A 55,557-nucleotide genomic window follows, 5' to 3' on the forward strand; every position below is an offset into this window, starting at 1 on the left:
GTTGCGCACTTGCTTGATGGTCAGGCTGTAAAACTGGCTCATGGCGTTCTCCACGGCTCAAATGCATTTGAAATAGTCGAACGGCTCCAGGCACTCGCGGCAGCGGTACAGCGCCTTGCACGCGGTGGAGCCGAACTGGCTGAGCAATTCGGTATGGGCGCTGCCGCATTGTGGGCAGCACACTTGGGGCACTTCGCCGAGCAGGCTGCGCTTGCTGGCGCTGCCTTGAGGCGGCGCGATGCCGTAAGCCCGCAGGCGCTCGCGGCCCAGTTCGCTGATCCAGTCAGTGCTCCATGCCGGGGTCAGCCGGCGTTCAAGGTCTGGCGCGGCAAAACCGGCCTGTTCCAGCGCCTGGCGGATATCACCTTCGATCACCTCGGTGGCGGGGCAACCGGAGTAGGTCGGGGTAACCACCAGGTGCAGGTGGCCGGCGCGCCAGTCGAGGTCGCGAACGATACCCAGGTCGACCACGCTGACCACGGGCACTTCCGGGTCCATGACCTGGCCAAGCACCGCCCATGCCCGGGCCAGGTCGTCACCTTGCAGCGCCCGCGCACCCCGGTCGCCGGCAATCAGCTCACCAGGTTGCATCGGGGTAGGCCCTTGGCAGGAACTGCATTTCGGCCAGCAGCAGGCCCAGGTGTTCGGTGTGCAAGCCTTTGCGACCGTCCAGGTAGAAGTGGCTGGCAGCCTTTGGCAGCGGCAGTTCGACCGAGGCGAAGGTTTCGCTTACCTGCTTGAGCCAGGCAGCACCCACGGCACCGGGGTCGGCAGCGATACCCGCTTTGGCGAGCTGTACTTCATTGTCGCTGCCAGCCGTCAGCTCGACCGTGAAGCGCCACAGTGACGCAATGGCGGCAAGTATGCGCTGGCGGCTCTCTGCGGTGCCGCCACCCAAGCGCTGTACCCACTCACTGGAACGGCGCAGGTGGTAGGTGACTTCTTTCAATGCCTTGGCGGCGATACCGGCGATACGTTCATCGCTGGAGCCAGCTAACCCCTGCAGCACGGCGAGGTGCCAGGCGTCGTAGAGGAACTGCTTGGTCATGGTCACGGCGTAATCGCCGTTAGGTTGCTCGACCAGCAGCAGGTTGCGGTAGGCTCGCTCGTCACGGCGGAAGGCCAGGGCATCGGCGTCGCGGCCGTCATCCAGCAGCTCGGCGGCGTACTCCAGCCAATTGCGCGCCTGGCCTACCAGATCGAGGCCGACGTTCATCAAGGCCAGTTCTTCTTCGATGGCCGGGGCATGGCCACACCACTCGCAAAGGCGCTGGCCTTGTACCAGGGCACTGTCGCCGAGCAACAGCAGGTAGGGGATAAGGGCTTCGTTGTGCATGGCCAACCTCACATGTGTCCGACTTCGTCGGGCAGTTCGTAGAAGCTGGCATGGCGGTAGACCTTGTCGTCCGAAGGGGCGAACAGCGGGTCTTTCTCGTCAGGGGACGACGCGGTGATCAGCGCCGAGGGCACCACCCACAGGCTGACGCCTTCGCTGCGGCGGGTGTACAGCTCGCGGGCGTTCTCGATGGCCATGGCGGCATCGGCGGCGTGGACGCTGCCGACGTGCTTGTGGTTAAGGCCGTGCTTGCTGCGCACGAACACTTCGTAGAGGGTCCAGACAGACATTTTCGATCTCCGCATCAATCGCCGCTCAGGCGGCGTTCTTGTTCTGTTGCTTGCGCGCGTAGGCCACGGCGGCCTCGCGTACCCAGGCACCGTCCTCGATGGCCTTGCGCCGGGTGGCGACACGTTCCTGGTTGCACGGGCCATTGCCCTTGATCACTTCGTAGAACTCGTCCCATTGGATTTCGCCAAAGTCGTAGTGACCGCGTTCGGCGTTCCACTTCAGCTCGGGGTCGGGGGCAGTGCAGCCGAGCAGTTCGAGCTGCGGCACGGTCTGGTCGATGAAGCGCTGGCGCAGCTCATCGTTGGTCTGACGCTTGATTTTCCAGGCCATGGACTGGGCGCTGTTGGGGGAATGTTCGTCGCTGGGGCCGAACATCATCAGCGAGGGCCACCACAGGCGGTTGATGGCGTCCTGCACCATGTCGCGCTGGGCCTGGGTGCCGTGGCGCATCATGGTCAGGAGGATTTCGTAGCCCTGGCGCTGATGGAAGCTTTCTTCCTTGCAGATACGGATCATCGCGCGGGAGTAGGGGCCGTAGGAGGTGCGCTGCAAGACCACCTGGTTGACGATGGCGGCGCCATCCACCAGCCAGCCCACGGCACCCATGTCGGCCCAGCTGAGCGTGGGGTAGTTGAAGATGCTCGAATACTTGGCCTTGCCGCTGTGCAGCTTGGCGATTTCTTCGTCGCGATCGGCGCCCAGGGTTTCCATGGCGCTGTACAGGTAGAGGCCGTGGCCGGCTTCGTCCTGGATCTTGGCCATCAGTTGCAGCTTGCGCTTGAGGCTGGGGGCGCGGGTGACCCAGTTGCCTTCGGGCAACATGCCGACGATTTCCGAATGGGCGTGCTGGGAGATCTGCCGGATCAAGGTCTGGCGGTAGGCCTCGGGCATCCAGTTCTTGGCTTCGATCTTGATTTCAGCGTCGATCTTTTCCTGGAAGTTGCGCTCCTCGGGCGACATCTCTTCCAGCGACTTGACGCGCTTGACTCCGGTTTCCACTAGCTGTGCGTACATGTGCTGCGACTCCTGCTAAGGCATGAGTCATTTGTAAGCGATACAAAACATAACGTCAAACTGTTTTGTGTGTATCAAATAAGATTTATGTATCGCTTTCAGGCCTCTTCGCGGGCAAACCCGCCCCCGCAGGGATCGCGCAGCCCTGTCAGGGCGTGTAAAACGCAAAAAAAAGCCCCGGACTGAGCCGGGGCCGAAAAGGCAGCCGAATGAATCAGCTGGCCAACCGTTTGTCAAACACGTGGCAGGCCTTGCCCTCGGAGCGCTTCAGCGTGCCGCAAGGCTGCAGGTGCACCTGGGTGCTGATGCCAATGTAGGTCTTGATCTGCCTGCTCAGCTCACCGACCACCTGTTTGCGCTGGCCTTCATCGAGGTGCTGGCACTCCCCACGCAACTCCACGTGCACCTCGACACTGTCCAGGTTTCCGTTGCGATACAGATGAATCTCATAAAGTTCTGAGAGTTGTTTTATTTTAAGTACCTGTTCCTCGATTTGGGTCGGGAACACGTTGACCCCGCGAATGATCAGCATGTCGTCGCTACGGCCGGTAATCTTGCCGATCCGCCGCATAGGGCGAGCGGTGCCCGGTAGCAGCCGGGTGAGGTCGCGGGTGCGGTAGCGCACCATCGGCAACGCCTCTTTGCTCAGCGAGGTGAACACCAGCTCGCCGAGCTGACCGTCTGGCAGCACCGCGCCGGTGACGGGGTCGATGATCTCGGGGTAGAAGTGGTCTTCCCAGATGGTCGGGCCGTCCTTGGTTTCGATGCACTCCATCGCCACCCCAGGGCCCATGATTTCCGACAGGCCATAGATGTCGAGGGCATTGATGCCCAGTCGCCCTTCGATCGAGCGGCGCAGCTCGTCGGTCCAGGGTTCAGCACCGAAAATGCCCAGCCGCAGCTTGAGGTCGTGCGGGTCGATGCCCTGGCGCTCGATCTCGTCAGCCAGGTTGAGCATGTAGGAGGGGGTGACCATGATGATGTCAGGCTGGAAGTCGCGAATCAGCTGCACCTGCTTCTCGGTCTGGCCGCCGGACATCGGGATTACCGTACAGCCCAGGCGCTCGGCGCCGTAATGCGCGCCAAGGCCGCCCGTGAAAAGCCCATAGCCGTAAGAAACGTGCACCTTGTCACCTTTACGCCCTCCGGCCGCGCGGATCGAGCGGGCGACGACATTGGCCCAGGTGTCGATGTCATTCTGCGTATAGCCAACCACCGTCGGCTTGCCTGTAGTGCCGCTTGAGGCGTGCAGGCGCACCACCTCTTCCTGAGGCACGGCAAACATTCCGTAGGGGTAGTTGTCACGCAGGTCGTTCTTGCCGGTGAAGGGGAACTTTGCCAGGTCTTCAAGGCTATTGAGTTCGTCGGGGTGGGCGCCGGTCTCGGCAAAGCGCTTGCGGTACAGCGGCACATTGTCGTAAGCGTGCTTCAGGCTCCAGCGCAGCCGCTCCAGCTGGTGTTGACGCAGGGCATCGACGCTGGCGGTTTCCATCGGGTCCAGCAGGGCACGATCGGCATCATGGTACATGTTCATGGCTTCACTCGAATTGTTCTTGTACGCCGCGCGGGACCGGTTGCAGGCCGCGCGGTGAGTGTCATGAGCGCAGCATATATGGCTGCGTTCGGTTGGGTAACAGGCAGATGGTCTGATCCGCTCAGAGGCGCTCGATGATCATCGCAATGCCTTGGCCAACGCCGATGCACATGGTGCACAGGGCGTAGCGGCCGGCGGTTTCTTCCAGCTCATGCAAGGCAGTGGTTACCAGGCGTGCACCGCTCATGCCCAGTGGGTGACCCAGGGCAATGGCACCGCCGTTGCGGTTCACCCTCGGGTCGTCATCGGCCAGGCCCAGTTCGCGCAACACCGCCAGGCCCTGGGCCGCAAAGGCCTCGTTAAGCTCGATGACGTCGAGGTCGGCCAGCGACAAACCTGTCAATTCCAGCACCTTGCGGGTTGCCGGTACCGGGCCGATGCCCATCAGCCGGGGCTCGACCCCGGCCACGGCCATGCCGACGATACGGCCGCGCGCCTTGAGGCCGTGTTGGCGGGCAGCCGCGCTACTGGCCAGCAGCAGGGCGCAGGCACCGTCATTGATCCCGGAGGCGTTGCCCGCTGTTACGCTGCCGCCTTCACGGAAAGGCGTCCCAAGCCGGGCCAGTTGCTCGAGCGTGGTATCGGCGCGTGGGTGCTCGTCGTGCTCGATGACTTTGGGCGGGCCTTTGCGCTGCGGGATTTCGACCGGCACGATTTCCCGGGCCAGGCGGCCGCGGGCCTGAGCCAGCGCTGCCTTGTGCTGGCTACGCAGGGCGAATGCATCCTGGTCGGTGCGCGAAATACCGAACTGTTGCGCCACATTCTCGGCCGTTTCCGGCATCGAATCGGTACCGTAGGCAGCTTTCATGAGCGGGTTGACGAAACGCCAGCCGATGGTGGTGTCGAACAGCTCGGCGGCACGACCGAATGCCTGCTCTGACTTGCCCATTACAAATGGCGCACGGGACATTGATTCCACGCCGCCCGCCAGCATCAGCCCAGCTTCTCCACAGCGCAGGGCGCGGGCTGCATTGCCGATGGCATCCAGGCCGGAGCCGCACAGGCGGTTGATGGTGGTCCCAGGCACTTCGAGTGGCAGCCCGGCCAACAGGCTGGCCATGTGCGCCACGTTGCGGTTGTCTTCACCGGCCTGGTTGGCACAGCCGAGCATGACGTCATCGACGGCTTTCCAGTCCAGTTCGGGGTGACGATCGATCAGCGCTTTGAGCGGGATTGCGGCGAGGTCATCGGCCCGCACGCCGCTCAAGGCGCCGGCGTAGCGGCCAATAGGGGTGCGCACGGCGTCGATGATCAAGGCATCGGGCAGCGTGTGGTCATTCATCTTGCGTCTCCTGCGCCAGCACGGTGCCGCGCACTTTGTAGGATTTGCCATGGAACATCGCCACCAGCTCACCGCGCTGGTTATCGATGCGCACGTCGTACAGGCCGGTACGGCCCTTGCGGCTGACCTCGCTGGCGCGGGCGGTGAGCACGTCATCGCGCAACGCCGGGGCCAGGTAGTCGATGGTGCAGCCCAGCGCCACGGTGGCCTCATCGTAGCTGTTACAGGCGAAGGCAAATGCCGAGTCGGCCAGCGCGAACAGGAAGCCGCCATGGCAGGTGCCATGACCCTGGATCATGTCGGCACGAACCGGCATGCGCAGGCTGGCCCTGCCTGGGCCGGCATCCAGCAGGGTGATACCCAGGCTCTGGGTGGCTTGGTCGCGGGCGTACATGGCGTCGGCACAGGCGTGTGCCAGTTCCACTTCAGTCATGCAGGGTGCCTCCTTTGGCTTCGCAGCGGCGTAACAACAGGGAAGGGCGGTAACGGCTCTCGCCGTAGCTGCGCTGCAGGTTGTCGAGCACGCGCAGGGTGTGGGCAATACCTATATTCCCGGCCCAAGCCAGCGGGCCGCAGGGGTAATTGACGCCGGCGCGCATGGCCAAGTCGATGTCGGCGGCGCTGCCGACACCTTGCAGCACGGCATCGGCGGCTTCGTTTGCAAGCATTGCCACGGTGCGCAGTACCACCAGGCCAGGCAGGTCGGCGACCGCCGTGACCTTGAGCCCGGCGCGCTGCAGCAGGGCCACGGCGTGGTCGCGTGCGTTTTCGGTGATGTCCGCCGACCAACTGATGGCTATTCGCGTGGCCGTGCTGTAGTCCAGTGCGAGGTCGAGCAGCACCAGGTTGCGCAGGCCGTCTTCACGGGCGCGCTGGCTGGCGAGGCGGCCATCGGACAGTGCCAGGGTGGCATCGCCGACCAGGATCACACCGCTACCTGCACGCCGGGTGACAGCGATGCCGTTGAGGCTCAGGCGCTCTACCAGTGGCTGCATTACACCCAGGTGCCCCTCGATGACGCAGGCTTCGGCGCTGGTGAGGCTGCACAGTTCAGCAGGTGTTGGCCGTTCGGCGCCTTCGGCATAGCTATAAAAGCCTTGACCAGTCTTGCGGCCAAGGCGTCCGGCATCCACCAGCTCTTTTTGCACCAGTGAAGGCTGGAAGCGGAAATCTCCATAGAACGCATCGAACACCGAGCAGGTGACGGCGTAGTTGACGTCGTGGCCTATCAGGTCGGTGAGTTCGAACGCCCCCATCCGGAAACCACCCGCATCGCGTAACAGTGCATCGAGGCTGGCGCAGTCGGCTGCACCTTCCTGCAACAGGCGCAGGCTTTCGGCATAGAAAGGCCGCGCCACACGGTTGACGATAAAGCCCGGTGTCGAGCGCGTGTGCACTGGCTGTTTACCCCAGGCCTGGGCGGTAGCGTAGATGCAAGAGGCCACTGCCGGATCGGTTGCCAGACCCGACACCACTTCGACTAATGCCATCAGCGGCGCCGGGTTGAAGAAGTGCATGCCAACGACCTGTTGCGGGCGTGCAAGGCCGGCGGCCAAGCTGGTGATGGACAACGACGAGGTGTTGCTGGCCAGTATGCAATCCTCGGCGCACAGGGCTTCGAGCTGACGCAATAGCGCCTGCTTGACCTGCAGGTTCTCGACAATGGCTTCGATCACCAAGCCGGCATCAGCCAATGCTTCAAGGGTGTCGACCGGGCATAGCCGCAGGCGGATCATTTCGTGTTCGGCTGCCTGCAACTTGCCTTTTTCCACCAGCCGGGTGAGTTGCCGATCAATACCGGCCACAGCCTGGGCAGCAGCCCCTGGGCGGTTGTCGTACAGCTTCACCGGGTGACCGGCCTGCGCCGCGACCTGGGCGATGCCGGCCCCCATGGCACCCGCACCGATCACCGCCACCTGCACATCGCTTGCGAGTGCACTCATGGTCAGCACCCCTTGAAATCTGGCGTGCGCTTGTTCATGAAGGCGCTCACGCCTTCGCGGTAGTCCTCGCTGCGCCCTGCCAGGCGCTGCAGATCGCGTTCCAGCTCCAGCTGCTCATCGAACCCATTGTCGAAGCTGGCATTGAGGCCGCGCTTGATCAGGGCCAGACCGTAAGTGGGCTGGGTGGCAAGCTGGCGGGCCAGGGTGAGGGCCTCGTCACGCAGCGCGGCATCGTCCACTACGCGATGGATCAGTCCCCACTGCTGGGCCTGCTCCGCGCCAAGGCGCTCGCCCAGCATCGCCAGGGCCTTGGCCCTTGCCATGCCGACCAGGCGCGGCAGTAGCCAGGTACCACCCGAGTCCGGCACCAGGCCGATCTTGCAGAACGCCTGAATGAAGCTTGCAGAGCGGGCAGCCAGTACCAGGTCGCAGGCCAGCGGTATGTTGGCACCGGCGCCAGCAGCCACGCCGTTGACCGCACAGATCACCGGCAGCGGCAGGTCGCGCAGTGTGCGCACCAGCGGGTTGTAAAACCTGTCGATGGACTCGCCAAGGTCTGGCATTTCGGCACCTGGGGCAACGTTGCGGTCGGACAGGTCCTGGCCGGCGCAGAAGCCACGACCTTCGCCGGTCAGCAGAAGCACCCGCGCGTCACTGCTCTGGCGTACTTGCTTGAGTGCCTCGCGCACTTCCAGGTGCATGGCGGTATTGAAGCTGTTCAGTTGCTCGGGGCGGTTAAGCGAGAGGAGGGCGACGCCGTCCTCGATGGAAAACAGGATGTGCTGGAAAGTCATGACAGACTCGCTCCATCAGTCGAGGGAAAATGGTCAGCGGCCCTGGAAGCGGGCCTGGCGCTTTTCCTGGAATGCCCGGATGCCTTCATCGCGGTCGGCGGTACCGGCAAGCAGGGTGAACGCATGCCGTTCGAAACGCAGGCCGCTGGCCAGGTCGGTGTCGCCGGCTTTCAGTAACGCTTCCTTGCCCAGGCGCACAGCCAGGGGCGCCTTGGCGGCAATGCTGCGGGCAACCTGCAGGGCGCGTTCCACGGTGAGTTCGGGTTGAGTGGTTTCGCTGACCAGGCCGGCCTGCAGGGCGTGGCGGGCGGTGATCGCTTCACCTGTCAACACCATCTGCATGGCCAACGGCTTGCCGACGGCGCGCAACAGGCGCTGGGTGCCGCCGGCGCCGGGGATGATGCCGAGGTTGATTTCCGGCTGACCGAAACGGGCGTCGGTACCGGCAATGACGATGTCGGCACACATCACCAGCTCGCAACCACCACCCAGTGCGTAGCCGTTCACGGCGGCAATCAGCGGCTTGGCGAATGCAGCGATCGCTTGCCAATGGGCTACACGAGGGTCGCTGAGAATCCCGACCAGATCGCGCTCGGCCATCTCACGGATGTCGGCACCTGCGGCAAATGCCTTGGGGCTGCCGGTAATCACTACGGCGCGTATCTGCTCGTCGCCCTCGGCAAGCTTCAAGGCCGCAGCCAGCTCTGCCAGTAGCTCGGTACACAAGGCATTCAGGGCCTCAGGCCGTTGCAAGGTGATGAGCTGAACGCCAAGTTCGGGCGCCTGCACATCGAGATATCGCGGCATCTCGGGTTCCTCTGGCTACACGCACGGCACATCGTGGCGCCGGCATTTCTTGGAATTGTTTTTTGTAAGGCGTGATGCAGGATCACGACCAAGTGCAGCCAGTATATGCACCATGCGATACCGTTATGCAACGTATAAAATGCTTCGTGTATCTCTTCACTTGCTTATAAACCTCAAAAACAGGCATCGATGACATTTCGATAAAACGGTTCACCAAGCCATTATTCAGTGGTATTGCCTGGGTCCTTCCCGATTTTCCACTCACCTCAGAAGCGATACACGATTGACGGCCAAGCTACTTATGATACAAGCTCTAACCGCATTTCAAATCATTTCAGGAGTTTTGCCATGCCTTGTTATCGACTGGACGGCGTGACGCCCGTGGTGCATCCATCAGCCTACGTACACCCCAGTGCAGTGCTGATCGGCGATGTCATCGTCGGCCCTGGTTGCTACATAGGCCCATTGGCATCGCTGCGGGGTGATTTCGGCCGTATCGTGCTGGAGGAGGGTGCCAACCTGCAGGACACCTGCGTAATGCACGGTTTTCCGGGCGGCGATACCGTGGTAGAACGCAACGGGCATATCGGACATGGCGCCGTGTTGCACGGGTGCCGAGTGGGCGAGGACGCCTTGATCGGGATGAATGCGGTGGTGATGGATGGTGCCCATATCGCACCACGCTGCATCGTAGCGGCTGCCAGCTTCGTCAAAGCCGGCTTCGAGTGCGAAGCTCAAAGCCTTGTAATGGGCTCGCCAGCCCAGATGAAACGGCGCCTGAGCGAGCAGGAGCTGGCCTGGAAGCAGCGCGGCACTGCGCAATACCAGCAGTTGGCGCAGCGCTGCATGAACACCATGGTCGAATGCTCGCCACTGGCCGAGGTTGAAGCGGGGCGGCTGCGTATGGAAGACACAGGCATCAGGCCCAAAGGCCAGGCGACAGCATGAGCCTGCTTGCGTCACGCAATGGCCAGGCGGCCCGCCGCACAGGTATAGTCGGTGCTTTATTCGCGCACAGTTCGCCCATGAGCAATCTTGCCCCACTGAACAACTTGATCACTCGCTTCCAGGAGCAGACGCCGATCCGCGCCAGCTCCCTGATCATCACCTTGTACGGCGATGCCATCGAGCCCCACGGAGGTACCGTTTGGCTAGGTAGCCTGATCAACCTGCTGGAGCCAATCGGCATCAATGAACGGCTGATTCGCACATCGATCTTTCGCCTGACCAAAGAAGGCTGGCTCACGGCTGAAAAGGTTGGCAGGCGCAGTTACTACAGCCTGACGGGCACGGGCCGAAGGCGCTTCGAGAAAGCCTTCAAACGCGTCTACAGCCCAAGCCAACCCGCTTGGGACGGGGCGTGGACGCTGGTGCTGCTGTCGCAACTGGAGGCAGGGAAACGCAAGGCCTTGCGTGAAGAGCTGGAGTGGCAGGGGTTTGGTGTAATGGCGCCGAACCTGTTGGGTTGCCCGCGGGCAGACCGTGCAGACCTGGCTGCCACGTTGCGCGAACTTGAAGCCAGCGACGACAGCATCGTCTTTGAAACCCACACACAGGAAGTACTTGCGTCAAAAGCCATGCGCGCCCAGGTGCGGGAGAGCTGGCGTATCGACGAGCTGGGACAGCAGTACAGCGAGTTCATCCAGCTGTTCAGACCGCTGTGGCAGGGGCTGAAAGAGCAGACGGTGCTTGATGCGCAAGATTGCTTCCTGGCACGCACGCTGCTGATTCACGAGTACCGCCGCTTGCTGTTACGCGACCCGCAACTGCCAGAGGAGTTACTACCAGGGGACTGGGAGGGAAGGGCCGCACGACAGCTGTGCCGTAACCTCTATCGGTTGGTGTTTGCCAGGGCAGAGGAATGGCTGAACGCAGCACTGGAGACGGCTGACGGTCCATTGCCCGATGTTAACGAGAGCTTCTACAAGCGGTTTGGTGGATTGGCGTAAGGGCAAAGAGTGGCCAGTTATCCGTCCTTTTATATAACTACGCTAAATGAATAAAGATGAGATCACTCATCTGTATCCAGAGGGGTCGTTAGCTGTCGGTGCTGATGGGCGAAACCCGTTTCTTACCCATTCAGTGCATCCAGTCCGGCCGTTGGCGGGTATTGCTTATGGGCGGCCTGTGACTGCCCAGCCAAATGACCTGTCAGGAGCACTACCCATGAGCCTCAAACCCTCCGTCTGCCTGCTCGCCTGCTGCCTCGCCCTGGCGCTGCAACCCGCTCACGCCCAAACCGCGCTGCCAGATGCGGTCAAGGTCCCCGATGGTCATCGCGTCTTGCTCGAGACCGTCGGCGTCGGCGAGATCACCTACGAGTGCCGCGACAAGGCCAACACCCCTGGCCAGACCGAATGGACCTTCGTAGGCCCCAAGGCCGCGCTCAATGACCGTGCCGGCAGACAGGTGGGCGACTACTTCGGCCCACCCGCCACCTGGCAGGCCAAGGACGGATCAAAAGTCACCGGCACCCAGGTGGCGGTGGCACCTGCAGACAAGGGCGCTATACCTTATCAACTGGTCAAGGCCAACCTGGCCGAAGGCAAAGGCGCCATGCAGGGCGTCAGCTACATCCAGCGCCTGGCCACCCGCGGCGGCGTGGCGCCGGCAAGTGACTGTACGGCGCAGAACAAAGGTGCTAGGCAGGTCGTCATGTACCAGGCCGACTATGTGTTCTGGACAGCCAATTAAGACGCACTTGAGCAGACGCCTTGCAATCGTTCATCTATGCTCGTTGGCAAGCCCCCGGCTGGATGGCCGGGGTACCTTGCATGACACAAGGAAGCTGCACACGTTGAACTCGCCTGTCGCCCCCTTCGACTTCCACCGCTGCCTAGAGGCCTGCGCACAGGGTGACCGGCGTGCCCTGCAGGCACTTTACGACCACGAAGGCGCGCGCCTGCTGGGCGTTGCCCGGCGCATCGCGCGTGACGACGCCAGCGCAGAAGACATCGTCCACGATGCCTTTATCCGTATCTGGACCCGCTCCGCCAGCTTCGACCCCGCACGCGGCTCTGCGCGCGGCTGGATCTACAGCATCACCCGACACCTGGCACTGAATTCGATCCGCGATTCACGCCGTGAAACCGTGCTGGACGAAGCCGATATGGATACGACGCCCACATTGCACGGGGGATTCGATGACGTTGACCTCTGGTCAGGGTCGGCGAAGATCTACCGTTGCCTTGAAAAACTGCAGCCTGCACCACAGCGTTGCATCCTGCACGCTTATGTGGACGGCTGCAGCCACGCCGAAATCGCCGGGCTGCTGGGAGCGCCATTGGGCACCGTCAAAGCCTGGATCAAGCGCAGCCTCAAGGCATTGCGGGAATGCCTGGAATGAAGCCGGATACTGCCGAGGAACTGGACAGCCTCGCCGGCGAGTTCGTGCTGGGAACCCTGTCGCCACAGCAACACGCCACAGTGGCCGAGCGTCTAGTCAACGACACGGCTTTGCGCGCCGCAGTGAATGCCTGGGAAGCACGTTTGCTGGAGCTGACCGCGCTGGCGGCGCCGCAACCTCCAAGCGCACGCCTGTGGGGCCGCATCCAGCGCAGCCTGAATGAAATGGCCGCACCTGCCACACAACAGCAAGTTAAATGGTGGCGACGCCTCGGCCTGTGGCATGGGCTGAGTGCTGCGGGGCTGGCTGCAAGCGCGGTCCTGGCGTTTAAATTGCTTACTGCGCCCCCGCCGACCACCCAATTCGTGGTGGTATTGGTGGCGCCGAACAGCCAAACTGCCGGCTGGGTGGTGCAGACCAGCGATAGCCGCATGATAGAGCTGATCCCGCTTGGCCAGGATGCTGTCCCCGAAGGCATGGCCCTTCAGTTCTGGACCAAGGGCGAACAATGGCAAGCACCGGTTTCACTGGGCCTAGTCAAACCCGGGGAGCCCTATCGTGTTCCGCTACAGAGCCTGCCACCGCTAGAGGCCAACCAATTGTTCGAACTGACACTGGAGAAATCTGGCGGTTCGCCTACCGGGCTGCCTACGGGCCCAGTGAAGTTCATTGGCCGCGCGGTAAAAGTGATCTGACCAAAGGTCTGCAACCACTGACCGCTATGGGTCGATAGCAGCCTTTGGCGATAGCTCCCAAGCAGGGGAATTTTGCTCCCCGTCCAATACGCATTCTTGCCCAGGCGCATTCGCGTATAAGCCTGTTTATGCGCTATCGACGTCTGGACCTCAACATTCGGAGCGTTCCGACTGATTATAAAGCAGCAATGCTGACCCCATTGTGACCAAGGAAAGGCCGCTCTTATCGCGCTGACTGCTGTCTCCAACGATCAGCACGCGCCCTGCGACCAAGGTCGAATCGGTGACTTCAGATTCCCTTCAGATTGACCACTGATACTCCCCCCATCAAGCCAACGGGGGGAGTTTCATGACCCAGTCTCAGTGGAGCGGCCTGCTCCCATTGCCTATCGGCAGCCACGTCGACCATCAGGCCCACTTGTCGCTGCATCTGCACAAGGACCCTGGCCGCGATGAGCTGGAGCACTTCATTCATCAGTGTTTTGCCAGCGTGCACCACGCTGATGTGCAGCATTACCTGCCAGAACTGCTGGCGCTGCATGACAGCCATGGTCGGCTGATTGCTGCCGCAGGCTTGCGCCCGGCCAGCAGCGGGCCGCTGTTTCTCGAACACTACCTGGATGAGCCGCTGGAAGCTGCAGTTTCACGCGTAGCGGGCTACCCCATTGAGCGTGAGTGCATGGTCGAAGTCGGCAACCTGGCCTCGCTCAGTGCCGGTAGCGCGCGAATCATGATCATAGCGGTGACCTGGCTATTGGCTACACGGGGCCTGAAGTGGGTGGCATTCACCGGCGCGACGACACTGATCAACAGCTTCCAGCGCCTGGGGTTGGTGCCATCGGTACTGGCGGCGGCCGACCCGGCTCGGCTGAATGGGCAGGTGGACCAATGGGGTACCTACTACGCTCAGCATCCGCAAGTCTTTGCCGGCAGCATTGGTCATGGCTTCGATGCCTTGAGCAAGGCTGGGGTGTTCCAGCGCCTAGGGTTGCCAACCGCCTTCCAGGAGACTGGTCATGCCGCATGAACTGGCGCGCTTCCATCAACTGCTGGTCACGTTTTCCCGTGATCACGGTGACGCCATTGCCGTGCAAGGGGCGACTGAGCGCTTCACCTACAGGCAGCTACTGGCAGAGGTGGGGTTGCGCACCCACGGCTTGCGTACGTGTTCGCCAGGCCCTCTGGTACTGGCGCTGGATAGCAGCCCGCAGTTGGTGTTCTGGGATTTGGCGGCGCTGTTTGCCGAGCGTCCTTGTGTAATCGTGCCGTCGTTCTTCAGTGTTGCCCAGTTCAGCCATTGCATCGAGCAGAGTGGCGCCAGCCATGTGCTGTGCGACCCGCAATGGCACGGTACGCTCGCCGAACTGGGGTTCGTTCAGCAGGACGTGTTCTGGGTTCGCGAGGCAGAGCCCGCTGCAGCGCTGCCTGAAGGTACCGCCAAGATCACCTACACCTCCGGCAGCACGGGCAAGCCCAAAGGCGTGTGCCTTTCTGCAGCGGCCCTGTTGCGTGTCGCCCGGGAACTGGAGGTGGCCAGCCGGCCCAGTGAACCTCAGCGTTACTTGGCGGTGCTGCCGCTGGGCGTGCTGCTGGAAAACCTTGGTGTCTACGCCGCATTGATGGCCGGGGCGAGTGTGCTGCTTTACCCCCAGGCGCAACTGGGCATGGGCGGTGCAAGCCAGGTCGATTTCAAGCGCTTGCTGGGGGCCATCGCCCTGAGCGGCGCGCAGAGCCTGATTCTGGTGCCGCAGCTGTTGATGGGGCTGATCACTGCTATCGAGCGTGGGCTGATGCGGGTGGGGGCGCTACGGTTCGTTGCGGTCGGCGGTGCCCGTGTGGCACCCAGCTTGCTGGCCCGCGCCGAAGCGATCGGCCTGCCGGTGTTCGAGGGCTATGGCTTGTCTGAGTGCGCTTCAGTGGTGGCCTTGAACCGGCCGGGCGCAACCCGCCGCGGCAGTGTCGGCAAGCCGCTGCCCCATGTGCAGGTGCGGATCGCCGAGGACGGGGAGGTATTGGTGGCGGGCTCGGTGCTGCTCGGCTATCTGGAGGAACCACCCGTCTGCGATAGCTGGTGGGCCACCGGCGACCTAGGCCATTTCGACGAGGAGGGCTACCTGTACCTCGATGGTCGCAAGAAACACCAGTTCATCACCAGCTTCGGGCGCAACGTCAACCCGGAATGGGTGGAGGCCGAACTGACCCAGAGCGGCGTGATCGCCCAGGCGTTCGTACATGGCGAGGCCCTGCCAAAGAACCTGGCATTGCTCTGGCCGCTGGACCCCGCTACCCCCGACACCCTCATCGACCAGGCTGTGCAGCAGTGCAATGCCTTGCTGCCGGACTACGCCAGGGTCCATGCCTGGCGTCGCCTGCCGTGCCCCCTGTCCAGTACCGAAGACACACTGACCGCCAATGGCCGCCCGCGCCGCGAGGCCATCCTGCGGCGTTACCACTCCCTGTTATCCGACATCCCTTTGTGAGGTCTGCCATGTCCTTTTTCGATACCCTGCAAATGCAAACCACCCAGGAGCGTCAGGCCCTATTTGCCGTGCCGGTTATACGCGATGCGCTGGCGGGGCACGTCAGCATCGACAGCTATGTGGCCTTCCTGACTCAGGCATACCACCATGTACGCCATACCGTGCCGCTGATGATGGCGTGCGGGGCGCGCCTGCCTTCGCGCCTGGAATGGCTGCGCGGCGCCGTGTGTGAATACATCGAGGAGGAGTACGGCCACGAGCAGTGGATCCTCAATGACATCAATGCCTGTGGTGCCGATTGGGAGGCGGTGCGTGACGGTCGCCCGGCGCTGCCGATCGAGCTGATGGTCGCTTACCTTTACGACTTGATTGCCCGTGGCAACCCGGTCGGGCTGTTTGGCATGGTCAATGTGCTCGAAGGCACCAGCATTGCCCTGGCCACCCAGGCCGCCGGCACAATCCAGCGCACGCTGGCGTTGCCCGACAGGGCCTTCAGCTACCTCAGCTCCCATGGCGCGCTGGACCAAGACCACATGGTCACCTACCGGCAGTTGATGGACCGCCTTGATGATGCTGACGACCAGCGGGCTGTGATCCATGCGGCCAAAGTGGTTTACCGGCTGTATACCGACATGTTCCAGGGGCTGCCGCGTGCGGGCCTGCAAGAGGTGCGTCATGCGCTTGTCTGAGTGTGTAGTCATACTCACCGGCGCCAGCGGAGGCATCGGCCTGGAGCTGGCCGAACAGTTGTGTGCAGCCGGTGCCCGGGTACTGGCGGTGAGCCGGCAGATGGGCAAGCTCGCCGGTTTGATGAACCGTTATCACGACAGGCTGCTCTGGCAGTCGGCCGATCTGCGCAGCCATGAGGGGCGTGAGCAGGTGCTTGCCCGTGCCCGGGAGATGGGCGGGGTCAACGTCCTGATCAATGCCGCGGGCGTGAACCGTTTTGCCCTGTTCGACCAGGTCGACGAGCTGGCGCTGAACGAGTTGCTGGACATTAACCTCAAAGCCGCCCTGCAACTGACGCGTGTGTGTCTGCCGCTGCTGCGCGCACAACCCAGAGCACTGGTGGTCAACGTCGGCTCCACCTACGGCTCGATCGGCTACCCCGGCTATGCCACCTACTGCGCCAGCAAGTTTGCCCTGCGCGGCTTCTCGGAGGCGCTGCGCCGCGAGCTGGCCGATACCTCGATTAATGTCATGTACGCCGCACCCCGGGCGACCCGCACCGCAATGAACAGCAGCGCTGCCACGGCGCTCAACGAGGCGCTGAAGGTTGGCATGGACGACCCGGCAGACGTGGCCCGTGCTGTGCTCAAGGCCGTGCAGTCAGAACGCAGCGAGCTTTACCTGGGCTGGCCAGAAAAGCTCTTCGTGCGCATCAACGGCATGTTGCCCGGCGTGGTCGACCGTGCACTGCGCAAGCAATTGCCGTTGATCCGTCGTTACCTCGCTAGCCATTCCAAGGAGTCGATCAAATGAAACGTCTGTTCATCGCTAGCCTGCTTGCGTTCGCACCGCTCACCTGGGCGCTGGACCAGGCCGGCAGCCAACAATTGGCTAACTTGCAGCAGCGCTGGGCGCAGATCCAGTACCAGACGCCTAAAGACAAACGCGCCGATGCGTTCGAGAAACTCGCAGCTGATGCTTCTACGCTGGTCCATCAGCACCCGGGCTCGGCCGAACCCTTGATCTGGGAGGGCATCATCAACAGCAGTTGGGCGGGTGCCACAGGCGGCCTGGGGGCGCTGGGTAAGGTCAAGTCGGCCAAGGCGAGCCTGGAACAGGCGATGGAAATGGACCCCACCGCCTTGCAAGGGTCCGCTTACACCAGCCTGGGGACCTTGTACGACCAGGTACCCGGCTGGCCCATCGGTTTTGGCGACAGCGACAAAGCTGACGCCTTGTTGCGCAAGGCGTTGCAAATAAACCCCAATGGTATCGACAGCAATTACTTCTGGGCCGATCATCTCTTCCGGCAGAAACGCTACGCTGAAGCCACCGCTGCCCTGGAAAAAGCACGCCAGGCGCCGCCACGGCCAGGCCGCGAACTGGCCGATCAGGGCCGGCGTGGCGATATCGATGCTTTACTCAAGGCCATCAAGGACAAACAGGACTGAACATGCGGCTGCTGCTGGTTGAGGATGATACCGCCTTGGGCGAGGGGATCTGCGACGGGTTGCGCCAAGAGGGCTACACCCTCGACTGGCTGCGCGATGGCCTGAGCGGGCTGCATGCCCTGCAACACGAAGTATTCGACCTGGTGATCCTCGACCTCGGGCTGCCGCGGTTGGACGGCATCGAGCTGCTGCGACGGGTGAGGGCAGGGGGCAACAGCTTGCCGGTACTGATCCTCACCGCGCGCGATGCGACCGAGGACCGTATTTCTGGCCTGGATGCCGGTGCCGACGACTACCTGGTCAAACCTTTCGACCTCAATGAGCTCAAGGCCCGCCTGCGCGCCTTGCTCAGGCGCAGCGCCGGGCGGGCCAAGGTGGTGATCGAGCACGCCGGTGTAAGCCTGGACCCTGCTACCCAGCAGGTGTGCTACAACGGCGTGCCTGTGATACTGACGCCCAAGGAGTATCGCCTGCTGCACGAATTGCTGGCGCAACCGGGCAAGGTGTTCACCCGTGAGCGGTTGACCCAGCTGCTGTATGGCTGGGACGAGGAGCCTGAGAGCAACACGCTGGAGGTGAACATCTATCACTTGCGCAAGAAACTGTTCAACGGCCTGATCCGCACGGTGCGCGGTATCGGTTATCTGGTCGAGGCCAAGCTGTGAGTTCGTTGCGCCAGCGCACATTGTGGCGGGTGATGGCGCTGATGCTGCTCGGCACCGGCTTGTTGGCGTTGTACAACTATCACGACAGCCGACGCGAGATCAATGAAGTCTACGATGCTCACATGGCTCAGAATGCCCGGCTGTTGCAGGGGGTGATGAACCTGCCGGTGCAGGATGGCAACCGCGACAAGCTGTATCAGGCATTTAACGAGGCGCTGGGCAAGGCCGGGCGCCACCGCGTGGGCCACCCCTATGAGAGCAAGCTGGCATTCCAGGTGTGGGGTGAGGGAGCACGGTTGCTGGTGCACACCCCCAGTGCACCGACGCTCGACGCACCGCCTGCGGCGGCGGGCTTCTACGATTTTGACAGTGGTGGCGAACAGTGGCGCGGCTTTGTATTACCGGTGCCCGAAAAACAGTGGGTAATCTGGGTGGGTGAGCGCGACGATGTGCGTTACGACCTGATCGACCGCATCGTACGCCATACCCTTTTCCCGTTCCTGCTCGGCAGCCTGGGCCTGGCGCTGTTGGTCTGGGCGGCCATCGGCTGGGGGTTGCGCCCGTTGCAGAACATGGCCGATGTGATTCGTGGGCGCCATGCCGACTCCCTCGAACCCCTGCAACTGGTGCCGTTGCCGACCGAGCTTGAGCCTATGCAAGCCGCCATCAACCGCCTGCTGGCGCAGATCGATGATCTGCTGCGGCGTGAGCATCGCTTCATTGCCGACGCCGCCCATGAGATGCGCACACCGCTGGCGATCCTGCGTCTGCATGCGCAGAACGCACAGGCCGCCAGTACCGATGCCGAGCGCCAGAAAGCCCTGGGTTTTCTGATTGGCGGCGTGGACCGGCTGACCCGGGTGGTCAACCAGTTGCTGACCCTCGCCCGGGTCGAGCCGCGCCTTGGCCAGCGCGCCACCACCCGTGTCGACCTGGGCGAAGTGGTCACCGATGTGCTGGTGGATCTCACCCCCTGGATACTGGATCGCGGCCTTGAGCCCTCGCTGGATCTCAGCGAAGGTGACCATGGCCTGATGATCGATGCCGGAGCGTTGGGCATCGCCTTGCAGAACCTGGTTTCCAATGCGGTGGAGCATTCACCGCCTGGCGGGCGCATCACTGTATCACTGAGGCGCCTGGCCAATCGCTTCGAACTGGTTGTCGAAGATGAAGGCCCAGGTATAGACGATGCGAATCTTGTGCGGGTATTCGAGCGTTTCTATAGCCGCAATAGCCCCAATGGCGCAGGGCTGGGGTTATCCATCGTGGCCACTATTGTCGATCGGCTGGGGGGCCAGGTGCGCTTGGAAAACAGGGCCAATGGTGGACTTGCTGCCATCGTGTCGCTTCCCTTGCAGTGAACTGCCCGATACTGCCTCAAAGCCCTCTAGAAGGTGCTGCTCAGCAGCCAACCGAGCACGCCGCAGCTCAGGACAGCCAACCCTTCAGGCCACTTCCAGAACATCAGGGCCATCAAGGCGACGAGCTCGAAGGGCTTCGCGCGCATTTCGAGCAGGATGGCCGCTACGCCCTGCTGTTCCTGTCGTATTCAAATCTATGCAAGGCAATTAAATATCTGTACACAGTGCTATTATTGTACAGTATTTGGGCGTGCTGGAGGTCAGTATGGCACACCGTGCTCGTTGGACCTTGCTTTGTCTGCTACTGGCTGCCTTTTCGGCGGTGGCGGGCTGGCGAGCGGAGCTGCCTGGGGCGCAACGGCTGGGGGGCGGTGAGTTCACTTGGTTTGGCCTGCGTCTTTACACAGCCCAATTATGGACAACAGGGCCAGTTCATGACTGGAACCAGCCTTTCGCCCTTGAGCTCCTCTACCACCGATCGCTGTCCAGGGAAACCTTGGTACAGGCCAGCCTCAAGGAAATGCACCGTCTCAACGCCCGCAGTATAACGCCGCAACAACACACGGCGTGGGCCCATGCGATTGAACAGGCATTCGTGGACGTACGCCCCGGCATGCGCATTACTGGCTTGTACCTGCCGGGGCAGGGCTGCCGCTTTTACGTCGACGGTAAACTCAGCCGCGAAATCGCCGACCCAACCTTTGCCAGGGCGTTCTTTGCCATCTGGCTCGACCCCCGAGCCAGGGATACACAGCTGCGTCAGCGCCTGCTTGGGCTGGCTGGCAACGATCGAGGAACATGAACATGTACAAAGTACTGTTGCTGGTTTCCTGCCTGCTTCTGGGCAGCTGTGGCAATGTCGGTGTCGAGCACTATGCCCAGGAGCAGCCGAAATTGGACCTGGCTGCATTTTTTTCGCGACCGGTGCAGGCTTGGGGGATGTTCCAGAAGCGTTCAGGGGAAGTGGTCAAGCGCTTCCACGTGCGTATCGACAGCCGCCGCGAAGGTGAGCGGTTGATCCTCGACGAACATTTTCTGTACAGCGATGGCACTCGCCAGCAGCGTACCTGGACACTGGTGCCGGACGGCCCTGGCCGCTGGCGCGGTACCGCGGGGGACGTGATCGGCGAAGCGCGCGGCGAAGTCGCGGGTAACGCGCTGCGATGGCGTTACCAGCTGGACCTGCCGGTTGACGGGCGGCACTGGCAGGTAGACCTGGACGACTGGATGTACCTCATGGATGACGACACCCTGATCAACCGTTCGAGCATGAGTAAGCTGGGCGTTGAGATTGGCCAGATCACCCTGTTCTTCCGCCGCCTGCCAGAGGGCACACCATGAACCTGATCGCGCTTACCCAGCTGGTCTCGACCGGCGAAGCAAAGGAACTTGAACTGCTGTCGCTGGAGGGCGGCTTCTACCTCCTGCGCGCCTTGACCGACGCCGGCCCCGTGACATTGAGCGATGCCCATGGGCAGCCCGTTCGCGTGCGCTCCACTACCGAGCTGCGGCAGCTGTTGGCCGACCTGCCACCCGTGCCCTGCATGCTGGTACAGCAGGTGGTACATGATGAGATGTGCGGGCAACGTGACGGCCCCGTTGCGCCGCTGCGCGTGCCTGTAACGCTCACTAGTCAGTGGTAGCCTGAACGATGCGCCTTGGCCTTGTACTGGGTGACCAACTGTCGTTCGACCTGGCGAGCCTGGCTGCCCTTGACCCCGCCCGCGATGCTGTTCTGATGGCGGAAGTGGAGGGTGAGGCCCGCTACGTGCCGCATCATCCGCTCAAGATCGTTCTCATCTTCAGCGCCATGCGTCACTTTGCCCAGGCCCTGCGTGAGCGGGGTTGGCAGGTGCATTATGTCGAGCTCGATGCTGACGGCAACAGCGGCAGCATCGTTGGCGAAGTGCATCGCTGGCAACACGCCCTGGGCGCCACGCACATTCACCTGACCGAGTGCGGAGAGTGGCGCCTGGAGCAGGCTTTGCGGGATACCGCATTGCCCCTCGTGTGGCATCGCGACACGCGTTTTCTGTGCTCTCGCGAAGCCTTCGCGCGCTGGGCCCATGAGCGTAGCCAGCTGCGTATGGAGCACTTCTACCGTGGCATGCGCAAACGAACCGGCCTGCTTTTGGAGCCCGACGGCAGTCCGGCAGGCGGGGCCTGGAATTTTGATGGTGATAACCGTAAGTCATTACCTCGCCACTTGCGTGGGCCGTTCGCTGCGCATTTCGCGCAGGACGGGATCACGGCAGCGGTGGTCGCCCTGGTACGTCGGCGCTTCAGCGACCACTACGGGGACATCGACGGCTTCGACTACCCTGTGACCCATGCCGAGGCACAGCAGCTGTGGCAGCATTTTCTGGATTTTGGCCTGGCGGCTTTTGGCGACTACCAGGACGCGATGGCCGAAGGCGAGCCGTACCTTTTCCATGCGCGCATCAGTGCGGCGCTCAATATCGGGCTTCTGGATGTCAGAGGTTTGTGTGAGGAGGTCGACAAGGCCTGGCGAGAGGGGCGGGTACCGCTTAATGCAGCTGAAGGCTTCATTCGCCAGTTGATCGGCTGGCGAGAGTATGTGCGCGGCATCTACTGGCTGCGCATGCCGGAGTATGCCGGGCTCAATCACCTAGGCAACGACCGAGCGTTACCTGAATTCTATTGGACCGGGCGCACCCGCATGCGCTGCATGGAGCAAGCCATCGGGCAGACCCTGCGGTTGGGCTACGCGCACCATATCCAGCGGCTGATGGTGACCGGCAACTTCGCCTTGCTGGCCGGAATCGTGCCCACCGCGATTTGCGAATGGTACCTGGCGGTCTATATGGATGCCTTCGACTGGGTCGAGCTGCCGAACACGCTTGGCATGGTGATGCACGCCGACGGCGGCTACCTGGGGTCCAAGCCATACTGCGCTAGTGGTCGTTACATCCAGCGCATGTCCGATCATTGCAAGGCTTGCAGTTACAAGGTCGATCATGTGATCGAGGACGATGGCTGCCCGTTCAATGCCCTGTACTGGCATTTTCTCATCCGCCATCGCCCCCTGCTATCGACGAACCCGCGTTTAGCTCTGGTCTATCGCAGCCTTGATGGCATGACGGCTAGCCGCCGCGACGCCGTGTGGCAGCGTGGCCAGGCACTGTTGGCGCAGCTGGATGCGCAGCAGGCGTTATGAAAAAGAGCCTTTTGCCCAGCAAGGTCTGCGTGGTGTGTGGTCGGCCGTTCAACTGGCGGAAGCGCTGGGCCCGCTGTTGGGAGCAGGTGCGCTATTGCTCCGAGCGATGCCGCCGGTCAGCGCCGCGCCGCGAGGCGCGCGAGCAGTGGCAGGGCCAAGGCCCAAATCGGCATCAGTAGCAGGCCGGTTTGCAGCGCGCCAAGCGGCAGGGCGACATCCGCAAACCTCGCGCCGCCTACATAGGCTAAGGGGCCACCCACTGCGCCAAGCAGCGCACCGAGCTGCCATTGCCTGCCGGCCCATGCCAGGCTGTGGCGCATGCCGCTGGCCAGCACCACCCACAGCAGCGCCAGCCACAGGGGCAGCGGCCAGGCGTCGAAACCGAACATGCCCAGTGCCCCCAGCGAACTATCGAGCACACACCCGGCCAAGGTGACGCGCAACAGCGCCTTGACCTCGGCGTTAACATCCGGACACAGGCGCAGGTGCACCACCACACCTACAATCACCAGCAGCAGTAGCCAAGGGCGCTCTGCGCCCAGCACGCAGATCCACCAGCCAGCCTGTAACCAGAGGGCATTGGCGACCAGCCACCGCCCGGGCATCAGGTACCGTAAGGTAATGGGGCGCGCCGTGCCAGTGGCGCTGCCCACAGCAGGTGCGCAACGCCGATGGTGCGCTCCTCGAAACCGCCCTGGCAGTAACACAGGTAAAACTCCCACAGGCGCTGGAACATGTCGTCGTAGCCCAGGTCCGTCAGTGCTGTGCGCGCCTGGCGCAGGTTTTCACGCCAGTGCTGCAGGGTGCGGGCATAGTCCCGGCCGAAGTCTTCCATGTGCACGAGGTTGAGTGCGGTATGCCGGCTGGCGGTGTCGAGCAATACGCTCAGCGAAGGCAGGGCGCCACCGGGGAAAATGTAGCGCTGGATGAAGTCGACCGAGCTCCGCGCCTGGGCGTAGCGCTGGTCGCGGATGGTGATCGCCTGCAGCAGCATCAGGCCGTCGGGCTTGAGTAGCGAGGCACACTGGCGGAAATACACGGGCAGGTAACGATGGCCGACTGCTTCGATCATTTCGATCGAAACCAGTTTGTCGAAGGTGCCTTGAAGGTCGCGATAGTCTTCGCGAAGTACCTGGACGCGCTGCTCCAGCCCGAGGGCCTGAACGCGCGCCAGGGTATGGCTGTACTGCGCCTCGGAGATCGTCGTGGTGGTGACCCTGCAGCCGTATCGGGTGGCTGCGTGGATCGCCAGGCTGCCCCAGCCGCTGCCAATTTCCAGCAGGTGATCGTCAGGGTGCAGTTCAAGCTTCTGGCAGATGCGCTCCAGCTTGTACAACTGGGCTTGCTCCAGTGTTTGCCCGGGATGTTCGAATTGGGCCGCCGAATACATCATGGTGGGGTCCAGCAGCCGCTCGAACAGAGCATTCCCCAGATCGTAATGCGCCAGAATATTGCGCCGTGCACCGCGTTTGTTATTGCGGTTGAACCGGTGCAGAAGTCGCAGGGCAGGGCGACCGAAACGGGCCAGCCCCCCCTCCAGCGCGTCGAGCACTTCAAGGTTGGCGACGAACAGGCGGGTCACCAGCGCCAGGTCGGGGCTTCGCCAATATCCGTGGATGTACGCCTCGCCAGCACCGATCGAGCCATTGCCGACGATCAGGCTCCAGGAGGCGTCATCGAGGATCTCCACCTCAGCCTGCAACGGGCTGTCGACATCACCGAAACTCCACTGCTGCCCGTGGCTGAGCAGACGCAGATGGCCGTGGCGCAGCTTGCGCAGCTGGGCGAGCACCGCGCCTCGTGCCAGCCCGCCAAGCAAGGGTGCAAGGCCTGCGAACTTGCTAACGCTCAGTGTGGGATTCGACATCATCAGGGTCCTCGCAAGGTTGGCCCAGCGCCAGGTCATTCTGGCTGGTGGTGTGGTCATGCACGGGGGTGAGTTTGAGTAACAGGCGTAGCGCTTGCCAGTAGATGGCCGAGACAGTGCGCAGGCTCATCCATGGGAAGGTCATGACATACCCGCGCAGCGCGGTTGCATCCAGTGGCTGACGGTGCAGGGCGAGGTCGGCCTCGAACACCTTGTGGCCGTCCTGCCAGTTCTGCATATGTATGCGTACATGGTCTGCGCTCAGGGAAAAGCGCAGGTGATAGTCCATGTCCCGTGGCATGAACGGCGAAACATGGAAGGCCTTGGCCACGGTGAACGGTTTGGCAAGGTTTTCCTGTACCGGTAGTACGTAATGAAAACGCTCGCGCCACGGGGTGTTGCGCACCTCCATCAGGATTGCCGTCAGATAGTCGTCGCGGTCGTGGCAGAAATAGAAGCTCACCGGGTTGAACGACAGCCCCCAGCAACGCAGTTGCGTCAGCAGCCGTACCGGGCCATTGGGCATGTGACCAGTGGCCTGACACACCAGCAAGCGTGCGGCCTGCGCCAGGGTTACGCCGTGGCGGGTCTGAGCTGGCAGGTAGTCGGTCTCGCGCCAGCACAGCGGCGCCATACGCCAGCGCCCAAGCCAGCGTGACAGGCCCATTAACCAGGCTTGTTCGTCCAAGTCCAGGTAGAACATGCCGATCCGGTAGCGGAAAGCATGCAGGTGCGGTTTCAGCCTGCGGTGGCTGATCCAGCCCAGGCAAAGGCTGCTGTTCACAATTGCTCTCCGAAATGTGCAGCCACCTTCAGGGCGCTGACCACCCCGTCCTCGTGAAAGCCGTTGCCCCAGTAGGCGCCACAGAAGTAGCTGTGAAGCTGGCCCTGCAGTTGTGCCTGGCACGCCTGTGCGGCGGACGCGGCGATGCTGTACTGCGGATGGGCATACTGAAAGCGCGCGATCACCTGCGCCGGGTCTATCAGTGCGGTCTGGTTGAGGCTCACGCAGAAGGTTGTCGGTGCCTGGATTCCTTGCAGGATGTTCATGTTGTAGGTCAGCGCGGCGGGAGCCTGCGAGGGGCCGCCCAGGCGGTAGTTCCAGCTGGCCCAGGCGCTCTTTCGGCGTGGCAGCAGGCGGGTATCGGTGTGCAGCACCACATCGTTGCTGGCGTAGCCGATGGCGCCGAGTACAGCGCGCTCCTGCATGGTTGGGGTTTCCAATAGCGCCAGAGCCTGGTCGCTGTGGCAAGCGAACACCACATTGTCGAAGCGTTCGGGGCCGGCCGCGCTCACCAGATTCACGCCTCCGTCATCGCGGCTGACCCGGGATACCTTGCATTTGAGGCGTATGCGTTCAGCAAACGGTCTGCACAGCGGCGCGATATAGCTGCGTGAACCGCCTTGAACCACCCGCCACTGTGGACGCTGGTTGACCGACAGCAAGCCGTGGTTGCGACAGAAACGGACGAAGAACTCAAGGGGGAAATGGAGCATATCGGCGCGGGACATCGACCAGATCGCAGACCCCATCGGCACGATGTAGTGGTCGATGAAACGCTGCCCGTAGCGCTGTGTCTGAAGGTAGGCGCCCAGGGTGGTGTCTTTATCGATTCGCCGATTGTCCAGGTCGGCCAGCGCCTGGCGGTTGAAGCGCAGAATATCACGGATCATGCCCCAGAAACCTGGCGACACCAGGTTACGGCGTTGGGCAAACAGTGTGTTCAGATCGTGACCGTTGTATTCCAAGCCAATGACCGGATCATGCACGGAAAAACTCATTTCAGTCGGCTGCGAGGTGACCTTGAGCTGGTCGAGCAAGCGTATGAAGTTGGGGTAGGTCCAGTCGTTGAAAACGATGAAGCCGGTATCTATTGCATAGCGCTGGCCCTGCCAGACCACATCGAGGGTGTGCGTGTGCCCTCCGATCCATTGCTCGGCTTCGAAAACCGTTACTTCATGCTTGCGTGACAGCAGATGGGCGCAGGTCAGCCCCGCGATGCCACTGCCGATGATTGCGATACGCATGGATCATCATTCCTGTTCATGACGGGCGAGTCGTTGGCCAAGTGCCAAACGTAGGCGCGCGGGTAGCACCCCTAACAAGCGCAACACCAAGGTGAAAAGGCCGGGAAAGTTGATTTCCAGGGGGCGCCGGGGCAGGCGCGTGGCGATATACCGCGCTGCGCGCTGCGCCGTCCACAGCTGCGGCATGGGGAAATCGTTGCGACGGGTCAGTGGCGTGTCGACGAAGCCAGGGCTGACAAGGGTGACTGCGATGCCCTCGTGAGCAAGGTCTATTCGCTGTGACTCCACCAGATAGCGCACTGCGGCTTTGGACGCGCCGTAGGCGCCGGCGCGGGGCAGGGCCAGCCAGGTCACAGAGCTGCCCATCACCACCAGGTGAGGGCGCTGGCCGGCGCGAAGCAAGGGCAGTGCGGCCGCCAGGCAGTAGCTGACACCCAGCAGGTTTGTGCGCATTACACGCTCGACCAACGCTGGATCGAAATGCCCAGGCTCCAGGTATTCGCAGGTGCCGGCATTGAGAATGGCCATGTCCAGTCCTCCCCAGGCCTTCTCGATCTGTGCGGCGATCCCGGCGACCTGCTCAGGCTTGTCAAGATCGCCAATGACCAGTATTACCTGCCCGGGAAACTTTTGGGCCAGAGGAGCAAGTCGATCGGCGTGGCGCCCGCCCAAGGCAACCTGGTGGCCTTGCTCCAGGAGGATGTGTGCGAGTGCGGCACCGATACCGCTGCTTGCGCCGGTCAACCAGCAGCGGCTCATGCCAGCCTGCCTTTGAGCCAGCGGATTGCACCGCCCATGAGGGGGAGGTGTTCATAAAGCAGGGCACCGGCGTCGAAATAGTCCTGATGAAAATGCACGCGGTCGCGCCAATGCAAGCAACTACACCCTTGCAACGTGATCGGCTGACCGCGGGCCAAGCGTGGGTGGCAAAACTGCAGCGTCCAGCGCAGGTAGCCTTGACCGGGCCTTACCTCGTCGGCGCTGGTGATGGAATAGCGGATATCCCTGGCGTTGGCGTACAACTGCTCGAAATAGGCGCGCAGGGCAGGCAGCCCTTGTATGTGATGCAGAGGGTCGCGAAAGGTGACATCTTCGCAGTACAGTTTTTCCAGCGTGTCGAGGTTAGCCCCATCGAGGCTGGTGAAGCGCTCGACGAATTGCTGTAGGTACGTTGACATACTGGGCTCCAGGCAATCCTGTACAAAATCTGTTTGTTGTACAGGTATAGCTGAAAACCAAGCATTAATCTATACAGGAAGACGACTTTGTATAGATTTTTGTCATTGCTCGATCTGTCCCAGTTGCCAGCGTAATTCAGCCACTTCAGCCTCAAGCTCGCGTACTTTCTCCTCGGCGCATATCTGCGCTGTGACGTCGCGCTGAATACCAATGTAGTACGTCAGCTGGTCCGCTTCGTTGTTAACAGGCGTGATGGACAACTCATTCCAGAACAGGCTCCCGTCCTTGCGGTAGTTACGCAGCACCTGGCGGCAGGGGCGGCCTTTGCGGATCGCATCGCGGATGGTTGCCAGGCCCTCCTGGTCATGAGCCTCGCCCTGAAGAAAACGGCAGTCCTGATAGAGGATATCGTCGGCGCAATAGCCGGTCAGGCGCTCGAAGGCGGGGTTGACGTAGATAAGGATACTGTCATTACCTTCCTGCTCGGCGACGACGATACCATCGTTCGAATGCTCGACCATCAGTTGCAGGAGTTTCGCGTTGATCATAGGGGCCCACCTACAGCGGTTCGTATGCGATATGCGCAGCGTAGCTTCTGTGCAGAAGGTTTCGGCGCCGTTTGTTGCATGATGAACCAAGGAGGCTCGCCGCAGAAGGTGCATATGGGTTTAGAATGGTTCACCACTCGGATATTCCCTCGTTATGACTGACGCCACCCCACCCAATTTGCTACCTATGCGCGATGTCGTCAGCATGACCGGCATCAACCCGGTGACCCTACGTGCCTGGGAGCGGCGCCATGGGTTGCTACGTCCACAGCGCACCGAGGGCGGCCATCGCCTGTACACGGTGGGGGATGTCCAGCGCATACGCGACATCTTGCGCTGGACGGCAAACGGCCTGTCCGTCAGCAAGGTCGGCGATCTGCTCGCGGCGCAGCCTGAGGCGTCTGCGCAGCAGCATTCGGCGTTTGACGACTGGCGCGCGGCCGTGGTGCGCGCAACCAAGGCATTCGATGGGCCGGCACTGGAGGGGATCCATGGTCAGTTGTTCACTCTCTTGCCGAAGGCCACCGTGCTGCGTGAAGTGCTGATGCCGGTTTGGCATGACCTGGCTTCAGGCAAAGCGCCAGGCCAGCGTAGCCAGTGGTTGTTTCTCGACACGTTCCTGCGCGCCCGCTTGCTGTTGCGTCTGCAGGTGAACCAGGTCGATGCGCCGCAGGTTTTGCTAGCCGGTAGCGAGGGGCAAGCCGAACTCAGTGTGTTGTGCGCCGGGCTACTCTTGAGCAGCGAGCAACAGCGAATCGACGTGCTCGGTTGCGGACAGCCACTTGAAGAGCTCCCCATCGTGTGTGCGGCCATGCAGCCTGCGGCACTGGTGATAAAAGTCAACGCACCGGTGAGCCCAACCTTGGCGAAGCGCTTGCGGTCGTTGCAGATGGAAATTGCGTGCCCGCTGGCCTTGATAGGCGAGGGGCTGGCCGATTCGCAACCCACCTTGAACGGAATTCCGCTATGCCTGCTGGACGAGGGAGGCGCTGACGCCCCGCGCATGCTGAATGCCTTGCACAGCGGTGCTCTTGACGTTTGACCGAAGGGCTTGCCCCTTTACCGTCATGTCTGAACCTCGCCACTGTCGACAATCCGACGACCGGGCACCAGATCTTCCTCGGCCAACGCTTCCGTCGCCTCGATCAGATAGTCCCATTGCAGGTGGGCGAGGGCGCGGCCGGCCACTTCTTGGGTGTTGGGCTGCTTATAGGCGCCTTTTTGTTTGATTGCGCGGAATGGATTCGCCTCACGCTTAGGCGCGGTCTGGCTGAATGGGCGCCAGGCGGGATGGACCTCGTAAATGTCGTCGCGGCTTTTCATCCGGCCGTCGATTCGCAGGAATCGTGACTTCACCAAAGGCTTCGGCTTCGGCATCGCTGCGCCGCAGGGCCAGCAGTGGTTTTTCAGCCACCAGCAGCGACCCAAGCAGCAAACGCTCGACATGCGTGCGGTAGGAGTTGAAGGTAGCTTCATTACCGGCGTAGGGGGCTTGCAATATCCGGGAAGGTTACTTTCTTGACAAGCCACGCATATAACTAAACTAAATGAATATTTAGTTTAGTTATTCCTTGGTCGAATATTATAAGGGCAGGGTAGCTCATCCGCTGAACCAGGGAAAGCTCAATTCCTGGACCGCTGCTCTTTGGAGAATCTCGATGCAACCGCATCTGACACCCTGGATGGTTGAGAGCGCGTACCGCTATTGCGAGGCTGCAAAGCACCTACTTACTGGTCACGACATGATGGCAATTGCCCAACTAAATGCGGCAATTGGCATGGAAATCCTGCTTAAAAGCTTCGTTGCCCGTCCAAACGGGAACCACGGCAAGATTCATGAGACTTACGATCTGGACGCAAGCATGATCAAGGCAGCTCACCTTGAACTTAAGCGTTCTGGTCGTGCTGCGCCGAAGCTAGATAAGCACGATCTACTCACGCTTTTTTACGTAGTGCCTGCAGATGTCCGGTCGCGACTTCTATTCGACCAGGAGGAAGAATGGATCGAGCGTTATCGTAACGTCTTCACAAACGCTCGCTATCCGTACGAAGCAAGCTCGCCAGGCGGTTATGACGACATGCTGATCTACATTTTGGGTCAGATGATTGAGCGCGTTGTGATGTGGTACCGCGAGCAAGGCTGCCGCGATGTGTTCATCGTGTGCCATGGGATGACGCCGGCCGATTTCCAGTCCAAAGCGGGAAATGAGCCTGAACCTTCGTGAGCCTGGCTTCAAATCTGTCCACTTCTTGCCCTGGTAGCTCTATCCAAGGTGTCTCATAATGCATATTATGTTAAATTATGTGCTCTGTCAGAGATGTTCGTACGCGTAGTCGTCGGTAATCTTTACTTGTAAGCGTTGAAAATTAATCGGCCCATCCCCCAGCGCCAGCCACCCCCGACTTCCGCGGCCTACAGTGTACCTCCGATCCCAAGCGCTAGATCTCTGCGAAATTTAACCGGCCCTTTTTGAGCCTTTTTCTTTCGTTAATTGATTGGCAAAAAAACCGCTTTTTTCTACCAAAATTGACAGCACGCTTTCTTGGATTAGCCTTGTCTCCACTCGTGGTGACCTCTCTCGAAAGGCTATGAATTTGATTCCGCTGTTTGGTAATTCTTGGGATCCCGAATCAGATGCACCATCATCGAGTGCTGACGAAAGCGCATTAATTCGTCACACGCTGTCGAACCTGGATAGCTCCATACAGGCCCCTGAGGCTTATGCCAGCGTTCGCGCCCTGATCGCGCTTAAGCGCTACACCTACGCAAATCAGCGCATAAAAGAATTCGCGTCAATATTGGAAAAATTGCTGATCTGGTGCTTTTTTATACGCCGCCTTTCACCTTCAGCCCTAGACCCTGAAGATTTGGAGAATTTTTTTAGCATTTGTCGCCAACCGCCCAAAGAAATGTCGCGATCGAAAAGCTATTGCAAACGCTTCATCCTTGTTGCAGATGAAGTCTGCGTTAATCCTCAATGGAGGCAGCACTACCGCCAGATAAAGCCATCCTTCATAGGTGCGGATGTAAGTGATATCTGTCACCCAGACCTTGTTCGGCTCGCTGACCTTGAACTGCCGGGCAAGGTGGTTAGGCGAGGCCACTGTTGGTTTTCCGCCATAAAACGCAGGACGACGGCGATAGCCCGTTTGCGAACGCAGCCCCTCTGCCTGCATCAAGCGCCCCACCCGATTTCGCCCGCAGGTTTCTCCCAGCTCACGCAGGTCATCGTGAATTTTGCGATAGCCGTACACACCTCCGCTTTCGAGCCAAGCCTGTTTGATCAAACCAAGCAGACGATGATCTTCTTTTGCTCGGGCAGATTGAGGCTCGGCCAGCCAGGCGTAGTAGCCGCTGGGATGCACCTTGAGGGTTTGGCAAAGGCGCCGCACCGGGTAATCCGTCGAGTGCTTATTGATGAAGGCGTACTTCAGCCGCACTCCTTGGCAAAGTACGCGGCGGCCTTCTTTAAGATGTCTCGCTCTTCCGTCACGCGTTTGAGTTCAGCGCGTAGCTTACGCAGTTCAGCCTGCTGATCATCGTCTTGCTGGCGCAGCTCTTGGGGCTTGCTGTAGACCTTGATCCACGCGTAAAGGCTGTGCACGGACATGCCCAAGCGCTGAGCGACATCGGAGACAGGTTTGCCTTTCTCGGTCACTTGCTTGACCGCTTCGATTTTGAATTCTTCAGGGTAACGCTGACGACTCATGGCACCTCCTATTTGGGCCTCATTATGAGGCTTGGAGGTGTCTACGAAACCAGGGGCGATTCAGAACGGTTCAGACCGATGATCAGGTCACCCTCCCAATGCCCGGGCACAGCCCGATCTTCTACCTCAGCTGGGCGACTGGAGATCATGACGTCCTCGCTGACGTGTGCCCACACTTTGGCCTGCGCTCTGGCTCTCGGCACGCGCAATGCTCGTCCTGAGCGCAGGCAGCTCACCAGTCCGCGCTTGAGAGCTCCTCTACCCTGAATGTAGAGCGCCTGGTATATCGCTTCATGAGAAATGCGCATGGATTCATCATCCGGAAAATCGAGCTGGAGCCGGTTGGCAATCTGTTCAGGCGACCAGCCATTGACCCATTTACGGTCACTGCGATGCGGTTTATTTCGGCCCTTGAAGGGTGCTTGCCGAGGCCCAGAAATCTCACGACCATCGGCGTCTTGAACCTTGCCCTCAAGGCGGTCGTGTACGTACTGGTGCAGTCGCGGGTTAGTGACCAGTTTCGCTGGTTTCGGCCTCTTGGCCACCAGTTCTGCCTTCCATTGCGCTACTGACGCTCGATATTCAAGCCGACCGCAACGGGTAGCAGCATTGCGTGTCAGCTCCCGTGAAATTGTCGATGGGCTTCTTCCAAGGCGACGGGCGATCTCACGAACGCCAACACTTTGCGCTCGAAGCAGCCCAATCTCTTCTCGCTCTGCAAACGATAAGTATCGTCCTGATATGTGATTCGACATGAATAATGGCATCCCGCCTCGATGACGGAACCAGCGTGTACCTACCGCTGTTGATACGCCAACGGTATGTGCTGCCTTTTCGCTTGTGATGCCTGTTGCAATCTGCACCCCAAATAGCCGTTCGATCTCATTACGAAGTGAGGGTGCACCTGGAGAACGCATCGCTCCCCGCCCAGTCAATTTTTGCATCCATCCTGCGGGTCGCCCCATAAACACCTCGATCAAGGTGTTGCGACGACCGGTTGAATCCGCCCAGTACGCGAGCAGCAAATTTCGTTTCGCTTTGGCCAAGAAGGGCTTCGCGCAGAGCATGAGCCGGAGAGGAAACTGCTGGGATAACGCTGTAGCTGAAAGCTTCTTCGCTACATTGAAGAGGGAGGAAGCCTGCACGGTCTACCCCACCAAGAAACAGGCTCACCTGGCAATTGCCAGCTACTTCCATGGGTTTTACAACAGCAGTCGGCTGCATTCGGCACTGGGCTATCGTTCACCGAAACGAATACGCAAAAGGCGTAAGGCAGTTGGCTCAGTAACCAGCTTCTTGGCGTCCGCTGCCACAGGACAGGCCCAAAGATATCCGGGCGCTACACCCCATGCAGCAGAAACAAGCGGCCCCTTTAGCACTGCTGCATCTCGAAAAAGCAGTGGCGCACCTCGAATGTGAGGCTGCTCAAGCAAGAGCGGCCGGCAACATGGCCGCCCTCCTCAAGTCGACCCGCGACATCGCTCTGCTCACCATTGGTTTTTGGAGGGGGTTCCGCGGAGATGAGCTGGCCAGGCTCACGATCGAGAACACGCATGCGGAGCGGTACGTCGGGAACAAGTTCTATCTGGGGTCTTCCAAAGGAGATCAGCAGAACATTGGCCGTGAGTACAAGACACCATCTTTGAGTAAGCTGAGTCCGGTCGAGGCGTACCTGAATTGGGTTTCTGCATGCTGCGCTTGGCCATGGTCCTGCTCCTTGGTTGCCTTAGAAGTTGGCGCCCACGCTGAACGCCACATAATCGCGGTCACCGCGGGTGCCGTAGTCGCCGTCGAGGTAATCGGTATAGGCCAGGCTGGCCCAGTACTGGCTGGCCAGGCTGACGTCCACGCCCAGGCTGATCGAGCGAGAGCCTTCGTTGAAGGCCGAGCTGTCCGCTGGTGAGTAACCCTTGACGTCATGGGCCCAGGCCAGGCCTGGGCGAATGTCCATGCCTTGGATCAGGTTGGGGTAGCTCCAGGTCGCGCGCAGGCGGTACCCCCAGGAAAAGGGCGTTACAAAACCTTCGCCGTTGCAGTCACCCGGGCTTTTCGAGATCGCCAGGCACAGGTCGTTGTCGGCCAGTTCGCCGTTGCCATAGGCACCGGAGCGCCCATAACGCGCCCCGAAACGTCCCTCCAGCCCGCCCACATAGGTGGCGCCCACCTCGCCCATCAGCAGCAGCTGGTGGGCGCCCATGACTTGGCTGAACGCCTGCACGACCGATACCTGGGCCTGGCTCACCTCCTTGCGCCGGTAACCATCGAATGGCGTTTCGTCTGTTGCAGGACGCAGGCCATCGACGTTCAGCGGGCTGCGTCCGGGCGCATTGAGCAATGACTGCAACAGATCATTGCCATTGAGCTGCACCGGCATGTTCGGCCGGTAACTCACTTCCCCTTGCACAGCAGCGCCGCTGCGCAGGGTGGTGGCGAAGGTGAGGCCGTACAGGCGGATGTCTTCGGGGTATTGCGCCCGGTACTGCGAAGTGCCCATGCGCAGCGCGCCGGCCAGGGTCTGCCCGTTGCTGGATGCCAGAAAGGCGCCGCAGTTGCCCAGTGCCACACCGACATTGGCGCACAGCTCCCTGGCGAAGCCCGTATTGGCGTAGTACCGGCTGCTGACCGTGCCCAGGTAGGGAGAGCGGCTGTGGTAATTGGCGGCGAACAGGCCGAACTCGGTATCCAGTGGCTCAACATACCAGTGCAGCGAAAAACCCCATTGGCCAGCATTGCGCGCATCCTGGTCGGCGCCGCGAGGCACGCGCACGCCCTCCTCCGTCAGCGTCACACCGAATGGTGCAAGGGCCTGCGAAACGGCGGGGTTGGTCACCATCTGCCCGCCGACATCCAGGCCCTGGCAACCCTCGGGCATGAAGTCGTTGCCGGAGAAGAACGTTGCGCAGTTGTCCAGTCGGGTCTGTTCCCAGTCCAGCTGGTAAAAGGCGTCGAAAGACAGGGCCTGGTTGAGGTTTTGCGTGACATACACCAGGTTGACCGGCGCCAGGGCGTCTTTCACCTCTGAACCGGGCCGGCGCAGCGCGGCTTGGTTGAAGGGGTTGACCACATTCAGCCCGCCCTGGATGAACAGGCTTTCCCCCCAATTGACTACCTGTTTGCCCAGGCGCAGCGAACCAGGCTCACCGTCGATGTCGTAAAGGGCGTATGCAAACGCATCGAGCAGCTCCGCTCCGGCTGTTTTCGCCGAGACCTGGCGGTTGCGGTCGTCGATGTCGACTGCCCGCTGGTTATGGTCGCGCTGCGCGGTGTCATACCAGTAAGTGCCACGCAGGAATACACCGACATTATCGCGGCGCAATTCCAGATCGTGGGTGCCTTTAAGGAGAGCCGAAAACACATCACCCGCGCGGTAGTTGCGCCGCCCGTCGTTACCGTTGGCAGTCTGTAACTGCTGTTTGTCGGGGTTGGCAGTGCTGACGGCAGTACTGAACGACAAGGCCGTGTCGAAGCGCCCTTGCAGCGAGCCAACGTCGAATTGAACGCCCGCCACCGGGGTAGCGAGCAGGCAGCACAGGGCCGCCAGCGGCGCCCGGCGCCGGCAGAATAGAAAGGTTGCGCTCACTCTTAACCTCTTGTTGTTTTATTAGAGAGCGAAATGATGGGTTCAGCGCGGACGCGCCGGCCGCCCAGGCCGGCGGTGTCGGTGACGAGAAGTATCAGGTAGGGTTGACGACGCCCACAAATAGCGTCTTCGGATCAATGCCATGCCGGTTCGTTATGGCCCGATGGCGGTGGCTCAGAGCACCTCGAACAAGCCCGCCGCGCCCATGCCACCGCCGACGCACATGCTTACCACCACATAGCGCACCTTGCGCCGGCGGCCTTCGAGCAGGGCGTGCCCAACCATGCGCGCACCGCTCATGCCATAGGGGTGGCCGATGGCAATGGCACCACCGTTGACGTTGAGCCGCGCCGGGTCGATGCCCAGGTATTCGGCGCAATAGAGCACCTGGCAGGCGAACGCCTCGTTGATCTCCCACAAGCCGATGTCCTCAACCCGCAGCGCGTGGCGCGCCAACAGGCGTGGTATCGCCAGCACCGGGCCGATGCCCATTTCCTCCGGGGCCAGGCCGACCACCGCCATGCCCCGGTACAGCCCCAGCGGTTGACAGCCCACGCGTGCCGCCCGTGCCCCACTCATCAGCACACAGGCGCTGGCGCCATCGGACAACTGACTGGCGTTGCCTGCGGTCACGCAACCGCCCTCGATCACCGGTTGCAATGCCTCGAGGTCCGCCAGCCGGGTATGCGGGCGGTTACCTTCGTCCTGGCTCAGGTGCACGCGTTCGTAGGACTGGATGCCTGTGGCCTTGTCGACGACCTTGCGCTGCGTGGTGACCGGCACGATTTCATCAGCGAACAGGCCGGCCTCCTGCGCGGCCGCCGTTCGCTGCTGCGACGCCAAGGCGTAACGGTCCTGGGTGTGGCGATCGATGCCATAACGTTTGGCGACGTGCTCGGCCGTGTGCAGCATTGGCATGTAGGCGTGCTCGCACAGGCGCCGCACCGTGGCGTCCTGGGCGGCATTGGCGGCCTGCATGTGCGCCTGTTGCACCAGGCTGATCTGCTCCTGCCCGGCCCCGATCACCACCTGCATGCCCTCGCCGCGGATCTGCTGGGCACCGATGGCGATGGCCATCAGCCCCGAGGCGCATTGGCGGTCGATGGTCTGCCCGGCCACCGACAGCGGCAGGCCGGCCGCCAGGGCCGACAAGCGCGCCGGGTTGATGGCGGCGGTCCCGCTCTGCATGGCGGTGCCCAGCACCAGGTCCTCGATTTCGCCAGGCTCCACGCCGGCGCGCTCGACGGCGGCGCGGATGGCAATGGCGCTCATGCTGGGCGTGGTGAGGTCGTTGAACGCGCCGCGCCAGGCCTTGGCGATGGGCGTGCGCGCGGTGGATACGATGACAGCGTCTTGCATGAAACGGCTCTCCTTGGGCAATTACACCGGCAGCAGGCGTTCGTAGGCGCTGCGCAGTTTGGCGGGAATAGTGACCGGGCGGTTGTCCCGGCGATCGACGAACACATGGGTGAAACGGCCGGCTGCGCAGGCCTCGGGCTCGCCCTCGACGAACACGGCCAGGGCGTAGTGCACCGAACTGTTGCCCAACCGCTCGACAGCGATGCCCACCTCGATGCGTTGAGGGAAAGCAATGGCAGCGAAGTAGTCGCAGGCGGACCCGGCCACATAGGCCACCACCGGGTCATGGTGGATATCCAGGTCGGCGTGCTCGATCAGCCAGCTGTTCACGGCACTGTCGAAAAACCCGTAATAGACGACATTGTTCACATGCCCATACACGTCGTTGTCGTGCCAGCGCGTGGTGATCGGTTGGAAATGACGGTAGGCGCCGCGCAGCGGACGTTCCCTGGCCATGTTCAGAACGCCGCCTGGTAGAGCGCCAGGGCGTCGTCAAGGGTGACCTTGCGCGGGTTGTTGACCAGCAACCGTTGCTGTTGCAGGGCGTCCTCGGCCAACAGCGGCAAGCTGTGCCGCGGTACGCCGACATCACGTAGCCGGCTGGGCAGGCCGCAGCGTGGCGCCAGTTGCGCCAGCTCATCGATGAACTGGTTGCACAGCTCATGGGAATCACCAGGGACCAGCCGCTCGCCCAGCAGTGCCGGGGCCAGCGCCGCATAGTCGGCGAACGCCTCGCGACGGTTGAAGCGCATCACGTGGGGCAACACCAGGGCGTTGGCCAGCCCATGCGGCACGTGATAACGCGCCCCCAACGGGTAGGCCAGGGCATGCACCGCCGCCACCGGTGCGTTGGCAAACGCCTGCCCAGCCAGGCAGGCGCCCAGCAGCATGGCCTGGCGCGCGGCCAGATTGCCGCCGTTGTGCACCGCCTGGTCGAGGTTGCCGGCCAGCAACGCCAGCGCTTCGCGGGCCAACAGGCTGGACAGCGGGTTACGCTTGAACTGGCTGGTGGTGGCTTCGATGGCATGGACCATGGCATCGATACCCGTGGCCGCGGTGATCGCCGGTGGCAGGCCCAGCGTACGCTCCGCATCGAGCAGCGCCAGGTCGGGCAGCAGCAGCGGTGAGATCACCGCCATCTTGGCCGCGTCGCCGGTAGTGATCACGGCGACGGGGGTGACCTCCGACCCGGTCCCGGCGGTGGTTGGCACCTGGATCAGCGGCAGGCGCTGGCCCTTGGCCTGGTCGATGCCATAGACCGCCTCCAGGGTCTGGTCACAGGTGGGGTGTGCCAGCAGCGCCACCAGCTTGGCGACATCCATGGAGCTGCCGCCACCGAAACCGACGATCAGCTCAGCGCCGATATGCCGCGCCCGGCCCACCGCCGCCAGCACGCAGGCGTGGCTGGGGTCGGCGCTGACCTCGCTGAAGATTGCCACGCTCAGGTGCGCCTGGGTGAACCCAGGCAGCAAGTCATCAAGCATACCCAGGTTGACGATACCCGGGTCGGTCACGATCAGCACACGGCGCACGCCGCGTTGCTGGCACAGCTGCGCCAGGCGCCCGGCGGCGCCGGGTTCGCACAGCAGATGGGGGGTGGTGGCAAAACTGAAGGGCTGCATGCTCATGTTCCTCTTGTTCTTGTGGGTGAACAACGGTGCCAGGTCAAAAGGCGAAGTGCGCTTCATCCAGGCTCATCAGGCACTGTGCGCCGCCGCGCAACGCCTCGCAGTGGGCACTCGCGCGCGGCAATACCCGCCGCCAATAGAAGGCTGCGGCTTGCAACTTGGCCTGATAGAAGGCGCTGTCCAGGCTGCCTGCGGCCAAGGCCGCGCTGGCGGTTTCGGCAGCGCGGAGCCACAGTGCGGCCAGCAGCACGTAGCCCGAATAGGCGAGAAAATCCACCGACACGGCGCCAATCTCCTGCGGGTCGCAGCGGCAGGCGTCGAGCACCTCGTCGCTCAAGCTTCGCCACTCCTGCAGACGCTGCGTGACCGCCTGGGCCATCCCGGCCAGCGCGTCGACGCGGCAGTTGCGTGCCGCTTCCATCAGCTCATCGATCAGCAGGCGTAGCTGTTCACCACCGTCGCCAAGCACCTTGCGGCGAATCAGGTCTAGCGCCTGAATGCCGTTGGTGCCCTCATACAACTGCGTGATACGGCTGTCGCGCATCAGTTGCTCCATGCCCCATTCGCGGATGTAGCCATGCCCACCGTGAAGCTGCACGCCCAGGCTGGCGGCCTCCTGGCCGACGTCGGTGAGGAAGGCTTTGACGATCGGTATCAGCAATGCAGCCCGGCGCCCGGCGGCCGCCTGCACTTCAGGCTGCGCGGCGCCGTGCTCCAGGTCCAGCGCTTGCGCCGCGAAAGCCGCCAGCATGCGGCAGCCCTCGCTGAGGGTCTTCTGGGTCAGCAGCATGCGCCGCACGTCAGGGTGGCAGATTATCGGGTCGGCATTGCGCTCGGGCGCCACCGCGCCTGCCAGGCTGCGCGACTGCAGGCGCTCGCGGGCATAGGCCAGGCCACCCTGGAAGGCCGCCTCGGCGATGCCCAGCCCCTGCAAACCAACCTGGAAGCGCGCATCGTTCATCATGGTGAACATGCAGGCCAACCCCTGATTGGCCTCCCCGATCAGCCAGCCACGGGCGCCATCGAAATTCATCACGCAGGTCGCCGCGCCCTTGATGCCCATCTTGTGCTCGAGCGCGCCGCATTCGACCGCGTTGCGCGCTCCGATCCCACCGCCCTCGGTACATTCGAACTTGGGCACCAGGAACAGGCTGATGCCACGCACACCGGCCGGCGCATCCGGCAGGCGCGCCAGCACCAGGTGGACGATGTTGTCGGTCAGGTCCTGGTCGCCGCCGCTGATGAAGATCTTGCTGCCGCGGATGCGGTAGCTGCCATCGCCCTGCGGCTCGGCACGGGTGCGCAGCAGCGCCAGGTCGGTGCCGGCCTGGGGCTCGGTCAGGCACATGGTGCCGGCCCATTCGCCGCTGACCAGCTTGCCCAGGTAATCGCACTTGAGCGCAGCGCTGCCATGCCGATGCAAGGCCAGCACGGCACCCTCGGTCAGGCCGGAATAGATACGAAACGACAGCGACGCGCCCATCAGCATCTCGTGAAAACAGGCCGCGACCATTTGTGGCAGGCCCTGGCCATCGTATTCCAGTGGGCCGGTCATCCCCCCCCAGCCCTGCTCCACATACTGCTGGTAAGCGTGGCGGAAGCCATCGGGGGTACGCACGCGGCCTTCCTCCAGGCGGCAACCCTGCTCATCGCCTGGGCGGTTGAGCGGCGCAACCACCTCCCCGGCAAAGCGTGCACCCTGTTCAAGAATGCCATCGAGGGTTTCGCGGTCCAGCTCGTTGCCCAGGCGGGCACAGTGCGCCGTCACATCGAACAGTTCGTGCAGCACGAAGTGCATGTCACGCAGGGGGGCTCGGTAGTTCATGCGCGGCCCTCGCGGACATCGGCCAGCTGCTTGCCTTCGGCCACCAGGCGCATCAGCAGCCCGGCCGGGCGCCAGTGCTCGCCGAACAGGCCCTGCAGCCGTTCCAGCCTCGCCAGCACCAAGCCCAGCCCCTGCTGGTCGGCCCAGCGCATGGGGCCGCCGACCTCTGCCGGGAAACCATAGCCATACAGGTAGACCCGGTCGATATCAGCGCTGCAGCTGGCCATCGACGCCTCGAGAATCTTCGCCCCTTCGTTGACCAGCGCCAGCAGGCAGCGCTCTCGGATTTCCTCGTCGTCGATGACGCGCCGGTGCACCCCAAGGTCCTGGGCGATCTTCAGCACCAGCGCATCGACCTCGGGGTCGTGCAGCGCTTCGCGGCTGCCGGGCGCATAACGGTAGTAACCCTGGCCCGTTTTCTGCCCGAACCGCCCCAGCGCGCACAGGGCATTGTCGACCTGCACCAGCGGCGCATCCATGCCCTTGCCGGCCAGCTGACGCGCGCGCCATTCCAGGTCGATGCCCACCACGTCATACATGCGCAACGGGCCCATGGCCATGCCGAATGCCTGCAGCGCCTCATCCACTTGCCGCGGCGTGGCACCTTCCAGCAGCAGCTTGCGCGCCTCGGCCACATAGGTGGCGAGCATGCGGTTGCCGATGAAGCCCGGGCAGTTGCCAGCCACCACCACTTGCTTGCCCATGCGCTGCCCGAGGGCCTGGGCTGCATGGAGCACCGCAGGTGAGGTACGAGCGCCCCGCACGACTTCCAACAGCTTCATCACATGGGCCGGGCTGAAGAAATGCAGCCCCAGCACCTGTTCGGGCCGACGGGTCACGGCAGCGATGGCGTCGATGTCCAGGGCCGAGGTGTTGCTGGCCAGGATGGCGTGCGCCTGGAGCGTGCTGTCCAGGGTGCGGAAAATGTCCTGCTTGAGCGCCAGGTTCTCGTACACCGCTTCAATCACCAGGTCGACTTCGGCAAGGTCGGCATAGGCCGTCACCTGGCGCACCCGCGCCAGGCAAGCATCGGCCTCGGCCTTGTCGATGCTGCCCTTGGCCACCTGCTGTGCCCAGGTTTGCGCAATCATCGCCAGGCCGGCTTCGGTGGCGCTGGGATCGTTGTCCAGCCACAGTACCCCAAAACCTGCACGGGCCAGGCTGATGACGATACCGCGGCCCATGGTGCCGGCGCCGATCACCGCCGTCTGCTGAACGTTATAGGGAGTAATCACCGGTGACGCTCCTGATTCGAGGTATGAAGGCATTGCCCTCACCCTAGTCAGGCGCCTACTATTTTTGAAATTCTCATTTTCCATCCCATGTATTTTTTGCATGAATATCGCAAACTTCGACCTCAACCTGCTGCGCGTTCTGGACATGCTGCTGCGTGAACAGAACGTCTCCCGCGCCGCCGAGCGCTTGTCGCTGACCCAGCCGACGGTGAGCAATGCCCTGGCGCGCCTGCGCGACCTGCTGGGCGACCCGTTGCTGGTGCGCGTGGGCCGGCGCATGCGCCCCACCCCGCGTGCCTTGGCCCTGGAAGGCCCGATTCGTGCGGCGCTGCAACAGATCGAGCAGACCCTTGGCGCCGGCGACAGCTTCGATCCGCGCCTGAGCCACCGGCAGCTGCGAATCGCCCTCACCGACTTTGCCGAACAGCTATGCATGCCCAGGTTGCTGAACACCCTGCAAACAGAGGCCCCCCATCTGCGCGTGGACGTGCTGCACCTGACGCCCAACCTGCCGGCCGAAGCGCTGGACCGAGGCGAACTCGACCTGGTGCTGGGGCGTTTCGATGACGTACCCGCGCGCTACGAGCGGCGCCACTGGCGCAGCGAAACCCTGCACGTGGCGGTACGCCAGGGCCACCCCGAAGTGGACGGCGCGCTCGACCTGCAGGCCTTCCTCGGCCTTCGCCACTTGTGGGTGCACGGCGGCCAGACCCGCGGCATGGTCGACCAATGGCTGGCCGAACAGGGCCTGGCTCGGCGCATTGCCTACACCACGCCCAACTACCTGCAGGCGGCACACCTGGCGGCTAGCTCCGATCTGTGCGTGGTGCTGCCCACCGCACTGGCCCGCCATTTCGCCACGCTGCTGCCATTGCAGGTATTCGACCTGCCGTTCGCCCTGGAGCCGTTCCAGCTGGAGCTGGTCTACCTTGCCCATCGCCAGCACGACCCGGCACTGGCGTGGCTGGTGGCGCGCATCATGGACATTGGCGCCGGCTAAGCCATCGCGTACCGGCATGGGTAGCCATGCAAGAGTGGTATTGGTTCGGCGGCAAGCTCTGTCCTTAGAGTATTCGCCCTCAGAACAACAAGGACCACCTCCATGCGCCTACGCACACTGCCTTGCCTGCTGGCCCTGGCCCTGCCCTTCGCGGCGCTGGCCGACGGGCCGGCCAAGGATGCCACCGACCTCACCCGCCAGATCAATCAGCAATGGTTGCAGCGCCTGCCCTTCGCTGACCGCAGCGACTTCGACAATGCGCGCCGCGGGCTGCTCGAGGCCGTCGACAAGGCTGTGGTCAATGCCGACGGTAAAACCGTCTGGGACCTGCAGCGCTACGCCTTCCTGAAGGGTGAGGCACCGGCCACGGTCAACCCGAGCCTGTGGCGCATCGCCCAGCTCAACACCCTTGCCGGGTTGTTCAAGGTGACCGACCGCATCTACCAGGTGCGCGGCCTGGACCTGGCCAACATGACCTTGATCGAAGGCGAGCACGGCCTGATCGTGATGGACCCGCTGCTGTCGGTGGAAACCGCCAGAGCCGGATTGGCGATGTATTTCCGTCATCGCCCGCAGCGGCCGGTAGTGGCGGTGATCTATACCCACCCCCACGTCGATCACTTCGGCGGGGTGCGTGGGGTGATTGACGAGGCCGAGGTCAAGGCCGGCAAGGTCCAGGTCATCGCCCCGCAGGGCTTTTTCGAACATGCCATCAGCGAGAACGTGTTGGCCGGGCCGGCAATGAAGCGCCGGGCGCAATACATGTACGGCGCGCCGCTGCCACGCGGCCCACGCGGCCAGGTGGATGCCGGCCTGGGCAAGGGTGTGCCGGCCAATGCCACGGTAAGCCTGATCGCCCCCACCCGGCTGATCGAACAGCCCTTCGAGACCCTGCGCATCGACGGCATCGATATCGAGTTCCAGCTCACCCCTGGCACCGAAGCGCCCGCTGAAATGAACCTGTGGTTCCCCCAGTTCAAGGCCCTGTGCATGGCCGAGAACGCCTCCCACGTGCAGCACAACGTGCTGACCCTGCGCGGCGCCCAGGTGCGCGATGCCAAGGTGTGGGCGCACTACCTGGACCAGTCGCTGTTGCGCTATGGCGAGCAGGCCGAAGTGGTGTTCGCCCAGCATCACTGGCCGACCTGGGGCGGCGCGGCGATCCGTGACTACCTGGCCGATCAGCGCGACATGTACGCGTTCATCGACAGCCAGACCCTGCGCCTGATCAACCGCGGCCTCGGCCCCACCGAGATCGCCGCCGAGCTGACCACGTTGCCGCCAAGGCTGGCCAGCAAATGGTACAGCCGCGACTACTACGGCTCGCTCAGCCACAACGTGCGCGCGGTGTATCAGCGCTACATGGGCTTTTACGATGGCAACCCGGCAACTCTCAACCCCTTGCCGCCGAGCGAGGCAGGGGCACATTACGTCAAGGCCATGGGCGGCGCCGAGCGGGTGCTGACACTGGCGCGTGAGGCCTATGCCAGCGGCGACTACCGCTGGGTTGCCGAACTCACCCGGCACCTGGTGTTCGCCCAGCCCGACAACGGCGCGGCACGTGAGCTGCAGGCCGACGCCCTGGAGCAATTGGGCTACCAGAGCGAGAACGCCACCTGGCGCAACGCGTACCTGACCGGCGCGCAAGAGCTGCGCAATGGTGTGGCGCCGGCCGCCAGCAAAGGCGGCAGCGCGGACGACCTGGTACGCGCCCTGACCCCGACGCTGTTCTTCGATTACCTGGGCGTACGCGTGGATGCCGCCAAGGCCGCCGAGCAGGACCTGACCATCAACTGGCGCTTCACCGACCTGAACGAAGACTACGCCCTGACCCTGCGCAACGGTGTGCTCACTCACCGCGACCACACCCGCCATAGGCAGGCGGATGTCGAGGTGAACATGAGCAAGGCTACCCTGGACCGCATCGCCCTGAAGCAGACAGGCTTTCTCAAGGAAGCGACCGTAGGTGATATCGATATCAGTGGCGAGCGCATGAAGTTCATGCGCTTCATGGCTGGCCTGGACGAGCCGGATGGGCGCTTCAATATCGTCACACCCTGAATCACCAATAGCGCCGCCCTAAAGCGAGCGGCGCAACCACACGCCCAGCACCAGGCCCGCCACCCCGAAGGCACAGAGCAGCACGCTCCAGGCGGCCGCCTGGCCCTGCTCGTGGTGCAGCATGCCCAGGCCACGGCGGTACACACCGCGTTCGCGCGCCCGGCCAAGCAGCGCCAACAGCGCCGCCAGGCCGGCCACAATCCACATTTCGCCACGCCAGGCAAGGCACGCTACCAACAGCAACGACACCTGCGTGCGCCGCCAGGCCAGCACCGTACGTTCGGCCTGCAGCCCGCTGTCGCCGGCGCTATCCGCCATGCCAACGCGCCCATAGCACGCCGACCAGCGCCACGCAGGCAAGCCCGCACGCCACGCTCAGCAGGGGCACCAGGCGCGGCAAGGGCAGCGGCGCCTCGCGGCGCAGCGCACGCTCCACCGCCAACCAGCGCCAGCCGGCGCCCAGGCTCACCAGCAAGCTGGTAGCCAGCAACGCCAGCTCCATTGCCAGGCGCCCGGACGTATCCCAGGCATGGGCGGCGAAGGTCTCAATGGCGATGGCGCCGCCGAGCAAGGCCAGGGCGGTGCGGATCCAGGCCAGAAACGTACGCTCATTGGCCAGGGTGAAACGCGGGTCGGGCGCCTTGCCTTGCCCAAGCAACCAGCGCTCCCAAAGGGTTTGACGGTGATCGGAATTCATAGAAGCCCTGTGTCAACGCAGGCCTTGGCTGCGCAATGCGCCGGGTGAGAAGTAGGAAGCACTGGTACGCACGTCGAAAGCGTACGGCCTTGGCTGCTCGTTGGTCAGGCCCGACAGCTGGTAACGGCCACTGCGCAGGTCGTAGATCGCCTCCATGGCGTTGACCAACGCCTGACCGGTGACGTGGTAGTAGCTGTGGGCCTGGGCGGTGCGCCACAGCTTGCCCTGGTGATCGAAGAAATCCGCCTCGACGATGGCCCAGCTGTCCTCGTCAAGATAGTAGCGGCGACTGCCGTAGATATGCTTCGCCCCAGGCTTGAGGGTACCCACCACCTCCCACACCCGGTGCAGCTCGTAGCGGGTGGATTGCGGGTTGACGTGGCCGGGCCCGACCAGCGCGGAGTAACCTAGCAGGGGCGACGCCAGGCGATAGCTGTTGTAGGGCACGTGCAAGGCCTTCTTGCCCACCAGGGTCCACTGGTAGAGATCCGGGGCCCCGTTGAACATGTCGCGGCTGTCGGCCGTGCGCAGGCCCGCCGTGCCCGGGGTGATGCTGTCATAGGCCAGCGCCGGGGCACGCCGTACCCGCCGCTGACTGCTGCTGTACAGCCACGAAAGGCGCGGCTGCGCCACCTGATCGAGAGTTTCGTGAAGCACCACGGCATCGCCCGCCAGGCGCGAGGGGGCGGTCATGCGGTAGCTCAGGTAATACAGCACGTTGCCCGTCCGGCCATCTCCCAGTACGTCGGGGCGGGCGAAGTTCTGTTGCAGGCTCATCATCATGAAGCGCCCATCACCACGCGGGGTGATGCTGTCCGAGGCCAGGCTGTAGCTGCCGTTGCGTGGCCGGGTGAGGTGGTTCCACAGCACCTGCAGGCCATTGTCGGGCCTGGGGAATGCGACCACGCCGGCAAATCCCTCCACACCGTTGCCGTCATTGACCAGCCGGGCACTGGTAGCATTGTGCCGGGCCCACTCGCCTACTTGGGCTGGCACCGCGACACTGCGGTGCGAGGGGTATACCGGCAGACGAAACGACTTCGGGTAGCGCTGGAGCAAGGCCACCTGCCCCGCCGTCAGCTGCTCTCGGTACTGGCTGAAGTTGCTGGCAGTGATCACATACAGCGGCTGCTCATCGGCGTACGGGTCCAGGGGTGTGCCATTGATTGCCAGCGACACCTGCCCCGCCTGCAGGCCACCGTTCCATGTCGGAATGCGGCCGTCGCCGCTGGGCCCGCGGTCGGCCCCCACCGGCGTCAGGTCTTGAAGCAGCGGCTTGGCTTCCACGTGTGCTGCCAGCAGGCTGGCGGTGACGAGCAGGATGCTGCGTAGCAGGGCGACAGGTTTCATCGGGCTTGGCCTCTTGTTGTTGTGTTGTCCTGGCCGGGCTTGCCTTGGCCCGCCCTTTCGGGGTGATACTAGGAGCCGCGCTTCGGACCCCACAAATAACGTGTTCGGATACGTGCCATAACAGTTCGGCATACCCTTGGAACCGCTCCAATGACCCTGAAACAGCTCCGCTACCTAATCGCCATCGTCGAAGCCGGCAGCTTCTCTTCGGCGTCTCGCCGCGCCTACATTGCTCAACCGGCACTGAGCAGGCAGATCAGCCTGCTGGAAAGTGAACTGGAAATGCAGTTACTGGACCGCCAGCACGATGGCATTGCCCTGACCGATGCCGGGCGCCAGCTCTACGAGGTGGCCCGGCAGGTGGTGCAGAAACTCGACTCGGTGAAGGACGAGCTGAAATCCAGCCGCGGCGACCCCAAGGGCCACGTGGCCATTTCCATCCCGGCCACCGCGGCCGACCTGCTGCTGCCGGAAATCGTCAGGCGCGCCGAACAGCGTTTCCCGGGCGTGACCCTGACGGTGTGGGACGGCCTCAGCCGCGAAGGAGGCCAGGCCATCGAGCTGGGTAAGGTGGACTTCGGCGTGGTACCCAATGCCGAGGAACTCGACCATGTCGAGGCCGAGCCGATCTTCACCGAGGCGCTGTACTGGGTCGGCGCATCAGCCCCTGGCACCCCCGACACCATCACCCTCGCAGAAGCCGCCGCCACCCGCCTGGTGCTACCGCCCAGGGCGCTGCACCTGCGCCGGCGCATCGAGCAAGCCGCCATGGAAGCCGCCGTCCCACTGACCGCAGCCTACGAACAGCAATCAGCGCCCGGCATCGCCAGCCTGGTGCGCGCCGGCCTGGCGGCGACCATCAGCAACTGGCCGCCGCTGAGCGTACTGCTCGAACCCACGGCGGCGCGGCGCATCGTCGAACCGCGCATCAGCCGCACCATCGCCTTGGCGCACTCCCAGCACAAACCCCTGTCGTTCGCTGCCGGTTGCCTGCGCGACCTGGTGCGCAGCGTGCTGATCGACCTGGTCAACAGCGGCCGCTGGCGGGGCGAGCTGATCGGCAAGGAGGCCGAGCCTCTGGAGTCGGTGCTCGGCGTTCAGCTGGCGGTCTGAGCGCGCGCCTGCCCGCCAGCTGCAGCCGACTCGCGCAGGCGCTGCTGGGTGCGCTGCGGGTTCATGGTGGCCAGGCCCACCAGCCCGGCTACCACCAGCACCGCGCCGCACACCAGGAAGCCCTGGGCATACCCCGCCGGGTGTTCGCTACCCGCACCTTGTACCAGCAAGCCGGTCACCACCGGCGCTGCCAGCCCGGCCAGCGAGGCGATGCCGTTGCCCATGGCGAGGATGCCGCCGCGCTGGGCCGCCGGGGTGAACTCGGCGAGCATTGCCGGGCCCACGGAATACATGACCAAGGCCATGCCACCACTGAAGGTCAGCGCGGTAACCCTTGCGGCCGTGCTCAGGCCAGGCAGCATCAGCGACGCCGACAACAGCCCGCCCAGTATCAAACAGATTGAAACAAATACGCCGCGAGCCACCCGTGACGGCAGGCCACGACGCATCAGGCGCTGGGAGAACCACGCCAGCAGCAAGCTCAGCGGCGTGGTCACGACGACGAACATGACGAAGATCCGCCCGGTCTGCAGCGGGTCGATACCCAGGCCCACTTGCAGGTAACTGGGCACCCAGGTCAGGGTAAGGGCCAGCGACCAGTTGGCGGCGAAGTGGCACAGGTAGTTGCCCAGCACGCTGGGGTCACCCAGCAGCCTGCGATAGGGAATAGCCGGCTCATCGGCCTTGAGCTGGCTGGCACGCAGGCGCTCGAGGGTGCCCTCCTGGCCCAGCCGCCACCACAACAGGCACCAGACCAGGCCGATCAGCGCAAGGATGATGAAATTGGTGCGCCAGCCGTAATGCAGGCTGACCCAGGGGATCATCGCCCCCGCCACCAGCAGGCCCATGGCACTGCCGGCATGCAGCAGGGCCACCGGCAGGTTGCGCCGGTCGTTGGGGAACCACTTGTACAGCGCATGGGTGGCGACCGGCGATGCCGGCCCCTCACCGATGCCCAGCAGAACCCGGCAGGCGACGATGGCCCACAGTGAGGTGGCAAACAACATCGGCAACTGGATCAGCGCCCAGAACAGGCCCATGCCCAGCAGCAAAGTGCGGGTGGGGCGCCGGTTGGCCATGAATCCACCGACCACGGCGGAGATCGCGAAAAACCAATGCAAGGCGCCGCCGATCAGGCCGAACTCGGTGGCCGTCAGGCCCAGTTCGGCGCTCATCGGCACCGCTACCAGGCCGATCACCACCTTGTCGAGAAAGTTGACCAGCATCAGCAGGGCCAGCAGCGCGGCCACCAGCCAGGCGGTACGGGGGTTGGGCAGGGAAGAATCCGCAGTCATGGCGAGTACTCTTGTTATTGTTGTGGGGTGTTGCAAAAAGGCCGCCGCAAGGGCGGCCCGTCTTTCAGGCAGGCATCAGTACGCCTTTGGCGATGGTGTTGCGCTGGATCTCGCTGGTGCCGGTAAGGATACGCATCATCCGCGTGGCGCGGAAAATCCACTCCACCGGGTGGCCCTGCAGCAACCCGGCGCCGCCGTGCACCTGCACCGCTTTGTCGGCGATGCGGAAGGCAGCCTCGGAGACGAACAGCTTGCACATCGGCGCCTGGGTGCGGATATCGCCCCCTGCGTCGTTCACCTGGGCCGTGGCGTAGACCATGCTGCGCGCGGCGTGCAGCTCGGTGGCCATGTCGGCGATCATGTGGTTGACCGCCTGGAACATGGCGATCGGCTGGCCGAACTGCTTGCGGCTTCGTGCATGCTCGATCGACAGTTTCAGCGCCAGGCCGGCCATCCCCAGCAGGGTCGGGCAATGCAGCAGGCGGTTGAGGGTGATGCGCCCCATGGCCAGTTTGAACCCCTGCCCCTCTTCACCGATCAGGTTGGCTGCGGGCACGCGCACCTGGTCAAGCACGATGTCGCCGTGGGCACCGCCACCGGACATCACCGAATAATCGCTGTCGATTCGCACACCCGGGGCGTTGAGGTCGACGAAGAACGCCGAAATGCCCTGGGCGCCCTTCCTCGGCCCGGTCACCGCCAGCAGCACCGCCAGGTCGGCGTAGGTGGCGCCAGAGATGTAACGCTTGCTGCCGCTGAGCACATAGTGGTCGCCGTCGCGGCGGGCCTGGGTAGAAATGGCGGTGGCATCGGAGCCGGCCTCGGCTTCGGTCAAGGCAAAGCACACGGCCTTTTCAGCGCGGCACACTGGCTTGAGAAAAGTCTCGACCTGGTAGGGGCTGGCCACCTTGAACAGGTGGCCAACCCGCGGCGGCCCCGACAGCTCGCCCAACACGTGTGAGGCGAGCATGGAGCCTGTCAGCACCGTAGCCTCCTTCACCGCGCACAAGTCGGCCACGTTCAGGCCGGCCCCGCCCATGCTTTCGGGCAGCATGACGGTGTACAGGCCCTGCTCGCTGGAAAGCTTCCATACCTGCCGCAGCACCGGCTGGGGGTGCGGGCGAGCCCAGTCCAGCTGTGCCTGCTGTTCCAGCGGGCGTACCTGATCGCGGACGAAACCCTCGATCGCTTCGATAATCTGCGCAGCCTTTGCACTGGGTTGATACATGGTGATGCTCCCTGGTCAGATACGACGTTCGCTGTGTTGCCAGTAGATGTCCCGGACCAGGCGGCGTACCACCTTGCCATTGGGGTTTTTCGGCAGTTCGCTGACAAAGTCGACGCCGCGCGGCTTCTTGAAACCGGCCAGCGCACGGCCGCAACGCTCGATCAGCTCGGCGGCCTCCAGTTGCGCCTCGGGCTTGAGCACGACCACTGCGCGCACCGCTTCGCCCCACTGCGAGTCGGGCACGCCGACCACCGCCACCTCGAACACTTCGGGGAAGCCGTAGATCACCTGCTCCACTTCGCTGGGGTACACGTTGAAACCGCCGGAGATGATCATTTCCTTCTTGCGATCGACGATGAACACGTACCCCTGGGCGTCGACCGTCGCCAGGTCGCCGGTAAGGTAATAACCGTCGCGCATCACTTCTGCGGTGAGCGCCGGGGCGCGCCAGTAGCCCTGCATCACGTCGGGGCCCTTGACCACGATCTCGCCGACTTCACCCGGGACCACATCCTCGAACGCCTCGTTGACCACTCGCAGGTCGGTCTCGAAGTAGCACCGCCCGCAGGAGGCCAGGCGCCGATAATCGCCGTCTTCCACCAGGTGGTCCTGCTCGGTCAGTACAGTGACCAGCGAACAGGTTTCACCGGCGCCGTAACCTTGCGCGAGAATCGGCCCGAACAGTTCGATGGCCATTTTCACCAGGGCCGGTGCCATGGGCGCGGCGCCGTACATGACCAGCTTCAGGCTGGACAGGTCGAAGCGTTCAACGCCGGGGTAATTGACCAGGCGGTTGATCATCGCCGGCACCAGGAACAGCCGCGTCACCCGTTCGCGTTGGATGGTCTCCAGCAATAGGCGGTCGTCATAACGGTCGAGCAGCAGGTTGCAAGCGCCCACCGCCAGCAGCGGCATGATCTGCATACCGCTGGCATGGGTGATGGGCCCCACGTGGGCCATGACGTCGCCTGGCGCGGAGCGCCGTGTGGGGCTGGCAATGCTCTTGCGCACCAGCGCCTTGCGGTTGCCGAACGACAGCATCGCAGCCTTGAGCACGCCGGAGCTGCCGGACGTGTAATGCAGCACGGCCAGCGCATCGTCGGCCGGGTCCAGGCCCAGCGGTGCCTCACTGCCGCGCTCGAGCAACGCTGCATAACCTAGATCACCGCCCTCGCCTTCCAGCGCGATCAGCTGGCGCAGCAGCGGCAACTCCCTACGCCTCGCTGCCAGCGCCTGGGCAAAACTGGCATCGGTTATTAGTGCAGCGCTGCAGGAGTCTTCCAGCACACGCACCACTTCATCCACTGACAGCCGCGCATTGATCGGCACCTTCACCATCGCCGCCTTGTACAGCGCCACTTCCGCTTCGACCAGCTCCACGCGGTTGGCGGCGAGAATCGCCACATGCTCGCCGACACCCACGCCCAGCGTACCCAGCGCTGAGGCCAAGCGGTTGCTGCGGCGCTCCAGCTGGGCGTATGTGACGCGCGTCTGGCTGTCCGCCACGGCGATGTGGTTCGGCCAGTAGCGGGCACTTCGGGTAATGATCGTTCCAAGGTTCACGTTGTTGTTCTCGTCGACAGGAAGACATCGACGATGCTAATCAGCTGTGCGCGTGCAGATGAAATACAAGTTTCAGATGTAGGCCATAACTTTATTGGCTAGCGTAAGGCCTAGACATGCTGGGGCTGGCGATCGGTTGGGATATGGCAGTCATCGTTTGTGGCAGCGTCGTTTCATGAGAGAGCGATTTCGACCAATAACGGATACCCCTCAACGCTCTGTAGTCAGTGCCGGCCTTCAGATGTCCGCTATGGGGCGAAAGCTGACAGTCGCAGAGTGACCGATATCGACCCAAAGCGGTCATGCCGAACGGCATCCTCAGGCCATGAGCAGTCTTCATTCATGGCTGCTTTATATTTAGACGGGTCTAATAATTCGTATAATTTGAATCGCCCCTGGTTTCCTAGATCCCTCCAGGTCTCATTAAAAGGCTTGGAGGTGTCTAGGACACCAGGGGCGATTCAGGGTGCCCAACCGCTCACATCGGGATAATGAGTTCAATCTAAAAAACCAGTACAAGCGCACCAATTAGCAAACACACACTTGCGACTATGGTTAAACGTACTCGCATAGGCCAGTACCACCCAGGCAAAATATTGACCAATTTACGATCTTGCCAAAGATGCCCAATGAAACCACAAGCTAATACCAAGCAGCCCCATGACACAGGTAACAACATGCTAACCCAACCGATGAGGGCTGGAATAACACTCCACACGAGCCTCTCCTGTCGTCCATTTGCAGACAATCCCTGTAACGTCATAGCGAAACCCCAATGCAAGGCCCCGACAAAACTCAGTATCACAGCCCCATAGCCAACCAAAGCAACAGATAGAAAATCTCGGTAATCAGTCGCTAAACAAATCAGCAGTGCCACACCAACGAACGGCAGCAAGCCACTATAACCCAGGACTTTAAAACGATTTGAAGATAACGTATTGAAAACTGCACTCATGGGCACGTTCTTCCTATGCGGCTAGGGATCATATTTCAGGTATGTCGCCCAATGAGGTTGAGGAATTCGTGCCGGGTAGTCGGGGAGTCTCGGAACTCACCCAGCATTACCGATGAAATCATCACTGAGTTCTGCTTTTCTACACCTCGCATCATCATGCACATGTGCTTGGCCTCGATAACGACGCCAACACCTGCCGCATCAGTCACTTCCTGCATGGCACACGCAATCTGTCTAGTCAAATTCTCTTGAATCTGCAAACGGCGGGCAAACATATCGACTACGCGCGCCACTTTGGAAAGCCCTAATACTCGTCCTGTTGGCAGGTAGGCGACATGCGCTTTCCCAATAAACGGCAACATGTGATGCTCGCACAATGAGTACAACTCAATATCGCGAACGACCACCATCTCATCATTCTGACTTTCGAACAAAGCGCCATTGACTAGCTCAGCTAGGCTCTGGGTATAGCCATTGCATAGATATTGCATCGCTTTGGCAGCACGTTGGGGGGTATCCAAGAGCCCTTCTCGCTGCGGGTTTTCACCAACGCCAACAAGGATTTCACGATAATGCTCGGCTAGCGAATGTGACATTTGGATTCCTCACCTTTGCAACGTTGCCTACCCTCGGGATGGGGTAACCAGGCCAAACTTGGCCTCAAACGACAGAACAACCTGTACAGAACTGAAAGCAAAGGACGTAGCGGACGCCAAGCCAGTGGAGCGGCCCACATCCCAACACCGGCAGCACGCCAGCTCCAAAGGGTAGCGTCCAAGCCTGTTACCCAATGATCGTTCGCGAACCTTGCGTGCAAGCACGATCTCATTTGCTCAATCGACAGGCCAAGAGGTATGGGATCGAAGTCATCGCCATCGATATCGATCAGGATGAGCTTTGCTGCAGTTGAACGGCTGCGCAGGAAGGCAACCTCCCTGGCGCACAATGGGCAGGCACCGTCAAAATAAAGGGTCAAAGGCCACTGGCAATACATGTACAACACCTCAATTTTGTACAGGTTTTGTATAAGTTAGCGGAACCCGCGAAATTAGCAATGGCCGTGATGAGGGATCACCTAGTAAAGCGCCCACTCACTGGAGGCTGGTGGGTTCAGCAGCTTCAGGCGGATGACGGGCTCCGGCTAGAGACGTCAAGCCATAGCCGGGATCGAAGGTAGTTAGGTGAATCCGCGACGTGCGGAATCAACAAGACGGTAAAGCAGATGCAGGGCATCGAACTCGCCGACTTCGTCAATTTCTACCTGTCCCGCAAGCACCGCGATGAGAAAGGGAAAGGTTGCACCCTAGCGGCACTGGGCGGAGACGCCGCTCGACAGTTCGATGACATCAAAGCAGCTTACGAGGCTGGGATTGAAAAGTTGCTGGAGGTTTTACAGGGCGAGGATGACGAACCGAAAGCAAGTCGTGCGGAAATCATCGACACCTTCGCACACGCCCTCGGTGCCTTGATTCTGTCTCGCGCTTGTCCGGACGACTCACCACTTGCTGATGAAGTGCTCAGCGTGTGCCATGAGCAGATCATGGCCAAATTGACGCCCTGAGGCAGGCCCATCCATTCCCCATGAGCGTCACTGCTCAAGCATGAGTCCTTTCCACTTGAAAGGTGGGTGCCCTGGTATGGAGATCAAGCCCCCCGCATCTGCGGCGTTCTCGGCCACTTCCCTCGGCGCATAGGCGGAAGCATAAACCGGCGGTTTCTGACCGTTGAGCTGGCCTATCCGGGGTTGCCGCCCCGACCCCATGCAGACACTCGCAGAGCGAAGGCTGCGACAAGACCGGCGTGTCTTGCCGCAGCCCCTGTGTCGATGTCGGCGCTCGCAGTCAGCTTGCTGCATGGGGGAGCGGCGTCAAGCCACTCTCTTTGATCGCAGCGTCGGCTTCTGGCGATGCCAGGTAGTCGAGGAGCGCCTGGGCTGCGGCATGATGCTGACTCTTACTGACAACAGCGCCCGAATACATGGTCATTTTCTGCGCTTCAGCCGGGATCAGACCGACGATGTCGATACCCTTTACTGGCTTAAGCTCACTTAGCTGTTGAAAGCCGATCTGTGCTTGGCCGCGAGCGATCACAGCACCGACAGGCTCGGCAGGTATCATGTGAGCCTTAGACTCGAACTGGTCACCAAGCTGCATGCGAGGGAACAGAGTCTTGGAAAGGTATACCCCGCTTGCGCTGTCGGAGTATGCGACAGAGTTGCTATTTTGCAGCACCGTGCGCAATGTCTGCATGGTGCTTATGTCCGGCTTCGGTTCACCTTTTCGAACGGCCATGGCAATGAAGGATTTTCCGAGATCTATTCGACTGGTTTTGTCGGCTTGACCGCTGGCGACCAAGTTGTCGAGGGCGGAACCTACCATCAGTACGACATCCGCCTGCTCACCACGAGCTAATCTGTTTGGAACGGCCTGC

General features: G+C 62.3%; 58 protein-coding genes and 3 pseudogenes (2 of these 61 cut by a window edge). 24 read left to right on the top strand and 37 right to left on the bottom strand.

Annotation, left to right across the window (positions count from 1 at the left end):
- The 11 genes from paaE to paaF all read right to left on the bottom strand — a co-directional run.
- On the bottom strand, positions 1-42 hold the 5' portion of the coding sequence (paaE, locus tag FHW75_RS23515; protein WP_019097403.1) for a 1,2-phenylacetyl-CoA epoxidase subunit PaaE. 1,035 nt of this gene lie to the left of the window's left edge; only the first 42 of its 1,077 coding nucleotides appear in the window; its start codon is at positions 40-42; its stop codon lies beyond the left edge, outside the window.
- Positions 43-57: 15 nt separating this feature from the next.
- Positions 58-591 (bottom strand): 1,2-phenylacetyl-CoA epoxidase subunit PaaD, encoded by a 534-nt coding sequence (paaD, locus tag FHW75_RS23520; RefSeq protein ID WP_016715219.1) that lies wholly within the window; start codon positions 589-591, stop codon positions 58-60.
- Positions 578-1,336 carry a 1,2-phenylacetyl-CoA epoxidase subunit PaaC gene (gene paaC, locus FHW75_RS23525; RefSeq protein ID WP_019097402.1) on the bottom strand — a complete coding sequence of 253 codons (759 nt, stop codon included), beginning with the start codon at positions 1,334-1,336 and terminating at the stop codon, positions 578-580. Before paaC ends, paaD begins: the two co-directional genes overlap by 14 nt.
- A gap of 8 nt (positions 1,337-1,344) precedes the next feature.
- Positions 1,345-1,626 carry a 1,2-phenylacetyl-CoA epoxidase subunit PaaB gene (gene paaB / locus FHW75_RS23530; RefSeq protein WP_004374528.1) on the bottom strand — a complete coding sequence of 94 codons (282 nt, stop codon included), beginning with the start codon at positions 1,624-1,626 and terminating at the stop codon, positions 1,345-1,347.
- A 25-nt stretch (positions 1,627-1,651) separates the two neighbouring features.
- Complete coding sequence (paaA, locus tag FHW75_RS23535; RefSeq protein WP_025754119.1) at positions 1,652-2,641, bottom strand: 1,2-phenylacetyl-CoA epoxidase subunit PaaA; 990 nt, start codon at positions 2,639-2,641, stop codon at positions 1,652-1,654.
- 214 nt (positions 2,642-2,855) lie between these two features.
- A complete protein-coding gene (paaK, locus tag FHW75_RS23540) occupies positions 2,856-4,175 on the bottom strand; it encodes a phenylacetate--CoA ligase PaaK (protein ID WP_161751110.1) in 1,320 nt (439 codons plus the stop codon).
- A 121-nt stretch (positions 4,176-4,296) separates the two neighbouring features.
- Positions 4,297-5,517 carry a 3-oxoadipyl-CoA thiolase gene (pcaF, locus tag FHW75_RS23545; protein ID WP_025754117.1) on the bottom strand — a complete coding sequence of 407 codons (1,221 nt, stop codon included), beginning with the start codon at positions 5,515-5,517 and terminating at the stop codon, positions 4,297-4,299.
- A complete protein-coding gene (paaI, locus tag FHW75_RS23550; protein ID WP_019097398.1) occupies positions 5,510-5,950 on the bottom strand; it encodes a hydroxyphenylacetyl-CoA thioesterase PaaI in 441 nt (146 codons plus the stop codon). Before paaI ends, pcaF begins: the two co-directional genes overlap by 8 nt.
- A complete protein-coding gene (gene paaH, locus FHW75_RS23555; protein WP_183674759.1) occupies positions 5,943-7,460 on the bottom strand; it encodes a 3-hydroxyacyl-CoA dehydrogenase PaaH in 1,518 nt (505 codons plus the stop codon). The genes paaI and paaH overlap by 8 nt, the downstream gene beginning before the upstream one ends.
- Positions 7,461-7,462: 2 nt before the next feature.
- Complete coding sequence (paaG, locus tag FHW75_RS23560) at positions 7,463-8,254, bottom strand: 2-(1,2-epoxy-1,2-dihydrophenyl)acetyl-CoA isomerase PaaG (RefSeq protein ID WP_025754114.1); 792 nt, start codon at positions 8,252-8,254, stop codon at positions 7,463-7,465.
- A 33-nt stretch (positions 8,255-8,287) separates the two neighbouring features.
- Positions 8,288-9,061 carry a 2,3-dehydroadipyl-CoA hydratase PaaF gene (gene paaF, locus FHW75_RS23565; protein ID WP_025754113.1) on the bottom strand — a complete coding sequence of 258 codons (774 nt, stop codon included), beginning with the start codon at positions 9,059-9,061 and terminating at the stop codon, positions 8,288-8,290.
- Positions 9,062-9,409: 348 nt separating this feature from the next.
- On the opposite strand from paaF, the gene paaY reads away from it, so the two are divergent.
- The 17 genes from paaY (at position 9,410) to FHW75_RS23650 (ending at position 23,085) form a co-directional block, all read left to right on the top strand.
- The gene (gene paaY / locus FHW75_RS23570; protein WP_025754112.1) at positions 9,410-10,009 is read left to right on the top strand and encodes a phenylacetic acid degradation protein PaaY; all 600 of its coding nucleotides are present in this window, start codon (positions 9,410-9,412) and stop codon (positions 10,007-10,009) included.
- 77 nt (positions 10,010-10,086) lie between these two features.
- Positions 10,087-11,010 (top strand): phenylacetic acid degradation operon negative regulatory protein PaaX, encoded by a 924-nt coding sequence (gene paaX / locus FHW75_RS23575; RefSeq protein ID WP_176431016.1) that lies wholly within the window; start codon positions 10,087-10,089, stop codon positions 11,008-11,010.
- 217 nt (positions 11,011-11,227) lie between these two features.
- Positions 11,228-11,755, top strand: coding sequence for a DUF3455 domain-containing protein (locus FHW75_RS23580; RefSeq protein WP_019097392.1), 528 nt, complete (start codon positions 11,228-11,230; stop codon positions 11,753-11,755).
- Positions 11,756-11,858: 103 nt separating this feature from the next.
- Positions 11,859-12,407 (top strand): sigma-70 family RNA polymerase sigma factor, encoded by a 549-nt coding sequence (locus FHW75_RS23585; protein WP_019097391.1) that lies wholly within the window; start codon positions 11,859-11,861, stop codon positions 12,405-12,407.
- A complete protein-coding gene (locus tag FHW75_RS23590) occupies positions 12,404-13,102 on the top strand; it encodes an anti-sigma factor domain-containing protein (RefSeq protein ID WP_159266205.1) in 699 nt (232 codons plus the stop codon). Before FHW75_RS23585 ends, FHW75_RS23590 begins: the two co-directional genes overlap by 4 nt.
- 349 nt (positions 13,103-13,451) lie before the next feature.
- The gene (locus FHW75_RS23595) at positions 13,452-14,129 is read left to right on the top strand and encodes a thermostable hemolysin (protein WP_019097390.1); all 678 of its coding nucleotides are present in this window, start codon (positions 13,452-13,454) and stop codon (positions 14,127-14,129) included.
- Positions 14,119-15,582 (top strand): AMP-binding protein, encoded by a 1,464-nt coding sequence (locus FHW75_RS23600; RefSeq protein WP_027609248.1) that lies wholly within the window; start codon positions 14,119-14,121, stop codon positions 15,580-15,582. The genes FHW75_RS23595 and FHW75_RS23600 overlap by 11 nt, the downstream gene beginning before the upstream one ends.
- 8 nt (positions 15,583-15,590) lie before the next feature.
- Positions 15,591-16,271, top strand: coding sequence for a TenA family transcriptional regulator (locus tag FHW75_RS23605; RefSeq protein ID WP_019097387.1), 681 nt, complete (start codon positions 15,591-15,593; stop codon positions 16,269-16,271).
- On the top strand, positions 16,258-17,064 hold the full coding sequence (locus FHW75_RS23610; RefSeq protein ID WP_019097386.1) for an SDR family oxidoreductase: 807 nt from the start codon (positions 16,258-16,260) through the stop codon (positions 17,062-17,064). The genes FHW75_RS23605 and FHW75_RS23610 overlap by 14 nt, the downstream gene beginning before the upstream one ends.
- On the top strand, positions 17,061-17,702 hold the full coding sequence (locus FHW75_RS23615; protein WP_019097385.1) for a tetratricopeptide repeat protein: 642 nt from the start codon (positions 17,061-17,063) through the stop codon (positions 17,700-17,702). The genes FHW75_RS23610 and FHW75_RS23615 overlap by 4 nt, the downstream gene beginning before the upstream one ends.
- Before the next feature lie 2 nt (positions 17,703-17,704).
- Entirely contained in the window at positions 17,705-18,367 is a 663-nt protein-coding gene (locus FHW75_RS23620) for a response regulator (protein ID WP_019097384.1), read from the top strand.
- On the top strand, positions 18,364-19,728 hold the full coding sequence (locus FHW75_RS23625) for an ATP-binding protein (RefSeq protein WP_183674762.1): 1,365 nt from the start codon (positions 18,364-18,366) through the stop codon (positions 19,726-19,728). Before FHW75_RS23620 ends, FHW75_RS23625 begins: the two co-directional genes overlap by 4 nt.
- Before the next feature lie 265 nt (positions 19,729-19,993).
- Positions 19,994-20,530 carry a chalcone isomerase family protein gene (locus FHW75_RS23630; protein WP_019097381.1) on the top strand — a complete coding sequence of 179 codons (537 nt, stop codon included), beginning with the start codon at positions 19,994-19,996 and terminating at the stop codon, positions 20,528-20,530.
- A gap of 2 nt (positions 20,531-20,532) precedes the next feature.
- Positions 20,533-21,069 carry a DUF3833 domain-containing protein gene (locus tag FHW75_RS23635; protein ID WP_024717789.1) on the top strand — a complete coding sequence of 179 codons (537 nt, stop codon included), beginning with the start codon at positions 20,533-20,535 and terminating at the stop codon, positions 21,067-21,069.
- Positions 21,066-21,371: a DUF6482 family protein gene (locus tag FHW75_RS23640; protein ID WP_019097380.1), complete on the top strand. Its 306-nt coding sequence runs from the start codon at positions 21,066-21,068 to the stop codon at positions 21,369-21,371. Before FHW75_RS23635 ends, FHW75_RS23640 begins: the two co-directional genes overlap by 4 nt.
- An 8-nt stretch (positions 21,372-21,379) precedes the next feature.
- The gene (locus FHW75_RS23645; protein ID WP_019097379.1) at positions 21,380-22,906 is read left to right on the top strand and encodes a cryptochrome/photolyase family protein; all 1,527 of its coding nucleotides are present in this window, start codon (positions 21,380-21,382) and stop codon (positions 22,904-22,906) included.
- Positions 22,903-23,085 (top strand): DUF2256 domain-containing protein, encoded by a 183-nt coding sequence (locus FHW75_RS23650; RefSeq protein WP_080587356.1) that lies wholly within the window; start codon positions 22,903-22,905, stop codon positions 23,083-23,085. The genes FHW75_RS23645 and FHW75_RS23650 overlap by 4 nt, the downstream gene beginning before the upstream one ends.
- Here the strand turns inward: FHW75_RS23650 and FHW75_RS23655 are convergent.
- From FHW75_RS23655 to FHW75_RS23685, 7 genes are all read right to left on the bottom strand, one after another.
- Positions 23,023-23,511 carry a DUF2878 domain-containing protein gene (locus tag FHW75_RS23655; RefSeq protein ID WP_019097378.1) on the bottom strand — a complete coding sequence of 163 codons (489 nt, stop codon included), beginning with the start codon at positions 23,509-23,511 and terminating at the stop codon, positions 23,023-23,025. The genes FHW75_RS23650 and FHW75_RS23655 overlap by 63 nt on opposite strands.
- Positions 23,511-24,773, bottom strand: a complete 1,263-nt coding sequence (locus tag FHW75_RS23660; RefSeq protein WP_183674765.1) for a cyclopropane-fatty-acyl-phospholipid synthase family protein — start codon at positions 24,771-24,773, stop codon at positions 23,511-23,513. Before FHW75_RS23660 ends, FHW75_RS23655 begins: the two co-directional genes overlap by 1 nt.
- A complete protein-coding gene (locus FHW75_RS23665) occupies positions 24,748-25,557 on the bottom strand; it encodes a DUF1365 domain-containing protein (protein ID WP_019097377.1) in 810 nt (269 codons plus the stop codon). The genes FHW75_RS23660 and FHW75_RS23665 overlap by 26 nt, the downstream gene beginning before the upstream one ends.
- The gene (locus FHW75_RS23670) at positions 25,554-26,801 is read right to left on the bottom strand and encodes an NAD(P)/FAD-dependent oxidoreductase (protein ID WP_027615569.1); all 1,248 of its coding nucleotides are present in this window, start codon (positions 26,799-26,801) and stop codon (positions 25,554-25,556) included. Before FHW75_RS23670 ends, FHW75_RS23665 begins: the two co-directional genes overlap by 4 nt.
- Before the next feature lie 6 nt (positions 26,802-26,807).
- Positions 26,808-27,560 (bottom strand): SDR family oxidoreductase, encoded by a 753-nt coding sequence (locus tag FHW75_RS23675; protein WP_019097375.1) that lies wholly within the window; start codon positions 27,558-27,560, stop codon positions 26,808-26,810.
- A complete protein-coding gene (locus tag FHW75_RS23680; RefSeq protein ID WP_019097374.1) occupies positions 27,557-27,979 on the bottom strand; it encodes a nuclear transport factor 2 family protein in 423 nt (140 codons plus the stop codon). Before FHW75_RS23680 ends, FHW75_RS23675 begins: the two co-directional genes overlap by 4 nt.
- 102 nt (positions 27,980-28,081) lie before the next feature.
- Positions 28,082-28,528 carry a PAS domain S-box protein gene (locus tag FHW75_RS23685; protein WP_019097373.1) on the bottom strand — a complete coding sequence of 149 codons (447 nt, stop codon included), beginning with the start codon at positions 28,526-28,528 and terminating at the stop codon, positions 28,082-28,084.
- Between the two features lie 154 nt (positions 28,529-28,682).
- Between FHW75_RS23685 and FHW75_RS23690 the strand changes: the two genes are divergently transcribed.
- Positions 28,683-29,570 (top strand): MerR family transcriptional regulator, encoded by an 888-nt coding sequence (locus FHW75_RS23690; RefSeq protein WP_019097372.1) that lies wholly within the window; start codon positions 28,683-28,685, stop codon positions 29,568-29,570.
- Positions 29,571-29,641: 71 nt separating this feature from the next.
- Here the strand turns inward: FHW75_RS23690 and FHW75_RS27050 are convergent.
- Positions 29,642-30,029, bottom strand: a pseudogene (locus FHW75_RS27050) (site-specific integrase); the annotation flags it as partial.
- A gap of 157 nt (positions 30,030-30,186) precedes the next feature.
- Here FHW75_RS27050 and FHW75_RS23705 point away from each other — a divergent pair.
- On the top strand, positions 30,187-30,753 hold the full coding sequence (locus FHW75_RS23705) for a hypothetical protein (protein WP_183674768.1): 567 nt from the start codon (positions 30,187-30,189) through the stop codon (positions 30,751-30,753).
- Between the two features lie 760 nt (positions 30,754-31,513).
- On the opposite strand, the pseudogene FHW75_RS23710 reads toward FHW75_RS23705, so the two are convergent.
- Together FHW75_RS23710 and FHW75_RS23715 are read right to left on the bottom strand one after the other, a co-directional pair.
- Positions 31,514-32,238: pseudogene (locus tag FHW75_RS23710) on the bottom strand (IS3 family transposase); the annotation flags it as partial.
- A gap of 62 nt (positions 32,239-32,300) precedes the next feature.
- Positions 32,301-33,182: pseudogene (locus tag FHW75_RS23715) on the bottom strand (transposase); the annotation flags it as partial.
- Between the two features lie 121 nt (positions 33,183-33,303).
- Here FHW75_RS23715 and FHW75_RS23720 point away from each other — a divergent pair.
- A complete protein-coding gene (locus FHW75_RS23720) occupies positions 33,304-33,657 on the top strand; it encodes an integrase core domain-containing protein (RefSeq protein ID WP_177325554.1) in 354 nt (117 codons plus the stop codon).
- 307 nt (positions 33,658-33,964) lie between these two features.
- Here the strand turns inward: FHW75_RS23720 and FHW75_RS23725 are convergent, their stop codons facing one another.
- From FHW75_RS23725 to FHW75_RS23750, 6 genes are all read right to left on the bottom strand, one after another.
- The gene (locus FHW75_RS23725) at positions 33,965-35,818 is read right to left on the bottom strand and encodes a DUF1302 domain-containing protein (protein ID WP_019099831.1); all 1,854 of its coding nucleotides are present in this window, start codon (positions 35,816-35,818) and stop codon (positions 33,965-33,967) included.
- A gap of 174 nt (positions 35,819-35,992) precedes the next feature.
- On the bottom strand, positions 35,993-37,177 hold the full coding sequence (locus FHW75_RS23730) for an acetyl-CoA C-acyltransferase (RefSeq protein WP_027609905.1): 1,185 nt from the start codon (positions 37,175-37,177) through the stop codon (positions 35,993-35,995).
- A 21-nt stretch (positions 37,178-37,198) separates the two neighbouring features.
- The gene (locus FHW75_RS23735) at positions 37,199-37,633 is read right to left on the bottom strand and encodes a thioesterase family protein (RefSeq protein ID WP_019099161.1); all 435 of its coding nucleotides are present in this window, start codon (positions 37,631-37,633) and stop codon (positions 37,199-37,201) included.
- Positions 37,634-37,635: 2 nt separating this feature from the next.
- Entirely contained in the window at positions 37,636-38,799 is a 1,164-nt protein-coding gene (locus FHW75_RS23740) for an iron-containing alcohol dehydrogenase (protein ID WP_027615631.1), read from the bottom strand.
- 43 nt (positions 38,800-38,842) lie between these two features.
- Positions 38,843-40,630, bottom strand: a complete 1,788-nt coding sequence (locus FHW75_RS23745; protein WP_159266202.1) for an acyl-CoA dehydrogenase C-terminal domain-containing protein — start codon at positions 40,628-40,630, stop codon at positions 38,843-38,845.
- The gene (locus FHW75_RS23750) at positions 40,627-41,865 is read right to left on the bottom strand and encodes a 3-hydroxyacyl-CoA dehydrogenase (protein ID WP_183674772.1); all 1,239 of its coding nucleotides are present in this window, start codon (positions 41,863-41,865) and stop codon (positions 40,627-40,629) included. The genes FHW75_RS23745 and FHW75_RS23750 overlap by 4 nt, the downstream gene beginning before the upstream one ends.
- Positions 41,866-41,965: 100 nt before the next feature.
- Here FHW75_RS23750 and FHW75_RS23755 point away from each other — a divergent pair, with 100 nt between their 5' ends.
- Positions 41,966-42,865, top strand: a complete 900-nt coding sequence (locus FHW75_RS23755; RefSeq protein ID WP_027609901.1) for a LysR family transcriptional regulator — start codon at positions 41,966-41,968, stop codon at positions 42,863-42,865.
- 102 nt (positions 42,866-42,967) lie between these two features.
- Entirely contained in the window at positions 42,968-44,926 is a 1,959-nt protein-coding gene (locus tag FHW75_RS23760) for an alkyl/aryl-sulfatase (RefSeq protein ID WP_183674775.1), read from the top strand.
- Between the two features lie 18 nt (positions 44,927-44,944).
- Here FHW75_RS23760 and FHW75_RS23765 read toward each other — a convergent pair whose 3' ends face one another.
- From FHW75_RS23765 to FHW75_RS23775, 3 genes are read right to left on the bottom strand one after another with little or no spacing between them, the layout of a single operon-like run.
- Complete coding sequence (locus FHW75_RS23765; protein ID WP_025754097.1) at positions 44,945-45,244, bottom strand: DUF202 domain-containing protein; 300 nt, start codon at positions 45,242-45,244, stop codon at positions 44,945-44,947.
- A complete protein-coding gene (locus tag FHW75_RS23770) occupies positions 45,234-45,623 on the bottom strand; it encodes a YidH family protein (RefSeq protein ID WP_025754096.1) in 390 nt (129 codons plus the stop codon). Before FHW75_RS23770 ends, FHW75_RS23765 begins: the two co-directional genes overlap by 11 nt.
- A gap of 12 nt (positions 45,624-45,635) precedes the next feature.
- Positions 45,636-46,973 (bottom strand): DUF1329 domain-containing protein, encoded by a 1,338-nt coding sequence (locus tag FHW75_RS23775; RefSeq protein WP_183674778.1) that lies wholly within the window; start codon positions 46,971-46,973, stop codon positions 45,636-45,638.
- Positions 46,974-47,123: 150 nt separating this feature from the next.
- Here FHW75_RS23775 and FHW75_RS23780 point away from each other — a divergent pair, with 150 nt between their 5' ends.
- Positions 47,124-48,086 carry a LysR family transcriptional regulator gene (locus FHW75_RS23780; RefSeq protein ID WP_025754094.1) on the top strand — a complete coding sequence of 321 codons (963 nt, stop codon included), beginning with the start codon at positions 47,124-47,126 and terminating at the stop codon, positions 48,084-48,086.
- Here FHW75_RS23780 and FHW75_RS23785 read toward each other — a convergent pair.
- The 6 genes from FHW75_RS23785 to FHW75_RS23810 all read right to left on the bottom strand — a co-directional run bounded on the left by FHW75_RS23785 (position 48,071) and on the right by FHW75_RS23810 (position 54,121).
- Positions 48,071-49,381, bottom strand: a complete 1,311-nt coding sequence (locus tag FHW75_RS23785) for an MFS transporter (RefSeq protein WP_033693705.1) — start codon at positions 49,379-49,381, stop codon at positions 48,071-48,073. The two genes, FHW75_RS23780 and FHW75_RS23785, sit on opposite strands and share 16 nt — an antisense overlap.
- A gap of 64 nt (positions 49,382-49,445) precedes the next feature.
- Entirely contained in the window at positions 49,446-50,609 is a 1,164-nt protein-coding gene (locus FHW75_RS23790; RefSeq protein WP_019096393.1) for an acyl-CoA dehydrogenase family protein, read from the bottom strand.
- A 15-nt stretch (positions 50,610-50,624) separates the two neighbouring features.
- On the bottom strand, positions 50,625-52,172 hold the full coding sequence (locus FHW75_RS23795) for an AMP-binding protein (RefSeq protein WP_183674781.1): 1,548 nt from the start codon (positions 52,170-52,172) through the stop codon (positions 50,625-50,627).
- Positions 52,173-52,674: 502 nt separating this feature from the next.
- Entirely contained in the window at positions 52,675-53,127 is a 453-nt protein-coding gene (locus FHW75_RS23800; protein ID WP_080587332.1) for a DUF3429 domain-containing protein, read from the bottom strand.
- A 35-nt stretch (positions 53,128-53,162) separates the two neighbouring features.
- Positions 53,163-53,723, bottom strand: a complete 561-nt coding sequence (gene folE / locus FHW75_RS23805) for a GTP cyclohydrolase I FolE (protein WP_019096391.1) — start codon at positions 53,721-53,723, stop codon at positions 53,163-53,165.
- Positions 53,708-54,121, bottom strand: coding sequence for a thiol-disulfide oxidoreductase DCC family protein (locus FHW75_RS23810; RefSeq protein ID WP_081717289.1), 414 nt, complete (start codon positions 54,119-54,121; stop codon positions 53,708-53,710). Before FHW75_RS23810 ends, folE begins: the two co-directional genes overlap by 16 nt.
- Positions 54,122-54,349: 228 nt before the next feature.
- On the opposite strand from FHW75_RS23810, the gene FHW75_RS23815 reads away from it, so the two are divergent.
- Positions 54,350-54,688, top strand: coding sequence for a hypothetical protein (locus FHW75_RS23815; RefSeq protein WP_025754979.1), 339 nt, complete (start codon positions 54,350-54,352; stop codon positions 54,686-54,688).
- 280 nt (positions 54,689-54,968) lie between these two features.
- On the opposite strand, the gene FHW75_RS23820 is transcribed toward FHW75_RS23815, so the two are convergent.
- On the bottom strand, positions 54,969-55,557 hold the 3' portion of the coding sequence (locus FHW75_RS23820) for a substrate-binding domain-containing protein (protein WP_183674784.1). It continues 206 nt past the right edge of the window; the window shows 589 of its 795 coding nt (coding positions 207-795); its start codon lies beyond the right edge, outside the window; it ends in the stop codon at positions 54,969-54,971.

Origin of the sequence: Pseudomonas sp. OG7 (assembly GCF_014192825.1) — a bacterium.
Taxonomy (GTDB): domain Bacteria; phylum Pseudomonadota; class Gammaproteobacteria; order Pseudomonadales; family Pseudomonadaceae; genus Aquipseudomonas; species Aquipseudomonas monteilii.

Coding starts and splice junctions, on each gene's coding strand:
- FHW75_RS23605 (WP_019097387.1), top strand. CDS start 15,591: ATGTCCTTTTTCGATACCCTGCAAATGCAAACCACCCAGGAGCGTCAG.
- FHW75_RS23620 (WP_019097384.1), top strand. CDS start 17,705: ATGCGGCTGCTGCTGGTTGAGGATGATACCGCCTTGGGCGAGGGGATC.
- FHW75_RS23635 (WP_024717789.1), top strand. CDS start 20,533: ATGTACAAAGTACTGTTGCTGGTTTCCTGCCTGCTTCTGGGCAGCTGT.
- FHW75_RS23705 (WP_183674768.1), top strand. CDS start 30,187: ATGCAACCGCATCTGACACCCTGGATGGTTGAGAGCGCGTACCGCTAT.
- paaY (WP_025754112.1), top strand. CDS start 9,410: ATGCCTTGTTATCGACTGGACGGCGTGACGCCCGTGGTGCATCCATCA.
- FHW75_RS23765 (WP_025754097.1), bottom strand. CDS start 45,244: ATGGCGGATAGCGCCGGCGACAGCGGGCTGCAGGCCGAACGTACGGTG.
- FHW75_RS23760 (WP_183674775.1), top strand. CDS start 42,968: ATGCGCCTACGCACACTGCCTTGCCTGCTGGCCCTGGCCCTGCCCTTC.
- FHW75_RS23740 (WP_027615631.1), bottom strand. CDS start 38,799: ATGCAGCCCTTCAGTTTTGCCACCACCCCCCATCTGCTGTGCGAACCC.
- FHW75_RS23670 (WP_027615569.1), bottom strand. CDS start 26,801: ATGCGTATCGCAATCATCGGCAGTGGCATCGCGGGGCTGACCTGCGCC.
- FHW75_RS23660 (WP_183674765.1), bottom strand. CDS start 24,773: ATGTCGAATCCCACACTGAGCGTTAGCAAGTTCGCAGGCCTTGCACCC.
- paaB (WP_004374528.1), bottom strand. CDS start 1,626: ATGTCTGTCTGGACCCTCTACGAAGTGTTCGTGCGCAGCAAGCACGGC.
- paaG (WP_025754114.1), bottom strand. CDS start 8,254: ATGACTTTCCAGCACATCCTGTTTTCCATCGAGGACGGCGTCGCCCTC.
- paaC (WP_019097402.1), bottom strand. CDS start 1,336: ATGCACAACGAAGCCCTTATCCCCTACCTGCTGTTGCTCGGCGACAGT.
- FHW75_RS23675 (WP_019097375.1), bottom strand. CDS start 27,560: ATGAGCCGCTGCTGGTTGACCGGCGCAAGCAGCGGTATCGGTGCCGCA.
- paaK (WP_161751110.1), bottom strand. CDS start 4,175: ATGAACATGTACCATGATGCCGATCGTGCCCTGCTGGACCCGATGGAA.
- FHW75_RS23815 (WP_025754979.1), top strand. CDS start 54,350: ATGCAGGGCATCGAACTCGCCGACTTCGTCAATTTCTACCTGTCCCGC.
- FHW75_RS23790 (WP_019096393.1), bottom strand. CDS start 50,609: ATGTATCAACCCAGTGCAAAGGCTGCGCAGATTATCGAAGCGATCGAG.
- paaI (WP_019097398.1), bottom strand. CDS start 5,950: ATGACTGAAGTGGAACTGGCACACGCCTGTGCCGACGCCATGTACGCC.
- paaF (WP_025754113.1), bottom strand. CDS start 9,061: ATGCCGCGATATCTCGATGTGCAGGCGCCCGAACTTGGCGTTCAGCTC.
- FHW75_RS23780 (WP_025754094.1), top strand. CDS start 47,124: ATGACCCTGAAACAGCTCCGCTACCTAATCGCCATCGTCGAAGCCGGC.
- FHW75_RS23735 (WP_019099161.1), bottom strand. CDS start 37,633: ATGGCCAGGGAACGTCCGCTGCGCGGCGCCTACCGTCATTTCCAACCG.
- pcaF (WP_025754117.1), bottom strand. CDS start 5,517: ATGAATGACCACACGCTGCCCGATGCCTTGATCATCGACGCCGTGCGC.
- FHW75_RS23775 (WP_183674778.1), bottom strand. CDS start 46,973: ATGAAACCTGTCGCCCTGCTACGCAGCATCCTGCTCGTCACCGCCAGC.
- FHW75_RS23610 (WP_019097386.1), top strand. CDS start 16,258: ATGCGCTTGTCTGAGTGTGTAGTCATACTCACCGGCGCCAGCGGAGGC.
- FHW75_RS23580 (WP_019097392.1), top strand. CDS start 11,228: ATGAGCCTCAAACCCTCCGTCTGCCTGCTCGCCTGCTGCCTCGCCCTG.
- FHW75_RS23755 (WP_027609901.1), top strand. CDS start 41,966: ATGAATATCGCAAACTTCGACCTCAACCTGCTGCGCGTTCTGGACATG.
- FHW75_RS23650 (WP_080587356.1), top strand. CDS start 22,903: ATGAAAAAGAGCCTTTTGCCCAGCAAGGTCTGCGTGGTGTGTGGTCGG.
- FHW75_RS23590 (WP_159266205.1), top strand. CDS start 12,404: ATGAAGCCGGATACTGCCGAGGAACTGGACAGCCTCGCCGGCGAGTTC.
- FHW75_RS23645 (WP_019097379.1), top strand. CDS start 21,380: ATGCGCCTTGGCCTTGTACTGGGTGACCAACTGTCGTTCGACCTGGCG.
- FHW75_RS23630 (WP_019097381.1), top strand. CDS start 19,994: ATGGCACACCGTGCTCGTTGGACCTTGCTTTGTCTGCTACTGGCTGCC.
- paaX (WP_176431016.1), top strand. CDS start 10,087: ATGAGCAATCTTGCCCCACTGAACAACTTGATCACTCGCTTCCAGGAG.
- FHW75_RS23615 (WP_019097385.1), top strand. CDS start 17,061: ATGAAACGTCTGTTCATCGCTAGCCTGCTTGCGTTCGCACCGCTCACC.
- FHW75_RS23800 (WP_080587332.1), bottom strand. CDS start 53,127: ATGAGTGCAGTTTTCAATACGTTATCTTCAAATCGTTTTAAAGTCCTG.
- FHW75_RS23785 (WP_033693705.1), bottom strand. CDS start 49,381: ATGACTGCGGATTCTTCCCTGCCCAACCCCCGTACCGCCTGGCTGGTG.
- FHW75_RS23730 (WP_027609905.1), bottom strand. CDS start 37,177: ATGCAAGACGCTGTCATCGTATCCACCGCGCGCACGCCCATCGCCAAG.
- FHW75_RS23655 (WP_019097378.1), bottom strand. CDS start 23,511: ATGCCCGGGCGGTGGCTGGTCGCCAATGCCCTCTGGTTACAGGCTGGC.
- paaH (WP_183674759.1), bottom strand. CDS start 7,460: ATGAGTGCACTCGCAAGCGATGTGCAGGTGGCGGTGATCGGTGCGGGT.
- FHW75_RS23720 (WP_177325554.1), top strand. CDS start 33,304: ATGAGCCGGAGAGGAAACTGCTGGGATAACGCTGTAGCTGAAAGCTTC.
- FHW75_RS23690 (WP_019097372.1), top strand. CDS start 28,683: ATGACTGACGCCACCCCACCCAATTTGCTACCTATGCGCGATGTCGTC.
- FHW75_RS23600 (WP_027609248.1), top strand. CDS start 14,119: ATGCCGCATGAACTGGCGCGCTTCCATCAACTGCTGGTCACGTTTTCC.
- FHW75_RS23595 (WP_019097390.1), top strand. CDS start 13,452: ATGACCCAGTCTCAGTGGAGCGGCCTGCTCCCATTGCCTATCGGCAGC.
- FHW75_RS23680 (WP_019097374.1), bottom strand. CDS start 27,979: ATGTCAACGTACCTACAGCAATTCGTCGAGCGCTTCACCAGCCTCGAT.
- folE (WP_019096391.1), bottom strand. CDS start 53,723: ATGTCACATTCGCTAGCCGAGCATTATCGTGAAATCCTTGTTGGCGTT.
- FHW75_RS23745 (WP_159266202.1), bottom strand. CDS start 40,630: ATGAACTACCGAGCCCCCCTGCGTGACATGCACTTCGTGCTGCACGAA.
- FHW75_RS23640 (WP_019097380.1), top strand. CDS start 21,066: ATGAACCTGATCGCGCTTACCCAGCTGGTCTCGACCGGCGAAGCAAAG.
- FHW75_RS23685 (WP_019097373.1), bottom strand. CDS start 28,528: ATGATCAACGCGAAACTCCTGCAACTGATGGTCGAGCATTCGAACGAT.
- FHW75_RS23770 (WP_025754096.1), bottom strand. CDS start 45,623: ATGAATTCCGATCACCGTCAAACCCTTTGGGAGCGCTGGTTGCTTGGG.
- paaA (WP_025754119.1), bottom strand. CDS start 2,641: ATGTACGCACAGCTAGTGGAAACCGGAGTCAAGCGCGTCAAGTCGCTG.
- FHW75_RS23810 (WP_081717289.1), bottom strand. CDS start 54,121: ATGTATTGCCAGTGGCCTTTGACCCTTTATTTTGACGGTGCCTGCCCA.
- paaD (WP_016715219.1), bottom strand. CDS start 591: ATGCAACCTGGTGAGCTGATTGCCGGCGACCGGGGTGCGCGGGCGCTG.